56 protein-coding genes (1 of these 56 only partly in view) are annotated in these 56574 nt (G+C 46.0%); 31 read left to right on the top strand and 25 right to left on the bottom strand.

Annotated elements, in window-relative coordinates; translation table 11 throughout:
* From QUB20_RS11135 to QUB20_RS11120, 4 genes are all read left to right on the top strand, one after another.
* Positions 1 to 371 carry the 3' portion of an HAD-IB family phosphatase gene (locus QUB20_RS11135; RefSeq protein WP_333291351.1) on the top strand. Its footprint begins 298 nt before the window's first position, so 371 of the gene's 669 nt are visible here — the last part of the coding sequence; the start codon falls outside the window, past its left edge; it ends in the stop codon at positions 369 to 371.
* A gap of 244 nt (positions 372 to 615) precedes the next feature.
* Complete coding sequence (gene mtnB / locus QUB20_RS11130) at positions 616 to 1245, top strand: methylthioribulose 1-phosphate dehydratase (RefSeq protein WP_333250146.1); 630 nt, start codon at positions 616 to 618, stop codon at positions 1243 to 1245.
* Positions 1246 to 1329: 84 nt separating this feature from the next.
* Positions 1330 to 2379, top strand: coding sequence for a patatin-like phospholipase family protein (locus tag QUB20_RS11125; protein WP_333250148.1), 1050 nt, complete (start codon positions 1330 to 1332; stop codon positions 2377 to 2379).
* Positions 2380 to 2588: 209 nt separating this feature from the next.
* Positions 2589 to 3401, top strand: coding sequence for an MlaE family lipid ABC transporter permease subunit (locus QUB20_RS11120; protein WP_333053101.1), 813 nt, complete (start codon positions 2589 to 2591; stop codon positions 3399 to 3401).
* A 162-nt stretch (positions 3402 to 3563) separates the two neighbouring features.
* On the opposite strand, the gene QUB20_RS11115 is transcribed toward QUB20_RS11120, so the two are convergent.
* Entirely contained in the window at positions 3564 to 5078 is a 1515-nt protein-coding gene (locus QUB20_RS11115; protein WP_333250150.1) for an SGNH/GDSL hydrolase family protein, read from the bottom strand.
* A 208-nt stretch (positions 5079 to 5286) separates the two neighbouring features.
* On the opposite strand from QUB20_RS11115, the gene QUB20_RS11110 reads away from it, so the two are divergent.
* The 3 genes from QUB20_RS11110 to QUB20_RS11100 all read left to right on the top strand — a co-directional run bounded on the left by QUB20_RS11110 (position 5287) and on the right by QUB20_RS11100 (position 7149).
* Positions 5287 to 5631, top strand: a complete 345-nt coding sequence (locus tag QUB20_RS11110) for a Dethiobiotin synthetase (RefSeq protein ID WP_333170930.1) — start codon at positions 5287 to 5289, stop codon at positions 5629 to 5631.
* 160 nt (positions 5632 to 5791) lie between these two features.
* On the top strand, positions 5792 to 6040 hold the full coding sequence (locus QUB20_RS11105) for a hypothetical protein (RefSeq protein ID WP_333108562.1): 249 nt from the start codon (positions 5792 to 5794) through the stop codon (positions 6038 to 6040).
* A 716-nt stretch (positions 6041 to 6756) separates the two neighbouring features.
* Positions 6757 to 7149, top strand: a complete 393-nt coding sequence (locus QUB20_RS11100) for a hypothetical protein (RefSeq protein ID WP_333250152.1) — start codon at positions 6757 to 6759, stop codon at positions 7147 to 7149.
* Between the two features lie 115 nt (positions 7150 to 7264).
* Here QUB20_RS11100 and QUB20_RS11095 read toward each other — a convergent pair whose 3' ends face one another.
* Positions 7265 to 8551, bottom strand: coding sequence for a glycoside hydrolase family protein (locus tag QUB20_RS11095; protein ID WP_333250154.1), 1287 nt, complete (start codon positions 8549 to 8551; stop codon positions 7265 to 7267).
* A gap of 298 nt (positions 8552 to 8849) precedes the next feature.
* Positions 8850 to 9509, bottom strand: coding sequence for an NAD(P)H-binding protein (locus tag QUB20_RS11090; protein ID WP_333250156.1), 660 nt, complete (start codon positions 9507 to 9509; stop codon positions 8850 to 8852).
* A gap of 117 nt (positions 9510 to 9626) precedes the next feature.
* Between QUB20_RS11090 and QUB20_RS11085 the strand changes: the two genes are divergently transcribed.
* The 3 genes from QUB20_RS11085 to QUB20_RS11075 all read left to right on the top strand — a co-directional run bounded on the left by QUB20_RS11085 (position 9627) and on the right by QUB20_RS11075 (position 14898).
* Positions 9627 to 10340 (top strand): DUF1997 domain-containing protein, encoded by a 714-nt coding sequence (locus tag QUB20_RS11085; protein WP_333246502.1) that lies wholly within the window; start codon positions 9627 to 9629, stop codon positions 10338 to 10340.
* A 693-nt stretch (positions 10341 to 11033) separates the two neighbouring features.
* Positions 11034 to 13211 (top strand): ATP-binding protein, encoded by a 2178-nt coding sequence (locus QUB20_RS11080; protein ID WP_333291348.1) that lies wholly within the window; start codon positions 11034 to 11036, stop codon positions 13209 to 13211.
* 220 nt (positions 13212 to 13431) lie between these two features.
* Entirely contained in the window at positions 13432 to 14898 is a 1467-nt protein-coding gene (locus QUB20_RS11075) for a response regulator (protein ID WP_333250160.1), read from the top strand.
* A gap of 487 nt (positions 14899 to 15385) precedes the next feature.
* Here the strand turns inward: QUB20_RS11075 and hisG are convergent, their stop codons facing one another.
* Entirely contained in the window at positions 15386 to 16030 is a 645-nt protein-coding gene (gene hisG, locus QUB20_RS11070) for an ATP phosphoribosyltransferase (protein WP_333246496.1), read from the bottom strand.
* Positions 16031 to 16227: 197 nt separating this feature from the next.
* Here hisG and QUB20_RS11065 point away from each other — a divergent pair, with 197 nt between their 5' ends.
* The 3 genes from QUB20_RS11065 (at position 16228) to rppA (ending at position 18511) form a co-directional block, all read left to right on the top strand.
* Positions 16228 to 16470 carry a hypothetical protein gene (locus QUB20_RS11065; protein ID WP_333250163.1) on the top strand — a complete coding sequence of 81 codons (243 nt, stop codon included), beginning with the start codon at positions 16228 to 16230 and terminating at the stop codon, positions 16468 to 16470.
* A 658-nt stretch (positions 16471 to 17128) separates the two neighbouring features.
* Positions 17129 to 17779 carry a glutathione S-transferase family protein gene (locus QUB20_RS11060; protein ID WP_333251455.1) on the top strand — a complete coding sequence of 217 codons (651 nt, stop codon included), beginning with the start codon at positions 17129 to 17131 and terminating at the stop codon, positions 17777 to 17779.
* 45 nt (positions 17780 to 17824) lie between these two features.
* Positions 17825 to 18511 (top strand): two-component system response regulator RppA, encoded by a 687-nt coding sequence (gene rppA / locus QUB20_RS11055; RefSeq protein WP_333242400.1) that lies wholly within the window; start codon positions 17825 to 17827, stop codon positions 18509 to 18511.
* A 187-nt stretch (positions 18512 to 18698) separates the two neighbouring features.
* On the opposite strand, the gene QUB20_RS11050 is transcribed toward rppA, so the two are convergent.
* From QUB20_RS11050 to tmk, 4 genes are all read right to left on the bottom strand, one after another.
* Positions 18699 to 19535, bottom strand: coding sequence for a metallophosphoesterase (locus QUB20_RS11050; RefSeq protein ID WP_333242397.1), 837 nt, complete (start codon positions 19533 to 19535; stop codon positions 18699 to 18701).
* A 582-nt stretch (positions 19536 to 20117) separates the two neighbouring features.
* A complete protein-coding gene (msrA, locus tag QUB20_RS11045) occupies positions 20118 to 20603 on the bottom strand; it encodes a peptide-methionine (S)-S-oxide reductase MsrA (RefSeq protein ID WP_445299392.1) in 486 nt (161 codons plus the stop codon).
* 27 nt (positions 20604 to 20630) lie between these two features.
* A complete protein-coding gene (locus QUB20_RS11040) occupies positions 20631 to 21593 on the bottom strand; it encodes a DNA polymerase III subunit delta' (protein ID WP_333248301.1) in 963 nt (320 codons plus the stop codon).
* Positions 21594 to 21969: 376 nt separating this feature from the next.
* Entirely contained in the window at positions 21970 to 22644 is a 675-nt protein-coding gene (gene tmk, locus QUB20_RS11035; RefSeq protein ID WP_333248299.1) for a dTMP kinase, read from the bottom strand.
* A gap of 105 nt (positions 22645 to 22749) precedes the next feature.
* Between tmk and QUB20_RS11030 the strand changes: the two genes are divergently transcribed.
* Entirely contained in the window at positions 22750 to 23097 is a 348-nt protein-coding gene (locus tag QUB20_RS11030; protein ID WP_190659999.1) for a hypothetical protein, read from the top strand.
* 197 nt (positions 23098 to 23294) lie between these two features.
* Here QUB20_RS11030 and QUB20_RS11025 read toward each other — a convergent pair whose 3' ends face one another.
* Positions 23295 to 26033 carry a heavy metal translocating P-type ATPase gene (locus tag QUB20_RS11025; protein ID WP_333248297.1) on the bottom strand — a complete coding sequence of 913 codons (2739 nt, stop codon included), beginning with the start codon at positions 26031 to 26033 and terminating at the stop codon, positions 23295 to 23297.
* 545 nt (positions 26034 to 26578) lie between these two features.
* Between QUB20_RS11025 and QUB20_RS11020 the strand changes: the two genes are divergently transcribed.
* On the top strand, positions 26579 to 26785 hold the full coding sequence (locus tag QUB20_RS11020) for a DDE transposase family protein (protein WP_333248295.1): 207 nt from the start codon (positions 26579 to 26581) through the stop codon (positions 26783 to 26785).
* Positions 26786 to 26918: 133 nt separating this feature from the next.
* On the opposite strand, the gene ctpC is transcribed toward QUB20_RS11020, so the two are convergent.
* Both ctpC and ispG read right to left on the bottom strand, forming a co-directional pair.
* A complete protein-coding gene (gene ctpC / locus QUB20_RS11015) occupies positions 26919 to 28274 on the bottom strand; it encodes a carboxyl-terminal processing protease CtpC (protein ID WP_333053137.1) in 1356 nt (451 codons plus the stop codon).
* Positions 28275 to 28581: 307 nt separating this feature from the next.
* A complete protein-coding gene (gene ispG / locus QUB20_RS11010) occupies positions 28582 to 29802 on the bottom strand; it encodes a (E)-4-hydroxy-3-methylbut-2-enyl-diphosphate synthase (protein WP_333248293.1) in 1221 nt (406 codons plus the stop codon).
* Between the two features lie 79 nt (positions 29803 to 29881).
* Between ispG and QUB20_RS11005 the strand changes: the two genes are divergently transcribed.
* Together QUB20_RS11005 and QUB20_RS11000 are read left to right on the top strand one after the other, a co-directional pair.
* Positions 29882 to 30022 (top strand): hypothetical protein, encoded by a 141-nt coding sequence (locus tag QUB20_RS11005; RefSeq protein ID WP_333248291.1) that lies wholly within the window; start codon positions 29882 to 29884, stop codon positions 30020 to 30022.
* A 74-nt stretch (positions 30023 to 30096) separates the two neighbouring features.
* Complete coding sequence (locus QUB20_RS11000) at positions 30097 to 31539, top strand: serine/threonine-protein kinase (RefSeq protein WP_333248289.1); 1443 nt, start codon at positions 30097 to 30099, stop codon at positions 31537 to 31539.
* 89 nt (positions 31540 to 31628) lie between these two features.
* Here QUB20_RS11000 and QUB20_RS10995 read toward each other — a convergent pair whose 3' ends face one another.
* Positions 31629 to 32021 carry a type II toxin-antitoxin system VapC family toxin gene (locus QUB20_RS10995; RefSeq protein ID WP_333143612.1) on the bottom strand — a complete coding sequence of 131 codons (393 nt, stop codon included), beginning with the start codon at positions 32019 to 32021 and terminating at the stop codon, positions 31629 to 31631.
* Positions 32018 to 32248: a prevent-host-death protein gene (locus tag QUB20_RS10990; RefSeq protein WP_333248287.1), complete on the bottom strand. Its 231-nt coding sequence runs from the start codon at positions 32246 to 32248 to the stop codon at positions 32018 to 32020. Before QUB20_RS10990 ends, QUB20_RS10995 begins: the two co-directional genes overlap by 4 nt.
* Positions 32249 to 32452: 204 nt before the next feature.
* Here QUB20_RS10990 and QUB20_RS10985 point away from each other — a divergent pair, with 204 nt between their 5' ends.
* The 5 genes from QUB20_RS10985 to QUB20_RS10965 all read left to right on the top strand — a co-directional run bounded on the left by QUB20_RS10985 (position 32453) and on the right by QUB20_RS10965 (position 34503).
* A complete protein-coding gene (locus QUB20_RS10985; RefSeq protein WP_333248285.1) occupies positions 32453 to 32701 on the top strand; it encodes a hypothetical protein in 249 nt (82 codons plus the stop codon).
* Positions 32695 to 33051, top strand: a complete 357-nt coding sequence (locus QUB20_RS10980; RefSeq protein WP_333248283.1) for a type II toxin-antitoxin system PemK/MazF family toxin — start codon at positions 32695 to 32697, stop codon at positions 33049 to 33051. The genes QUB20_RS10985 and QUB20_RS10980 overlap by 7 nt, the downstream gene beginning before the upstream one ends.
* 151 nt (positions 33052 to 33202) lie before the next feature.
* Positions 33203 to 33499 (top strand): hypothetical protein, encoded by a 297-nt coding sequence (locus QUB20_RS10975; protein ID WP_333248280.1) that lies wholly within the window; start codon positions 33203 to 33205, stop codon positions 33497 to 33499.
* Positions 33486 to 33710 carry a hypothetical protein gene (locus QUB20_RS10970; protein ID WP_333248278.1) on the top strand — a complete coding sequence of 75 codons (225 nt, stop codon included), beginning with the start codon at positions 33486 to 33488 and terminating at the stop codon, positions 33708 to 33710. Before QUB20_RS10975 ends, QUB20_RS10970 begins: the two co-directional genes overlap by 14 nt.
* A gap of 241 nt (positions 33711 to 33951) precedes the next feature.
* A complete protein-coding gene (locus tag QUB20_RS10965) occupies positions 33952 to 34503 on the top strand; it encodes a Uma2 family endonuclease (RefSeq protein WP_333248276.1) in 552 nt (183 codons plus the stop codon).
* Between the two features lie 128 nt (positions 34504 to 34631).
* On the opposite strand, the gene QUB20_RS10960 is transcribed toward QUB20_RS10965, so the two are convergent.
* The 3 genes from QUB20_RS10960 to QUB20_RS10950 form a co-directional block, all read right to left on the bottom strand.
* Positions 34632 to 35606, bottom strand: coding sequence for an Rpn family recombination-promoting nuclease/putative transposase (locus QUB20_RS10960; RefSeq protein ID WP_333248274.1), 975 nt, complete (start codon positions 35604 to 35606; stop codon positions 34632 to 34634).
* Between the two features lie 118 nt (positions 35607 to 35724).
* Entirely contained in the window at positions 35725 to 36090 is a 366-nt protein-coding gene (locus QUB20_RS10955; protein ID WP_333248272.1) for a hypothetical protein, read from the bottom strand.
* 117 nt (positions 36091 to 36207) lie between these two features.
* Entirely contained in the window at positions 36208 to 42942 is a 6735-nt protein-coding gene (locus QUB20_RS10950; RefSeq protein ID WP_333248270.1) for a translocation/assembly module TamB domain-containing protein, read from the bottom strand.
* 426 nt (positions 42943 to 43368) lie between these two features.
* Between QUB20_RS10950 and QUB20_RS10945 the strand changes: the two genes are divergently transcribed.
* Both QUB20_RS10945 and murQ read left to right on the top strand, forming a co-directional pair.
* Positions 43369 to 43743 (top strand): DUF3110 domain-containing protein, encoded by a 375-nt coding sequence (locus QUB20_RS10945; RefSeq protein WP_333056206.1) that lies wholly within the window; start codon positions 43369 to 43371, stop codon positions 43741 to 43743.
* Between the two features lie 236 nt (positions 43744 to 43979).
* Positions 43980 to 44894, top strand: coding sequence for an N-acetylmuramic acid 6-phosphate etherase (gene murQ, locus QUB20_RS10940; RefSeq protein WP_333248268.1), 915 nt, complete (start codon positions 43980 to 43982; stop codon positions 44892 to 44894).
* Between the two features lie 69 nt (positions 44895 to 44963).
* Here murQ and QUB20_RS10935 read toward each other — a convergent pair whose 3' ends face one another.
* Positions 44964 to 45494, bottom strand: a complete 531-nt coding sequence (locus QUB20_RS10935; RefSeq protein ID WP_333242350.1) for an adenylate kinase — start codon at positions 45492 to 45494, stop codon at positions 44964 to 44966.
* A gap of 171 nt (positions 45495 to 45665) precedes the next feature.
* Positions 45666 to 46964 (bottom strand): CAP domain-containing protein, encoded by a 1299-nt coding sequence (locus QUB20_RS10930; RefSeq protein WP_333248266.1) that lies wholly within the window; start codon positions 46962 to 46964, stop codon positions 45666 to 45668.
* Between the two features lie 177 nt (positions 46965 to 47141).
* On the opposite strand from QUB20_RS10930, the gene QUB20_RS10925 reads away from it, so the two are divergent.
* A complete protein-coding gene (locus QUB20_RS10925) occupies positions 47142 to 47369 on the top strand; it encodes a hypothetical protein (protein WP_333248264.1) in 228 nt (75 codons plus the stop codon).
* Between the two features lie 107 nt (positions 47370 to 47476).
* Here the strand turns inward: QUB20_RS10925 and nblB are convergent, their stop codons facing one another.
* Positions 47477 to 48151 carry a phycobilisome degradation protein NblB gene (gene nblB, locus QUB20_RS10920; protein WP_333248262.1) on the bottom strand — a complete coding sequence of 225 codons (675 nt, stop codon included), beginning with the start codon at positions 48149 to 48151 and terminating at the stop codon, positions 47477 to 47479.
* 121 nt (positions 48152 to 48272) lie between these two features.
* Complete coding sequence (locus tag QUB20_RS10915; protein WP_333248306.1) at positions 48273 to 48734, bottom strand: CBS domain-containing protein; 462 nt, start codon at positions 48732 to 48734, stop codon at positions 48273 to 48275.
* A gap of 483 nt (positions 48735 to 49217) precedes the next feature.
* Between QUB20_RS10915 and QUB20_RS10910 the strand changes: the two genes are divergently transcribed.
* The 5 genes from QUB20_RS10910 to QUB20_RS10890 all read left to right on the top strand — a co-directional run bounded on the left by QUB20_RS10910 (position 49218) and on the right by QUB20_RS10890 (position 53594).
* Positions 49218 to 50345, top strand: a complete 1128-nt coding sequence (locus tag QUB20_RS10910) for a transposase (protein ID WP_333248260.1) — start codon at positions 49218 to 49220, stop codon at positions 50343 to 50345.
* 78 nt (positions 50346 to 50423) lie between these two features.
* Complete coding sequence (locus tag QUB20_RS10905; RefSeq protein WP_333140546.1) at positions 50424 to 50750, top strand: (2Fe-2S) ferredoxin domain-containing protein; 327 nt, start codon at positions 50424 to 50426, stop codon at positions 50748 to 50750.
* Positions 50751 to 50825: 75 nt separating this feature from the next.
* Complete coding sequence (gene dacB / locus QUB20_RS10900) at positions 50826 to 52304, top strand: D-alanyl-D-alanine carboxypeptidase/D-alanyl-D-alanine endopeptidase (RefSeq protein WP_333248257.1); 1479 nt, start codon at positions 50826 to 50828, stop codon at positions 52302 to 52304.
* A 217-nt stretch (positions 52305 to 52521) separates the two neighbouring features.
* A complete protein-coding gene (locus QUB20_RS10895; RefSeq protein WP_333248255.1) occupies positions 52522 to 53418 on the top strand; it encodes an alpha/beta hydrolase in 897 nt (298 codons plus the stop codon).
* A gap of 35 nt (positions 53419 to 53453) precedes the next feature.
* Positions 53454 to 53594: a hypothetical protein gene (locus QUB20_RS10890; protein WP_333291345.1), complete on the top strand. Its 141-nt coding sequence runs from the start codon at positions 53454 to 53456 to the stop codon at positions 53592 to 53594.
* A 112-nt stretch (positions 53595 to 53706) separates the two neighbouring features.
* Here QUB20_RS10890 and QUB20_RS10885 read toward each other — a convergent pair whose 3' ends face one another.
* Genes QUB20_RS10885 through QUB20_RS10875 form a run of 3 tightly spaced genes read right to left on the bottom strand, consistent with a single transcriptional unit; the run spans position 53707 to position 54438 of the window.
* A complete protein-coding gene (locus QUB20_RS10885) occupies positions 53707 to 53931 on the bottom strand; it encodes a helix-turn-helix transcriptional regulator (RefSeq protein WP_333036912.1) in 225 nt (74 codons plus the stop codon).
* A 29-nt stretch (positions 53932 to 53960) separates the two neighbouring features.
* Positions 53961 to 54248 carry a Coq4 family protein gene (locus QUB20_RS10880; protein WP_333242325.1) on the bottom strand — a complete coding sequence of 96 codons (288 nt, stop codon included), beginning with the start codon at positions 54246 to 54248 and terminating at the stop codon, positions 53961 to 53963.
* Complete coding sequence (locus QUB20_RS10875; RefSeq protein WP_333242322.1) at positions 54190 to 54438, bottom strand: hypothetical protein; 249 nt, start codon at positions 54436 to 54438, stop codon at positions 54190 to 54192. The genes QUB20_RS10880 and QUB20_RS10875 overlap by 59 nt, the downstream gene beginning before the upstream one ends.
* Before the next feature lie 653 nt (positions 54439 to 55091).
* Between QUB20_RS10875 and QUB20_RS10870 the strand changes: the two genes are divergently transcribed.
* On the top strand, positions 55092 to 55775 hold the full coding sequence (locus tag QUB20_RS10870; RefSeq protein ID WP_333291343.1) for a hypothetical protein: 684 nt from the start codon (positions 55092 to 55094) through the stop codon (positions 55773 to 55775).
* 22 nt (positions 55776 to 55797) lie between these two features.
* Here QUB20_RS10870 and QUB20_RS10865 read toward each other — a convergent pair whose 3' ends face one another.
* Together QUB20_RS10865 and QUB20_RS10860 are read right to left on the bottom strand one after the other, a co-directional pair.
* A complete protein-coding gene (locus QUB20_RS10865) occupies positions 55798 to 56055 on the bottom strand; it encodes a Txe/YoeB family addiction module toxin (RefSeq protein WP_333248250.1) in 258 nt (85 codons plus the stop codon).
* Positions 56048 to 56302, bottom strand: coding sequence for a type II toxin-antitoxin system prevent-host-death family antitoxin (locus tag QUB20_RS10860; protein ID WP_333248247.1), 255 nt, complete (start codon positions 56300 to 56302; stop codon positions 56048 to 56050). Before QUB20_RS10860 ends, QUB20_RS10865 begins: the two co-directional genes overlap by 8 nt.
* Between the last annotated feature and the right edge of the window lie 272 nt (positions 56303 to 56574).

The raw sequence follows: 56574 nt of genomic DNA, 5'->3' as shown, positions 1-56574 counted from the left end.
AAAAGGTAGATTTTGCGATCGTTTCCGGCGGTCTTCGGATTATGGTAGAGACGGTAATGGGCGATTTGGTACACCGGGCGAGGGTTATTTACGCTGTGGATGTGGACGCTAGTGGCTCTCGCTTGCAAGTCAATTCTGAGTTTGAAGGAGATGAGGAATTGGTGTCTAAGGTGCGGGTGATGGGCCAGCACCCGGCCGAGGAACAGGTGGCGATCGGAGATTCGCTGACGGATTTTAATATGGCTTTGCAGGCTTCGTCGGTGTTTGCGCGCGATCGGCTTGCCCAGTATCTAGACGAACAGCAAAAGCCTTATACTAAATGGGATAATTTTTTTGATGTGTTGGAAAATTTGTCCCAAAAATGGAATTGAAACTATCGCCTTTCTCAGGTAATATAAATTCCGTTTGCATCGGTATTGTATGATGTTAAATTTTGTAGGGGCGGGTTCACAAACAATAATTGCCCATAATAGACAATATAATAAACCCGCCCCCGTGCATATAAGTCCGATGCTACCGGATTTGATATAAGGTACGCAGTGCACTACGTTTAGATAAACCAGCGCAATTCCTATTAACGTAAAAAGTAGATTGAAAACTGAGGATTTGTCAAGAATGAGTGGTGATTTGAGATCGGATTTAATTGCAGCAGCCAAACATTTTTACGATCGCGGTTGGATGGTTGGGACTGCTGGCAATCTTTCAGCCCGCTTACCCGATGGCAGTTTCTGGATTACTGCTAGTGGCCGCGCGAAAGGGCAGTTAACTGAACAAGATTTTATCAGAATGAACTTAGACGGCGCAATTGTCGAGCAACCTGTTGCCGACAGCCGCCCTTCGGCCGAAACCAGCATTCATTTAGCCGTTTACAATTGTTTTCCAGACGCGAAAGCTTGCTATCACGTCCACTCCATCGAGGCAAATTTAGTTTCTCGGCTAACCGCAGGAGATGCAGTGCCTTTACCGGCGATCGAAATGGTGAAAGGTTTGGGGGTGTGGGAGGAAAACCCGCAAGTGTCGATACCCCTCTTTACAAATTATTTAGAAGTCCCTAAGATAGCCAAGGAAATTTGCGAATTTTTTGCCATTTCTGCGCCCTCTGTACCCGCTTTGTTAATTCGCGATCACGGCATTACAGTCTGGGCAGAGTCGCCAGCCGCCGCCTACAATTACGTAGAAATTGTAGAATACATTTTTCGCTATACGATCGCAGCCCGCCAATTAAATTTAGATTTGAAATTTTAGATTTTAGATTAAGCGGTGCATGGATTCGGAGGCTTGGGGATTTGAGATTAGCAAACGAGAAAATATTCAGAATAGGCAACAATTATGGCGAAATATACCAGAATTTTATCCATAGATGGAGGCGGAATTAGAGGAATTATTCCCGCGCAAGTTTTAGTTAGCGTTGAGTCAAAGCTGCAACAGAAAAGTGGCAACCCAGATGCGAGAATAGCTGACTATTTTGATTTAATCGCGGGCACGAGTGCGGGAGGAATTTTAACTTGCATCTATTTGTGTCCCGATGCCGAAAATCCCAGCAGGCCTCGGTGGGCAGCCCAAGACGCTGTTAATTTTTCGATTGAGAGTGGCCGCGACGTTTTTCAGACTTCATTGTGGCAAAAAGTCAGATCTCTAAATGGTGTGAGAGATGAGAAATATCCCAGCGAGCCCTTAGAAAAATTATTTTGGGAAAATTTTAGAGATTGCAAACTCAGCGAACTGCTAAAACCTTGTTTAATTTCCAGTTACGACATCGAAAGGAGAAAAGCTCACTTTTTCGATCAAATAGATGCTAAAGAATATCCAGCCGAAGACTATTTTATTAGAGATATCGCCAGAGCCACATCGGCAGCTCCCTCTTATTTTGAGGCTTCTAAAATCTATTCTTTTAGCAATGAATGCTACGCTTTAATTGACGGGGGAGTATTCGCCAACAATCCCGCACTTTGTGCTTATGCAGAAGTTAGAAATAAATTCAGAATTCCTGACAATGACTCCTACCGAAGCCCGAAAGCAAAAGATATGGTAATTTTATCCTTGGGAACCGGAGAAGCTCAGAAAAAATACCCCTACGAAAAAGTAAAAAATTGGGGTCAAATTGAGTGGGTAGAGCCTTTGATTAATATCATGATGACGGGAGTTGCTGAAACTGTAAATTATCAACTAATTCAAATTTATGATGCGGTTGAAAGACCGAATCAATATTTGAGAATTACTCCCGATTTGAGCCACGAACAACCGCTGCCGATTGATGATGCCTCGGAAGAGAAGATATCGGCACTGCTGAGAATTGGCAAGGATCAAGCCGAAAAGAATAATGAACAGTTAGATAAGTTTATCGACTTGTTACTTGCTCCCGTAGTCCTAGGATTTTAGATTTTAGTCATATTGTAGGGTGGGTTGGGCGCGGCGATTAAGTTAAGTCACCAATAAATAAATCTTAAACCGCGCCTAACCCACCAACCGCAGGGCCCAGAGACAAAAAATATATGTTGACAAATCGTGCAATAATTGCTGTACAATTGCGTAAATCTCTATTTAGCAATGCTTCGCCCTGTTTGCAATTAATCGCGAGCCGTCAGTAATTGGTTAAAAAATACCAAGAAAAGCGCGATCGACATTTAGATGAAACCTTCAATAACAGGTGGTTTCAGCGGTTTTTTTTGACGTTGTTCCTGGGGGGCCAAGTGCTGCTACGCATACTCCAAGGCAAAATTGACCGTCGCAAAATCATGGAACATTTAGTAACAGTAGGCCTGGATTCTTTCCGATCCGTGCTGCTAATAGCCTTTTTTGGCGGCATGATTTTTACATTTCAATCCGCCAGAGAATTGGTTCGCTTTGGGGCGGTTGGGGCGATGGGAGGTGCGTTTGCTGTGGCATTTTGTGGCGAATTAGCACCACTTTTAACGGCGGGCGTGGTGGCGGGACAAGTAGGTTCGGCTTTTGCGGCGGAGATAGGAGAAATGCAGGTGACGGAACAAATAGACGCCCTGTATATGTTAAGAACAAATCCGGTTGATTATTTAGTAGTGCCGAGGGTGATAGCTTGCTGCATCATGCTGCCGATTTTAACAATTTTTGCGGTAGCGGTGGGAATTTTGGGCGGGCTATTTGTAGCGGTTCATTTTTATAATTTGGAACCGTCGGTATTTTTGGAATCGGTGCGGACTTTTTTGGGGCCTGGGGATTTAGTAACTGTGGTGATTAAAAGTTTTATTTTTGGGTTGATAATTGCCCTTGTCGGTTGCGGTTGGGGATTGACGACGGTGGGCGGAGGGAAAGGAGTAGGCCAAGCTGCAACGGCGGCGGTGGTAACTTCTTGGGTGTTGATTTTTGTAGCAGATTTCTTTTTATCGTTGTTGATATTTCACGAGTTGAGGATGCTCAAAGGTTGATAATCTTGGCGATTATAGCAGGATTCAGGAGTCAAGACGCTTAAATATTAAGGGTTTGAACAATCATCAACCCGAATGCCACCAGGATTTCTATAAAATAACATGAAGATTTTTTAAACCGCAGATGAACGCAAATAAACGCCGATAAAATTGCATCAGCGTTCATCCGTGTTCATCCGCTGATATCTGCGGTTTAAAACTCTCAACTTCAGATGGTAGATTGGAGAAGGAGAAAGGAGGGCGATACACTCGAATTGCCTCAATAGGAACTTTCCCATCTGTTTCGGGGACGATTTCGAGGGTGTGTTTGGAGTTGCTCAAATTCTGAGCCAATGTTGTAGAATACTCGCGGCTTGAATCTGTAATTTGTGGAGGAACGTATGAATCAACAAACATTGGTCGCACTTGCCAGGAAATTTCAAAGCCTTTAGGCGTCGGTTTTTTAGACTCTTCATAAGAATTTTTCAGCCACCAGTTTCTCGGTTCAATCACGACGCGGCCAGAGTTTGAGACAAACATTTCGTCGTTTGTACCGCTGCCGTCGTAACCTGTTTTAGAACCTATAACGTCAAATTTAAACTTGCTGGCGTCGCTGTTAATTTCAGTGATTATGGCTTTCCAATCTTCGACGATTAGCGGTTTTTGACTGGATATTTGGATGATTGCTGGCAAACCGACGCCAAGAGTAACGCTAGGTCGGGTGATGCTGTAAAGTTCAGGAAATTCTGAGGGTTTTTTGCCGTCGATCGCAATTCTAGCAGAAATTGCTTTGCCGTTGAAGGTTTTATCGGCGATCGCATCTATTCTATTTCCTTCAAATTCTAAAACCAACTTGCCATCTTGCCACTTAACATCCCTGCCAACCGTATAGGTTTTTACTAAATCCTGCGGCGGTTGAGGAGAATTTGGCTTGTATTGCAGATGCGGTTTTATCAGGGCCGCTAGGAGAAAGTTTCCCCAATCGTTGAGGTGAATGCTGTCGCTCAATAGCTGTTGTGGCTGCAAGCGATTGTCTTTCAAATACCTGCGCCAAGGTTCGCGAATTTCGGCGATTTCGCAGCCGTATTTATCGGCCAACTCCGGCAGCCATTGAGTAGAATGAGTGTTGTGCCATTCGTATCTTTTGACTGAATTTGGATCGTCGCTGTTGCCGGTCGGCATCCAGTCGATGTGGTCTGAATGCAAGAGTATTTCGCTAGCAGTGCGGCTGCGGACATTGGCAATTATGGCTTCGTAATCTTCACCGCCTCCGTAGACGTGAAAAATTAGCAAGTCTGGATAAAAAGGATACAAATCGTGTTCGCTGGGACGGATTAAAATCGGGGCGCCAAATCCTCCGATGGCCCGATTTTCCACAATCAAATCTGCATTGGGAAATCGCTGTCTTAAATCCTTCACTACATCTTTCCACCAATCTTGTTCTGTGATGGATTGACCGTAGAATAGGATACGCACTTGGCGGCGGTCTGTTGGAGTGCTAGCAGCAAGTAGCCCCATCGTCCTTTGAATCCTCGCTCCCAAAGTAGCACTATTTTTAATAGGAGCGGGTGGGGGGAATGGGGTATCGGCAGCTATTTTTTTGATTAGCGGAACTAACAGAAAGCTCAGACACAAAAAAAGCAGCCACAAGTAGCGATAAATCTTGGATTTTCTGCTATTTCTTTGGTGTTTTGCCATTGTTTTATTTTTCCCTGTCCGTTTCACTTTGCTCAAGGCGACTGTGGGATGAATGCTACGTGTCTAATCAGTAGCTGTAGCGTGCTTATGGGCGCACCTCACGAGTAGCTGTAGTGTAGCCTGTATGGAAATATATTACCAAATTGAGCGAGCCAAAAAGTGATATAATGCCTGCTAATTAATTGCACTCCGATCGATCGCACGTCAAATGGATTACAAAACAGCCCGCAGTTTTCTGATCGACCAAGGAACCGCCCTGGAAACCAAGAAAAATCCCGACGCCTTCCTGATGCGTCTCAAACAAGGTCAACCGCCCGTACCCGGACAGGTGACATCGATTTTATTAGCTTTAAAAATATTGTTTGAGAGTCTGCAAGAATCTCCAATGCTCGATCGACAATTGATATCGGCACTGCATTTACTGTCAGTAGAAGGTTTGCAGCAATTTGAAGCTGGACTCCGCAGAGGAGTTTCTTGGCCACCGCTGCTGAAGGAAGACTTAAATCGAATTGCGATCGCCGTCAAGAATATTTTTTCCGGCGTCTGGCAATAATTAGCTCAGCAACCACCGATCCCGATACCCACCGCCAGCCAACTCAATTTTTTTTATACAATTATTTGTAAAATTTTATGTTAATCTTGCTACATTTACCCTCGAATTGTGGCATCTTAATATAAGAATCACTTCAAACAAACAATTGGAGATACTACTCATGAACGCTGAAGAAAAAGCTAGACAACTAATTGCACGAGAAAGGCAGCATAGCGAACACTTGCACGAATCTATGCTCAATCGTTCCTCCCACGAGCTAGAAACACATGGGGAGGGAATTGCTGAAGAAAAAGCCAGAGAATTAATGGCTCAAGAAAGGCAGCACAGCGAACACCTGCACGACTCTATGTTAAGCCGTTCCTCCCAAGAGGTAGAGGCATCGATCGCACCCGATGACACTGACAAATAAATTTTGTAAACACAAGACTTACGGACACATACCAATAAACCTGGTTTTTATACCATTTTTCATACCATAACAAAGGGCTGTAAAAATGTTTTTGTATAAACAACCAGGTTTCTGAGTCTTGCAATAGTTCAGCACAGCAAAACTCTACTCAAATCGAGGAGGATTTTAGGTGCAATCAAAACAGCCCCTGCTCGGTTGGCCGCCGCTATCACAAGCATCCACGCGCCATATATAGCAATAGAAAATGCCAGGTTCTACTCCTCGCGAAAGCTTTCCAGGGATGCCAAAAGAGCTGGCAGTCCCGCTAGCGCAGCCGACACCAGAGCCTCATCTTTGTAAACTCGAGATAGCCGAATACGGGTACTTTTAGACGCAGAGGTGAAAGAGCCTCGCCGTTGGGAATTTCCGGTTTCAACCCGCCCTAAATTTTGTGTTTCTCGCGTCACGCCAAACATAGCAGTATCCTCGCAGTATCGTCAATTAATCCCTAAATATGCGCCCGTAAATTTTCTCACGGCTTGCTGTATGTTTCTATTATTACTCAGATAGGTAACAGAGATGAAAGCATGAAATAATTATTCACGATAGATAGGGATCAACTTAAACTGCTTAAGGGCTTTTATTAATTTGTTACACGGCGGGTTTGTTTCAGCCGCCCACGACGACTCAGACACCAGCAACCAAAATCACCGATTTCACAGGAGGAATGCGGATCAATGATGCTAACTCTTAGTGCAGCAACAGTGATAAGTCAAATCAGGCCGACTGTCGAAAGCTTGGGCGACGGAGACTACCGCTACCGAGACTCCTTTGCGCTCGATCGACCTTTTCGAGAAATTCAATTTCGCAAACAAGCCAGATACATCACCGGCAGCGATTCAGACAAACGCACGGGCAAAAGTTACTGCTTCCGGGGCATCCCCCAGCACAACAACATTATTAACATCACGGTAGCGATCGAAATTTCCCCAAAAACAGCACAGAAAACCGAGTGGAAATTAGCACCGGGAAACCCCATTAATTTCGACAGGCTTTATCCCCTGCAAGCAGGGCCGGGATTAGAATTGTACAAATGTTTGACAGCATTTTTACCAAAATTGAAGGATTAGTTATTCGTGACTTATTAGTGGTTATTTCTTAATCGCTTTGCCTTGTTAATAACCAATAACATTCGTTAACCGTTAACAGTTAACACTTAACAGTCAACCGTCAACATTTAACTCCCTAAGAACCAGCATTTTCCAATTCTTCCCGCAGCATTTCCCGGTAGACTTTCGGCAAACGAGAACTCATAGAATTGGTTTCAATTCCATATCCCAAACTCGTCCAAGTTCCCGAAAGCATCCGCAACACGTCAGTTAATCTTTCCTGCCGCAACATCTCAGGAATATCAGCTTTCCAAAACTTGCGATCGCTCAACCAAGCATAAACCACAGCATCCTGATCTTCTGGTTCAAAACTGTAATCTTCCCAGAATAAAAAATTAGCACGACGCGCCTGATAGCGCTTAGCCTTCTCCTTCCAAGTCGTAGTCAGAAATTGATACCTGCCCGCAGCGGTAGTACACCTGCCTCGATTCGGGCCATTAACAATCTTCACGCACCAGTCAGGATGGCGGCTCAAATCTAATATGTATTTGCCACCGTAAACAACGTGATAAGGGCGAGCAACATTCGACTCGCTAGCAGAAATAGTACGCATCAGCGCCCGAATATAAGGATCGCCCGTTTTAATAGCCAGCGGCGGGAATTTTCCCCGCCCGCTTACCGACTGCGACAACTGCTGATTTCCCCGCAAACTGTCAACCAAAAAAACACCGCCGCCAATCACAGCGCCGATTAAAAGTATAAATCCGAGGATTTGAATCTCTGCTCGCCTCAGCAAACCTCTTTTGCGACGGCTCAATTTCTCAGCTTCTAGCCAACTCATTTCCATTTCCGAAATTTCGGCCAATTTTCGAGCCGCCCGCATCCGGCGCACCCGAAAATCGTATTGATATAGCGGCGCGGCTACCAGCGTTAGACTCGATAAAACCCCCGCCAATTTAATCATCCAGAAATCTAATTCACCGGCTATGGCAACATTTGTCAGAGTAGATATTCCTGTTAGTAATTGAGCCGGATCGATCGATCGCGCGGGCCAATAAAAAATCGCAAGTTGCACCAACAGCGACAGATTAAAGGCAAAAAAAATCACTACAACAGCATTCAAGCCTTCTCGCAAGTGCGATCGAATACCAGTGTGCCTGCGCTTGAACTTGCGCGCAACGCGAAAGCGCCCCGGCAGCATAATTAGTAAGGGATTTAAGATTTTGACTGCTAAAAAGTGACAAACAAAGAACACAGGCAACTGAATCAGCCAAGCCGCCAGCAGTAGAGTCAGAAAGCCGATATTGTCGCTGACAAAAGGAATGCCCCTGCGAAGGACAAAACTAAAACTCTGAGCGAGAGCAAATGCCCTTAACCACGAAATCGGATAGGGGAACCAAGCTGGCCACTTGAGAGTTTTCATGCTGGGAGAACGAAAGTTTAAGGGCGAATGGTAAAACTATTAAGATTTTGCCAGATTTGGCGATCGGAAAACTGGCAATTCCCCTGCGGTTTGTACTGATGGGACTTGCGCGCTGATGCCCAGAAACCGGGTTTTTTAACCAAAAACTTGCCTAAAACCCTCAATCTCGGTAAAAAAACCCGGTTTCTTTGTTCGCTACCTGGGCCTAAAGAAACCGGGTTTTTTACCTTTGTGCTGGCTGCAACGGGTATTTTCGTGAAAAAACCCGGTTTCTGGGCTCCCGTGCGTCCTAATTCAATCAAATCACACTGGCAAACAACTCCTCAAAACTTTTTTGCGGAGCCTCCGACTTCGCCACAATTTCCACAACCTTGTTGCGAGAAGTCGGCTGAAACAGCGCCTCCACGCACACTTGGGCTACCTTGGTGCGGGGAATGCTGCTCTCAAACATTTTGTCCGCACCAGTCATGACGATCGCATCTGAATTATCCTCATTTTTGAGGCCGCCCGGACGGACGATCGTATAAGTTAGGCCGCTTTTTTGCAAATATTCCTCGGCTTGTTTTTTCCAAACCAAAATCAGCCAGAACAAATTCAGCGGGTGAAAAAACTGAGAGACGCACAGAGAAGTCACAAGCACAAAATGCTCAATGCCCTTAGCCTTAGCTGCATCCACCAAATTTTTAGTACCTTCAAAATCCACCTTGTAAGGCGCTGTGGGGTCAAAACCAGGGGCCGCCCCTGTCGCGCACAGCAATACCGTACTATCGCCGATCGCATCGCCCAGGGAAGTTGCATTTAATACATCCCCAGTCACTAACTCAGCCTCCGGTGGTAAAATTTGCCTAGCTGTCTCTAGATTTCGGACTAAAGCGCGCACGGGAATACCTCGCTTGACTAATTCTGCGACGATTCGGCGGCCAGTCTGACCTGTGGCTCCTGCTACAAATGCTTTCATATGTCGAGTTATGCTGAACTAGGGTAAGTTTTGTTGCTATCAATTTCTCAATTGTAGGGAGGAAACTCCCTTAACACATCCCCAACCCGACCGGTGCGTATTACAGGAGAGTATAGAATGAAGCAAGATTCCGCTGAATATCAAACTTTTGAAGCTTCTGACGAAAATTACTACCCAGATGCGAGTTTCCGACAGCCCGAAAGTGGAAGCGCGGATGCACCAGAGGAAGTTGAGCCGATTTGGTTTCACACGCATTTTGAAGACAGCATGGAGATGTACGCCGATGCGGAGACGGTGGCGAAGCATTTGAACAACCACAAGAGTTGGTTTTGCCAGTGCGCTTCGCCGATGAAGGCCCAGCCGATCGGAGAAAACGGCTATGATTTATTAATCGGGCGTTTTGGGGCTTTTGGCTACCGCGTTGAAGCGAGAATTGGTTTAGAATTGCTGCCGCCGGATGCTGAAGGCTGCTATTTGATTAAGACTATTCCGGTTCCCGATTATACCTCGCCTGGGTATGAAGTGGATTTTCGATCGGCAATGAAGCTAGGGGAGATACCGTCTCAGGAGTTTGCCGCCGATTGGCCGAGATCGGAACGTGCTAAGCTGCCGCCTGTGATTACCATTACTACCTGGAAGCTGGATTTGGCTGTGGGGGTTTGCTTTCCCAAGTTTATTCGATCGATGTCTCAACCTTTAATAGAAAAAACCGGCGATGCGCTTTTGGAAAAAATTATCAAACAAGTTAACCGGCGCTTGACTTATAAAACTCAGGTTGTTTTTCACGAAAGTTTGGGCATTCCTTTTCCGAAAAATCCTAAGAAACATTAAGCATACTTACGCTTTAACTCACATTTGTAGGGTGCGTAAGGGCGCACCTTACCCTTAAGTGCGATCGTCATAACTCATACCATTGTGGATTATAGACTTCGGCGCGATCGCTCATATCGTTTCCGGTAGCATCGGAAACGATATGACAACTGACTGTTTGGACATTTGAACAATACCGATGCAACCAAAAATGATATCACTTCGTTCGCGTGCTTAAAGCGCACCTTACCCGTCTTTTATTGAACGCAACATTTTCGTGACCAGTTAATCGAAATAACCAAGTTATTGCTAATACAATTTAAGGGTAAGTTCGTTACGGCATTTTGACTTATGCTCTTTTATTATAACCCCTATTAGTTGTTATTATAAATAAAGTTAGCACAGGGTTGGACACAATAGTTTCAAGTCATATGCCATCAAGTTCGACAGCATTGTTATTAAAAGATTTTGCTTCGGTCATAATGCTTTCGCTGCTTATTACCTCATGATTAAGCAGTGTAGCCGATGCAGTTCAAAGGTAGCTGCGATCGCCCTCCGAAACCAGCAAGTGTCTCAGATCACAAGGCAGATCGATCGCCCTCACTGCCACAAAACGTAAAGTTATGTCACTTTATGTAAAGAGTTATCAAACAACTCTTGCCATATCCGTCGAAAGTTATGACAACAAAACTAAGAGCTACACACACAGACAAAATGGAGAGAGACTTGCACCAGTTGAGGGCAGACCAAGAACTGATTCTCAATCAAGTAGACAATGCGATCGCTCTGTTCGACTCGTCTGACTGCTTAGTTTTGTTTAATAAAAAATTGGCGGGAATCTGGGGACTGTCCCCAGAATGGCTGGAAACAAAGCCGAAGTGCCACTTGCTGTTTGCGGAAATTGTCGATCGGGGTTACTTGTCCCTTCAGCAGTGGCAAGAGTTTCAGCAAGCACTCGAAAAATCTCAGCATGAAAGTTTATCATTTTATTTCGAGCAATCCAATGCGGTTTGTTTTGAGGTGTGCGCCACGATTACCAACAGCGGCGGACGGCTGTTTACCTTTCGAGACGTTACGGTATACCGCAACTCCCAAGCTAGCTTGAACGCAGAAGTCAGGCGGCTGAGCTTTCTTTTAGGTTTAACCGAACGCCTGCAAAAATCTGACAGTTTGCAAGAAATAGGTCAGTTTGCCCTCACCTATTTAGTTGAGGCAATGAATGCAGCTTTCGGAGATGTTAAGGTGATTAACGGCAAAGGAAACGATCGACAAGCGTCGGGGATTTGCAACCAAGTTTCTAGTCAATTTTTGGCTACTTACGGGGAACCCGTAGTCGCAGGAATGCAAGAATTGCTCGACCAAGGCATTCCCTACGGCATCGGTTTGCTGTGGGAAGTGGTGAAAACAGGTAAACCTGTGTTTGTCGAGGATTATGCCCAACATCCCAATGCCGTGCCGGAATTTCGGCATCCGGGAATCGGACAACTGGGCATTTTTCCGATCGCAGCTACCAACGGCACAATCATCGGAGTGCTGACGCTGGAGTCCCGCAACATCAAAAAACTGCAAACCGCCGTCCACCAAGACGTACTCGAAGCTGCTTGCCGGACTCTGGGGGCGGCGATCGAGCGGGCTCAGACACAAGAGAACCTGCGCCAAGTTAATGAAGAATTAGAGTATTCTTCTCAGTTGAAATCCGAGTTTTTAGCCTCAATGTCCCACGAATTGCGGACGCCTCTCAACAGCATTCTCGGCTTTTCTGACTTGCTGCTGCGGCAAACAGCCGGACAGTTGAGCGATCGACAAATCAACTATGTAGAACTGATCGAAAAAAGCGGTCAGCACTTGTTGCAGCTAATCAACGATATTCTCGATCTTTCTAAAATTGAAGCCGGGAAAGTAGAACTAAACTTACAGCCGGTTCGCGTTCACGAACTCGCGACCGACTGTCTGAAAATGATTCAGCCGCGGGCAGACAAAAAGCGGATCGGTTTGTCTTTAGAACTCGACTACCGCATTACTAAAGTTTGGCTCGACGAACGGCGAGTGCGACAAATTGTGATTAATTTACTTTCCAATGCCATCAAATTTACCCCCGAACAGGGACAAGTTAAACTCAGCGGGCGTCTGGCCTACGGTAGCGAAATAGACGGCGACTACCGGCCGGATTGTTCTCCTGTAAATGCCAGCACTCCTTATTTTTGTTTAGAGGTAAAAGACTCCGGTATCGGCATTCCTCAAGACCGCTGGCACTTGCTATTTCGACCTTTTCAACAGGTGGATTCTTCCCTGACACGGCGGCACGAAGGTACAGGTTTGGGTTTGGCTTTGACTAAGCGATTGGCAGAATTGCACGGGGGAACTGTTTCTTTTCAATCTGTTTGCGATCGGGGCAGTCTTTTCCGCGTTTGGCTGCCTTTGACAGAGATGCGTCAACAGTTGGAAAACTTTGCTTCTTGTGCTTTGGATACCAAGTTAGTTCCTGCTTCTGCGATTGCTTTACCAATTGCCAGCAAGCGAATTTTGGTTGTTGAAGACCAGCCTTTTAACCAAATGTTAATTTCTGAGGTGATGGAATTGGAGGGGTACGGGGTAGAGATACTCGCGGATGGGAAGGCGATGGCCGATCGTATTCTCGCCGCCTCTGCAGCCCCGGAGTTGCTGCCTGATTTGATTTTGATGGACATTCAGTTGCCGGATATTGACGGCTTTGAGTTGATGCGTCGAGTTAAAGCAGATTCTGTTTGGGAGTCGGTACCGATGATTGCGGTGACGGCGATGGCGATGCCCGGTGACAGTGAGCGATGTTTGGAAGCGGGCGCTTCTGCTTATTTGAGTAAGCCACTGGATTTGAATTTGACGATCGCCACTATCCGTTCTTTTCTCAACTAACAATAATTATTTGCAGTTCCAGCACTGCCATTTATTACAACTCATAACCAGAAAGGTTAAACTCAATAGTAGATAAATATCTATAGGGCTTGCGTACACTTGCCTCAGAAACCCGGTTCCTACCAAAAGCATCGAATTTAATAACGAGAAATACAGGAACCAACCAGATTTCGAGCATCTACACGCACAAGTCACGAGCTAAATTCAATATATATATTCCATGTCAAACAAGTCGCCCTGCATCATGTTGGTTGATGACGAGCCAGCTAATCTGATTTTACTGGAAGAGTTATTGCTCATGAAAGGATACACCACAGTATCAGCGCTATCTGGCCATGAAGCGCTCTCGCTTGCCCGCGCCTCTCGACCCGATTTAATTTTACTAGATATTATGATGCCGGAGATGGACGGTTTTGATGTGTGCGATCGCCTGCGGAACGATACAACATTGCAAACTGTACCCGTGATTTTTTTGACTGCCCTCGATGACGATACCTCTCGCATCAGAGGGTTAGAAATGATGGCAGATGATTATTTGACCAAGCCTTTTAACAGTCGTTTGTTGCTGGCGAAAGTTGAAAATATTTTGCAGTTGAGTCAAATGCGATCGCAAGCTATATCTTCCCAATTCAACCAGCAGGTAAAAGAGCAAAGCAAACGCCAAATCGCCGCCGCTTGGGAAGCCAACCAATATCTTTCAGAAAAATTTCAGCTATTTGTGCCAGAGCAACTTCTGGGACGAATTGCGCCCCAAGGAATAGAATCTATTCAGTTGGGCAATGTCACAGAAGAAGAGCTGACTGTTTTATTTTGCGACATTCGCGGGTTTACTGCGATCGCAGAATCTCAACAAGCTCGCGAGACTTTTGAATGGTTGAACGCTTTTTTTACTAAAATGAACGAGTGCATCACGTCTCACGGCGGGTTTATTGACAAATACCTAGGCGATGCAATCATGGCAGTATTTGACAAGCCAAATTCTCACGCTATGGATGCGATAGAAGCCGCAGTAGCAATGCAAGAAACTTTGCAAGAATTTAATGCCAGCCGCCACAAATACAATTTAGAATCTCCCGTCAATATTGGTACGGGAATTAACACAGGCATCGGCATGATCGGCACTTTAGGTTCCGATCGCCGCATGGACTCTACAGTCATCGGCGATGTGGTAAATACAGCTTCTCGGTTAGAAAATTTAACTAAAATATACGGCTGCCAAATTATTGTTAGCGAAAATGCCATTGTTCATGCGAGAGAATTTCTCAATGGCATAAGTTCCAACTCTCACTCAAAAGAAAGTCTATTATTAAAGTGCGACTTAGAAGTGGAAACACAGGAGAGTATTATTTCTACTTGTGGGGCGAATGCTGCTGACAGCCATTTGCCTAGCAACAATTATTACTATCGCTGGATCGATCGAGTAACCCCGCGCGGCAAGCAGCAAGCTATTGAAATCTACGAAATCTGGGCAGCCTCCTGTCCCGACTCAGAGGCAAAGCAGCTTACCCAGGGTTTATTTGACAAAGGAATTCAAGGATGGCAATCCGAAAGATTTGTCGCAGCCTTGGGATATTTTCAGCAACTAATCGAACAAAACCCTGCTGATACAGTCGTCCGTTTTTATATCAATCGCTGCCAGGAAAAACTCGGTTTTATACCTGTAAGTAACCGCTCCGAAATCAACTAAATAGAACCAGTTCGTACTGAGAATTTCAGTCCTTTTTCTTACCGCAAATACCAGATAAGCTAAAATAATCCCGTTCCTAGTGAGGACTTCAGTCCTCTTTTTTAGCGCAAATAAGGACTAAAGTCCTGGCTACGAACCTATACCAATTCTGAAAAGTAGGCTAACATCTGTAGGGGCAGGGCAATGCCGTGTCCGGCGCAGGGAGTAGGACACGACATTGCCGTTTAGTGTGAACTTAACGTACAACTAATAGTCCGGCTCTTGTTGAAACCCCTGCCTCAAAGCTAAAGTCCTCTTGCATAGGACTAATGAGTTCTTCAGTCCTTTTGGAGAGGACTTTAGCTATAAGCCCCGTGGAATTCATTCCCTGGCGGACTGAGGGGCGGACGGAAGGACTGGGCGGACTGACAGCTTAAGTTGACGCCAATGGGCAATGCCGTTTCCCTACTTATCTAGGAACAAATCAAAGCACTCTAATTTTAGACCATCAAACAGTAGTCAAAACTTGCTCTCTCAACTTCCCGATCAACTCATTCACCCCCCCCGCATTCAAACGGTAACTCAGAGGATGACCGATTAAATAAGCTGAACTTTCAAACAAAACATCAATTTCCACCAAACCATTTTCTCGCAAAGTTTTGCCAGTCGAAACCAAATCCACAATTGCCTCCGACATACCCGTAATCGGCCCTAACTCCACAGAACCGTAAAGCGGCACAATTTCCACCGGCAAATTCAAATTGTGAAAATATTCCCTTGCACAGTGTACGAACTTAGAAGCAACTCTCCCGTGAGGAGGCAAATCCACAGTTCGTCGATAAGAACTAGATTCCTTCACCGCCACAGACAGCCGACACTTGCCAAAATTTAAATCAATTAAATTGGCAACTTTCGGCTTTTTTTCCCGCAAAACATCATAGCCAGCAATCCCCAAATCCGCTTGACCGTATTCCACATAAACAGGTACGTCGTGCGTCCTTACTAGCAAAGCTTTGGCAGTGCCTGTTGGGTCATAAATTTGAAGTTGTCGGTTCGAGGAATCGAGAAAAGCACTGAAGTCTAATCCAACCGATTTAAACAGCCGAATGCTATCTCCTAACAATCCGCCTTTGGGAAGTGCAACAGTAATCATGTCAATTTTTAGAGGGTAAATTGCTCAATTTTGGAAGGGGCGATCGCGGTCTAAGCAGAAACAGCTTTTCCCAAACTCAGAATAACACATAGAGTTCATAGCGAAAAATAAATTTCGGGTATTGCTCGCTCCTTTATTTGAGGATATATTATATTTAGTAATTTTTTATTTCGTCACATTTTTCAAGGGCGGTCAGTATGGAAAATAATCAAGAGTTCGAGAGTCAAGAATTTGACGAAGAATTTCACAGTGTAGACCCGGATTCCCTGAAAATTACAGTAGATGAAATCCTCTCAGGCGGTGGTCTAGAGGCCGAGAAAATGGATTATACAGTAGCCGTACCTACCGCTAACCACGCCAGAATCCCCAGGGTCACAGGCTTATCCTCTCATGTGAAATCAAGCGTTTTCGATCGCGCCCCCCGATCGAAGTTTGCATAAAAACGCGGAACGCTGGGAGGCTGTTAATTTGACAACTCTGGGCCCTAGAAGGGCAGAGATTCTTGTATCATTCAGTCCACTTAGGATCGCGAATTAAATAACTTACAATTTTAATTGTTATTGTGGGATGGGCGTCCCGCCCGGCCGTTTTGGACGGGCGGGACGCCCATCCCACTTTCAAGAGTGGAAGTTATTTAATTCTCATTCCTTAATAAGTACAGCTTCCTGTACTTACCGCAAGATGGTTCTGTCCTCAAGCTTCCGACTCATTGCAGAGTCTTGTTCCCGTGTGCCCCACGGTACAATTCAAAACCCAAAATACTGGTTTCTAGGCGTACTTGTTGCTCGAAGTTTTTACCCGCGCCAGCTTTTCTGCGCTCAAGCCCATAACTTCAGTTTTCAAGGTGCGTTGCCTTCAGGCGACTGGGTTTTTAATGTGGTTGAATACCCTAGCCACATTACAATATTATCATGACCAAGAATAAAAAGTCGTCCTAGAAGGACGGGGCTTTAGACCCAATTTTTTGGTAAAATGCTTGCAGAGGCTGGTGCAGAAAACGGGCCGATCGCCCGATCGCCATTGTGTCTCACGGCTTTGTATATTCAACTCTAAAACTTAAAATTGCACGGACGATCGGAAATAGCTGACAGCTACATTATGACCAAATTGACTCTGGTAATCGGCAACAAAAATTATTCCTCTTGGTCGCTGCGCGCTTGGCTGGCGATGAAACAAGCTGGACTGGAATTTGCCGAGGTGAGAATCCCCTTAGACTGGCCGACAACCCATGAGGAAATTCGGCGCTATTCTCCTTCGGGAAAAGTGCCAGTTTTAATCGACGGCGACTTGAAAGTGTGGGAATCTTTAGCAATTTGCGAATACGTTGCAGAACGTTTTGCAAATGATTTGTGGCCGACAGATGTAGCCCAACGGGCGATCGCCCGTTCCATCTGCGCCGAAATGCACGCGGGTTTCCAAAATTTGCGCGACAATATGCCGATGGACTGCCGCAACCGCTATCCGGGAGAAGGGAGGACTCCCGGTGTAGAAGCAGAGATCGATCGCATCTTTGCCCTTTGGCGCGAATGCCGTCAAAAATTCGGAACAGGTGGCAATATGCTATTCGGAAAATTCACAATTGTTGACGCTATGTTTGCCCCCGTTGTGATGCGTTTTGTCACCTACGGAGTCAAATTAGATTCAGTAACAAAAGCTTATGCGGATGCGATTTTGGCCTTGCCTGCCATCCAGGAATGGGTAGCAGCAGCTTACAGCGAAACGGAAAGTATTCCACACATGAAAATCTAGGAAAAATCAGTTTACTTAAACTCAAATCTCAAATATGAAATCAGGATGCGGATTCTTTTAGTTGATGATGAAGTTGAGTTGACTGACCCTTTAAGTCGAGTTTTAACGCGCGAAGGTTATACAGTTGATGTGGCATTTGACGGGGCAAGTGGCATCAATTTAGCAATGCAGGGCAATTACGATTTGCTAATTTTGGATTGGATGCTACCGAGACAAACCGGACTGGCAATTTGCCAGAAGTTGCGATCGCAAGGACGGAATACGCCAGTGCTATTTCTCACCGCCAAAGATACCGTAGACGATCGCGTACAAGGACTCGACGCCGGTGCAGACGACTATTTAGTCAAACCTTTTGAACTGCGAGAATTGCTAGCCAGAGTCCGCGCCTTGCTGCGGCGGCCTCCTACTTTTGATGCCGAGGTTGCTGTCGGGCGGCTGCAAGTTGCAGATTTACAGCTAGACTACGACAATCAATTAGCTTATCGGGGCGATCGCACAATTGACTTATCAGAAAAAGAATGTCAGTTATTAGAATACTTAATGCGCCATACCGGTCAATTGCTAACACACGAACAAATCCACCAGTATTTGTGGAGTGAAGCAGAAAAACCCAGCAGCAATGTATTAGCCGCTCAAATTCGCCTGCTGCGCCGCAAAATAGAAGTTCCGGGCGAATCTGTCCTAATTCACACAGTCTATGGCAGAGGCTATCGCTTTGGAGAAGCCAATTAAAAATCATAGAAATTGTACAAAAATCATTTTTACTTCTTCCCTCTTCCCTCTTCCCTCGGACTGACATCCATTACATCCGTTACATCCGTTACATCCGTTACATCCGTTACATAATCCGTTGCCGAACTTCCTTTTTCCTGGGGCTATATTATCTATTATCGGGAAAGTGTGCACCCTAAACCAGCCTTTACGTATCTTGACAAACCAAAGTAATTACTGTCACCTCCGGGGGACAAAATAGTCTTCCCGGCGCATAAGTCCCCAAACCGCGATTCACGTACAGCAAATTACTCCCAACCTGATGCAAACCGCTAGCCCATTCCCAGTGAGTAACTACTCGATCCCAAGCCGACAGAAAAGGAATGAACTTTCGGATTCGTTTAGGAATAAAATAGCCAATTTTTCTGACCCAAGCGTACAAAGGGCCGATACCAGGAATAACGATTTGACCGCCGTGAGTGTGCCCAGAAAACTGCAAATCAATCCGCCAATTTTGCAGATTTTCAGCAGTATCAGGATTGTGAGACAAGACAATCCGAGGAATTGCGGGATTTATGGATGCCATTACAGGTTTAGGCGCAAAATCGCCCGACCAAAAATCTGCTAACCCAACTAAAGCCAATTCAGACCCCAAAGGATAGATTGCTTCGTTGTACAAAACCCGAATTCCGACGCTATTTAAAGCATTAGTAACCTCGGTTTTTGCCCTTGGCCAATAGTGGTCGTGATTGCCCAAAACCGCGTAAATTCCTACCCGACTTTGCAAGTTTTTCAATCGCTGCACTAAGCCGTAAATAGGTGCGGGATCGTAGCTAATAAAGTCACCAGTTAAAAAAATTAGATCGGGTTCAGCTTCATTTGCCGCAGCAATCGCCTCTTCTAGCAACCATTCCGACAGCCGCACCCCGTCATAGTGAAAGTCCGTAAGCTGTACAATTTTAGTACCGGATAGATTTGCTGGAAGATTGGCGATTGGTATTGTTAAATACTCTATTCGCAGTTTCCCAGTTAATAACCTGTGCATAAATCTAAAGTTTATTGATGACAGAGCGCTACCTCTAGCTTAGCAAATAAACAAGCAAGACTGCCAAACTAGATATTCTTCCCTTTTCCTTCTGTCCTCTGACTAATGACTACAGTCCGGGACGCAAAAAGTGGGATTACTCAATAAAAATGAAACAAAAATACCTAATCTTCAGTTAGGCTTTCTTGCAAAATTGTTTGGGTTTTACGCCCCCAACTACTACAGCATTTTTATAAAAAAATGACAAGCGAAATCCCCATCGCATCGGCTTACCACGCGGGGATTGCCCCTACCAAACACTATCTCATCACTAATGATTTATTACTAAGGATCGCGAATTAAATAACTTACAATTTTAATTGTTATTGTGGGATGGGCGTCCCGCCCGTCCACTCATGACGGGCGGGACGCCCATCCCACTTTCAAGAGTGGAAGTTATTTAATTCTCATTCCTAAGTAAATGGAAATAAACATGGCGTAGGGGAGGCAGAGTTTTGCATTAATAATAAACTGGTGGCTAGTATAGATCATTGCCTTACCCGCCCCTAATATTTTTTATTGTTTGTCGAGTCTGCCTACTTCTTAACTAATAACTTTTGACGAATGCCGCTTCTTCTCAATATATTGCTGGTGGTAATCCTCTGCCATATAAAATTCAGCAGCAGGTTTGATTTCGGTGGCAATATCTTTGTCGTATTTACCGGAAGTTTGCAATTTTTGTTTGGAGAGGCGAGCGGCTTTTTCTTGTTCGGAATTATGATAAAAGATCACAGACCTGTACTGTTCGCCTCTGTCGGGGCCTTGGCGATTGATTTGGGTAGGATCGTGACAGTTCCAGAATACATCTAGCAGTGCTTCGTAACTCACCTGCGATCGATCGTACTCTAGCAGCACTGCTTCAGCGTGACCAGTGACTCTGGCGCAAACATCCAGGTAGCAAGGATTCGGCCAGTGGCCTCCTGTGTAGCCCGCAGCAGTCGAGACGACACCCGCAACGGCGCGAAACTTGTGTTCAACTCCCCAAAAACAACCGGCGGCAAATGTGGCTTTTTCCATCGTGTTACTCATCGTATTGAGATAAAACTTGGCACTAAATTATGGTTGACATATTCCCATAAGTGTGCATTCCCAAACTAATCGCGGCTGTACGTAGTTTAACAAATATTGCCGCGCTTTTTCCAATGGCTCTAGGGGCGATCGACTAATTCCCCCTGCCAAAAATTGCTGCCAGTAACAGTGTTGTAAATAATCGATTAACCACAACTGAGATTCAGTATCTAAAGTTTTATCAATTTCCTTGGCCAATTCCAAAGCAGACCGCAGATTTTGAGGCAACTGCTTCACCTTTTGCAGCAAATCATCGGGTATTGATTGCAGTTGCTGCCAAATAGCAATTGCCTCCCCAGGACTGCCCTGAGCCATCCCCAGTACCTCGGGATGGGATAAAATCTCTGCGAATCCCGCTTGCTGCAAAACTTGTGCCATTGCTTCGGGATTCAGCCGAGAAAACGAAATTTTTTGACAACGCGAAATTAAAGTTGGCAGCAAAAGTTCCACTGTCGGAGAAATTAAAATTAGGGCTGCTTTTCCCGGTTCTTCCAATGTCTTCAATAAGCCGTTAGCGGCTCCCTCAGCCATTGTTTCTGCTTGTTCCAACACTACGACTGAACGTGCTGCTTCTAGCGGCGGTCTGCTGAGAAAATTACTGATTTCTCGAACTTGTTCTAAGCGAATTTGTGGTGGTGCTTTCCGCTTTAAACCTGCTTCCTCTGCTTCCTTTGGTGTAAGCCGTTTGCCTTGGTTCATGTAAGTTGGTTCTACCCAAAGTAAGTCTGGATGATTTCGCTGCTGCACGCGATTTTGCACGGAGGCTATGAGTCTGGTTTCGGGAATATTGGCTGAGAATAAAAGCTCGATGAAACACTGAGCGGCTAAACTTTTGCCGATGCCGTTAGAGCCGACAAATAAATAACCAGGAGCAATTCGGTTTCGCTCGACTGCTTGAGTTAGCAATTCTACTGCTCGCTCTTGTCCGATTAATGATGTAAAATAATTCATGTTTGCTCAGGAAGAAGGAAGTTCGGCAACGGATTATGTAACGGATGTAACTCACATCTTGCACCATTCTCAGGAACAGGCAAGATGCCTGTTCCACAAAGAGTGAATTTTCTTGTGGAACAGGCATCTTGCCTGTTCCTAAACAAGTAATTGAGAATGGTGCAAGATATCAGATGTAACGGATATCAGGATGAAGGATGAAGGAATAAAATCTAGGGCTTCAGCAATTAATAACATCTTAAGCGTCGGGGTGGTTGCTATAATACCAAAAGGTTATTGTGTTTTAACGGACTGCTCAATAATTGTTTTGAGTTAAGAATGTTAAATTGTAAGTTGCCGGAGCCGGACAGGGCATTGCCGTGTCTCTACACATTATCTAGCGCTCTTTTTCAGAATTGATATTATTTAAATATCCCCAAGCTTCTAACCTGCGAGTTACAATAGCTTGAATTTCCTGAGCGACTTCATATTCAGGCCGATCGGCATTTATCCGGACAATTCGAGATTTATTTTCCTCGGCTAACTCCGCAAAACCTTGCTGCACAAGGCGGTGAAACTTCAAATCAGCTTGCTCGATCCGATCGCACCCTCCGCGAGCCCTTACCCTCGCCAAACCCTCCTCCACATCAATATCCAGCCACAAAGTCAGATCGCTTTCCAAGCCGCCGGTGGCAATGTCATTCAACTGCTTAATTAAATTTAAATTAAGACCGCGGCCGTAGCCCTGATAAGCGATCGTAGAGTCAGTAAAGCGATCGCATAAAACAATCGTTCCCTTAGATAACTCGGGTTTGAGAAAAGTTTCGACGTGTTGAGCGCGATCGGCCGCGTACATGAGTAATTCTGCTCGATCGGATACAGATTCGCCCCCATCTTGTTTCAGCAGCAAATGTCGCAGTCCCCTTCCCAGCTCAGTACCCCCCGGTTCGCGAGTAGCCACCAAGCGGACTCTCAGAAAGCAACTTACTTGCAGGAACTGTATCAAGCGCTGCATTTGCGTAGTTTTACCCGCACCTTCAACCCCCTCAAACACGATAAGTTTGCCTTTCATTGCCCTAACTTTCCACCTGAATAAAATAAATCCATATTGTTCTGTGCATCTGTTCTAGGTTCGGTATGATAATAAAGTCTAAATGCCTCACGGCTGGAGTTGTCTATGGCTCGCTATACTGGTTTTTTTATCGTTGCCGTTCCGATCGACCGTCTCCGTCAATCCCTGATTGAAATTTTAGAGTCATGCAATCTTGATATTATCTACAATACAGGAGATTCCGTCATGGCTCGCGAGCTTCCCGGTCAAGTTTCGATTGCCAAACTTGTCACCGCAGAAGTCCTAATTGAGAAAAACACGGCCAGCGACTCAGAGGTTCGCATGAACTTCGTGATTAAAAACGAAGAACTGCCCCTGCAAACCAACAACCACTGCCGTCAAATGTTCGAGCTAGTGAGTCGTTCAATTATGAACAACAATAACTGGCGACTTTTGGAAAGTATGGCACTCTAGCCATCAGTCAGTCGAGTTTACATTTTAGATTTTAGAGTGACTCCACAGATAAATCTGGGGCCTCGAACTAACGTCGAAACTTCTTTGGTCTCGACTCCTGGTGTGGGGGGCTTGTATCCGTCTTGGTATGAGGCCATTAGTCATTAGTTTCTAGCTAATGACCGATGGCCTCCGACTTTTATATGCAATCCCTAAACTTAAGCTCGAAATCCCCGGCGCAAAAACAAAGAATTTGTCACCACGCTAACAGAACTAAACGCCATAAATGCTCCAGCCGCCGCAGGACTGAGTAGAATTCCGGTTGCAGGCAGCAAGATACCTGCGGCTACCGGAATTCCCAGAGTATTGTAACCAAAAGCCCAAAATAAATTTTGGCGAATCTTATTAAAAGTAGCGCGCCCCAGCTCGATCGACTCAACAACATCCATCAAAGCATTTCGCATCAACACAATTTGAGCAGTTTCAACTGCGACATCAGTGCCACAGTGCAAACCGATACCGACATCAGCTTGAGCCAAAGCCGGCGCGTCATTGATACCATCGCCCACCACAGCCACTTTACAGCCTTGGGCTTGCAAAGTCGCGATCGCCCTCGCCTTCCCCTCCGGCCGCACCCCGGCTAAAACATCAGCCGCCGTCAAATCTAGCTGCTGCGCCGTCGTCGCCGCCGCCGACGGCGTATCGCCCGTCAGCATCATCACCCGCAATCCCATGCCCCGCAAACGTTCCACCGCCGCCTTAGCATCCGGCCTCAGAGTATCTTTTAGCCCGATTACCCCCAGCAAAACGCCCCCAGAAGCCACGTAAACCGCCGTTTTGCCTTCCAAAGACCCCGACAATTCCGTCGCCACAGCGACCCCCTGCTCCTTCATCCACTCGGCATTCCCCGCGAACACCCGCCGGCCCTCCACCAAAGCCGAAACCCCCAAGCCCGGTTCCGTGCAGAAATCCTCAGCAGCTAGCAGCGGCAAACCTTGCTGTTGAGCTTCCAGCAAAATCGCTGCCGCGATGGGATGACAAGCGCCCCTTTCCACCGCCGCCGCAATTTGCAGCAGTTTTGAGTCAATTGTGGAACAGGCATCTTGCCTGTTGCCAGAAACCCCATCAATTGTGGAACAGGCATCTTGCCTGTTGCCAGAAACCCCATCAATTGTTGAACAGGCATCTTGCCTGTTGCCAGAAACTCCATCAATTGTGGAACAGGCATCTTGCCTGTTGCCAGAAACCCCATCAATTGTGGAACAAACATCTTGCCTGTTGCCAGAAACTCCATCAATTGTGGAACAAACATCTTGCCTGTTGCCAGAAACCCCATCAATTGTGGAACAGGCATCTTGCCTGTTGCCAACATTAATATCTGAGTTCAAATCCCACTCCGAATTCTGGAAAATCGGCAAATAATCTGTGAGTGTAAGATTCCCGGTTGTCAGAGTGCCAGTCTTGTCAAAAACCACCGTATCTAATTGATGCACCCGTTCTAAAACATCACCACCGCGAATTAAAAGTCCGCGCTCCGCCCCGATGCCAGAACCGACTAAAATTGCAGTTGGGGTAGCCAATCCCAAAGCGCAAGGACAAGCAATAACTAAAACTGCGATCGCCAATTTCAAACTTAAGAGCAAAGGCGATTGATAATGGATAATTGGCAATTCATTTCCCATATTCATTGCCCCGTGTCCCATATCCATTGCCCCGTGTCCTAAAAGCACAGAAGGCCAAATATGAGTGCCCGCAAAATACCAAAATAGGAAAGTTAAAACCGATATCGCCATTACCCCATACACAAAATATCCCGCGACAGTATCAGCTAAATTTTGAATCGGCGCTTTGCGAGTTTGGGCTGCCTGCACCAAAGCCACCATTTGAGCTACAGTTGTTTCCTTACCGGTGCGAGTTGCCCGCATCACAACTGCCCCGGATTTATTGATAGTTCCCGCCGCAACTGTATCTCCTGGTTGCTTCAAAACCGGCATTGATTCGCCAGTCAGCATCGACTCATCTATGGTTGTTTTGCCTTCGCAGACTTCACCATCTACCGGTATTTTTTCCCCTGGCAAAACTTGCAGCCATTCTCCGACTCGGACGCGATCGGCTGGAATTTCAATGTATTGTGGATCGTAGACATCTGATGTCAAGTTTAAAGGCAATTCTTCCGATCGCAAATCCAAACTCGAAAGTTTAAAATCAACTAAGCGGGCTTTCGCTGGTTGCAATGCGATTAAAGCTTGCAAAGCTGATGCAGCGCGCCGTCTGGCTTGCTGTTCGAGAGTTTTGCCCAACAAAATAAAGCCCAGCAGCATCACCGGTTCGTCAAAAAAGCACTCCCATCCCATCCGTGGAAACAGCAGCGCCGCGTTGCTAGCGGTGTAAGCTGTAACAGCGCCTAAAGCTACCAAAGTATTCATGTTCGGTGCATTTCGCCACAAACTGCGGCACCCATCAACGATAATCGGGCGGCCCGGTAGCAGCAAAGCGAGGGTGGCGAGTCCCCAGTGAAACCAAATATTGCTGAGAATTGGGGCTTTTGTGCCGAGTACGTGACCTAAACCGGATAGAATAATTAGGATAAGGGCGATCGTCAATTGCTTGATTTGCTGTCTAATTTCTTGTCGCCGTCGTTCAATTGTTGCCGCTTCTGCTTCCCGCTGATTTTCACCACAACGAGACTGAGAGGGAAATCCATTATCAGTCAACTTTTTCGCTAAAGCCTCTGCATCGACAGCCCCCGGTTGACACTCAACCGTCGCGACTTCTACGGCCAAGTTAACGCAAGCTGAAATGACGCCTGAATACTGCATGAGTTGGCGTTCCACAGCTTTAGCGCAGCCGGCACATTTCATCCCGCCGACATCGAAAGTAACAAGTTCAGGCGGTGATTCGTTAACTGGTAGGATTTCTGGTTGAATTTCGGGGATTGTTTTGGGGAAAAATTGCATGGTTTTTTTTGGTAGTGATTAGAATATTTCGCCACTTCTGAAAGGGTTTAATGCACTGTTTAGGAATGAGAATTAAATAACTTGCATTTTTTGTAGGTTGGGTTGAGGAACGAAACCCAACGCCACGCTTGATTGTTGGGCGGAGTGAAACGGAGGGTTCGTTCCACGGGCCAAACCTACGAAGTTATTTAATCCACGATCCTTAGACAAATGTCTACATTTTTATCATAGATAAATATTGTGGCATCTTCCAAAAGTGTTAGTTTTTTTTAATTCTTATTAATTCCATGCGGTTAAATCCGCAGTCCGGCAGCGGTTGAAACCAACGTCGGAATGCGAGTTTAATGCTAAGACACGGTTTGGACACGGCAGTGCCGTTTCCCTATTTGATATAATGAGCCAATTGCCTAAGCTGTTGCGCGTTTAAATTGCATATTCGGGACGGGCTAGAAGCCCATCCCACAATAATTTGAGTGATTTTTGACACACAATTTAAATGGAGAACAGCTTAGTTAGTATCCAGCTTTTATTTGACGAGTTTAGCTATGACAGAAACACCACAATTTTATATTGTCAAACGTCCTGCCGGTAATTGCGAAATTTTGCCGTTGGCTGCGCCCTCGCAGAGGATCGCGCAACTCGAAGAACAAAACCCCAGTATTATTGAAAAGTGGGGCCCTTACGATTCGCCCGAAGATGCCATCGCCCGCCGCATCGGATTAATTCGCGCCGGCAAATGCCAACCAACCTAATTTTAGATTTTAGATTTGAGATTTTAGATTGAAGATTGAAGATTGAAGATAAGAAGGACTAAAGTCCTCACTACAAACCTGGTTCGTAGTGAGGACTTTAGTCCTTCTTTACTGAAGTTTTTGTGACTAAAAACTACTTGGATTTAGCCGGTGCCGCACTCGGTTTTGCTTGCGCCGCATTCGGCTTAGCTGGCGCAGCATTCGGTTTCGCCTCCGCCTTATTGTTCCCTGTTTTACCAGTAACTTGCTTTGTCAAAACTTCCATAGCTTTCGCATATTGCGGATCGGCCGTCGTAGCAATTTTATCGCGATCGCGCCTCAATTCCTGTTTTTGAGCCTCGGTGAGTTCTACCTTAAAATCCGGTTCAATCCCGGCCTTGTTGATATCAGTGCCGTTGGGAGTAAAATACTTGGCAATTGTCACCGCCAAACCGGCACCATTTCCCACGCCGCGTACTGACTGAACTAAACCTTTACCAAAGGTCTTTGTTCCCACCAAAACCGCGCGTTTGTTGTCTTGCAAAGCACCGGATAGAATCTCGCTAGCACTTGCTGAACCGCCGTCTACCAGTATAACTAACGGTTTGTCTGTGATCGCTCCCTTATTTGCCGTTTGTTTATCAGCCTCACCGACTCGATCGACCGTCGAGACGATCGTACCTTCTTTGAGCCACATTCGAGCAATTTCTATACTTCCGTACAGCAACCCGCCGGGATTGGAACGCAAGTCTAAAATATAGCCCGTCACCTTTTTCTGTTCCAAATCCTTAATTGCCGATCGCATTTCCGATGCAGCATTCGCACTGAACTGATTTAAGCGAATATAGCCGACTTCTCCGATGGGAGTTTTCTGCACCGACTTCCGCACTGGATGAATTTCAATTTTAGCGCGTTTCAGTTTAAAGTCTAATTCCTTGTTTCCCCGCAAAATAGTCAGCGTCACCTCAGTATTCACCTGACCGCGAATCAAACTTACTGCTTGATTCGTATCCATGCCTTCTGTGCTCTTGCCGTCAATCTTAGTAATGATATCTTTTGCCAGAATACCAGCACTAAAAGCAGGGGTATCTTCGATCGGCGAAATCACCACCAACTTCTTAGTTTCCTCATCTTGAGTCAACTGAATCCCAACTCCTGTCAGTTCCCCAGAAGTTTCAACCTGCATATTTCTGAACTCTTGAGGGTCCATAAACCGCGTATAAGGATCATCCAGCTTCTTCAACATTTCCCGAATTGCTTTGTAAGCTTCGTCGTCGCTGGTATAAGTCCGGTTCAAATAATCATTTCGCACCGCTTTCCAGTCAACCTGGTTAAAAGTGCCATCTACATAACTTTTGTCAATAATTTGCCAAACTTCATCAACTAACTCTTTAGGGCTTCCCCGAAAAGAAGCCAGAGATTTAGAACTGCAACCAGTGTTCGCAAGAGTTACAGCAGTGAGTACCACTGCTGCTGCACTTAGAACAAGCCCTCGTTTTGTTATAACCATTTGTCTGACGCGCGGGACGAAAAGATTTCAGAATAATTACGCTCAATCTAACACAGGCAAGGCTCGGTCGTAGTTGGCGTACATATATTATTCAACTTTGCCGACTTCTGCGGTGTCAACTTAAGACTGAAACCCTCTATCTCTCTCGTTTGTATCGAAGCCTAGATCCCCCTAAATCCCCCTTAAGAAGGGGAGTAGGGGTTGACTTTGAGCGTTATTATCCCCCCCTTAACAAGGACTTTGAGCGCTCTTGTCCCCCCCTTACTAAGGGGGGCTAGGGGGGATCTCCGGGGCAAGAAAACACGTCCTAGGGTTCAACCCAGCGATCGTCCGATTTAATCAAATCAATCAATTCTGCCACGCCTCGGTCTTCCGGCACTTTCTTAATTTCTTCCCGGCCCCGGTACAGCGAAATATAACCCGGTTGCTTCCCGACGTAGCCGTAATCAGCATCAGCCATTTCTCCCGGCCCATTGACAATACAGCCCATTACTGCTATATCCAAACCGGTGAGATGCTTGGTGGCCTCTCTCACTTTGTGTAACACTTCCTCTAAATTAAACAAAGTGCGACCGCAGGAAGGACAAGCGACATACTCAACCATCGTTTTCCGCAGTCCCAAGGCTTGCAGAATGCTGTAGCAAACGGGAATCTCCTTTTCTGGGGCCTCTGTCAGCGAGACGCGGATGGTGTCGCCGATACCGTCAGTCAGCAGCGGTGCGAGGCCTGCGGTGGATTTGATGCGGCCGTATTCGCCGTCTCCTGCTTCCGTGACGCCCAAATGCAGCGGGTAATCCATGCCGAGTTCGTCCATCCGGTGCACCATCAAGCGGTAAGCAGCAACCATCACCGGCGCGCGGGAGGCTTTCAGGGAAATTACGATATTTCGGAAGTCGAGGGATTCGCAAATTTTGATGAATTCCAGGGCCGATTCCACCATCCCTTCGGGCGTGTCGCCGTAGGTAAAAAGCATCCGTTCGGCGAGGGAACCGTGATTAACGCCGATTCGCAAAGCTTTGCCTTGGTCACGCAGGGAAATCACCAGAGGTTCCAGGGTTTCGCGGATTTTTTCGCCAATTTCCGCAAATTCGGCGTCGGTGTATTCGGTTCTGTCGGCTTTCGGCTTCTCGAACACGTAAAGTCCGGGATTGATTCTCACTTTGTCTACGTGTTTGGCCACTTCCAGGGCAATTTTCATGCCGTTGTGGTGGACATCGGCGACGAGGGGCACGGGTTGGTAGGTGGCGTGCAGTTTTTGCTTGATTTCGGCTAAAGCTTTGGCGTGGGCCATGCTGGGCACGGTGACGCGGACGATTTCGCAGCCAATCTCGTGCAAGCGCCGAATTCCGGCGACTGAACCGTCGATGTCGAGGGTGTCTTCGTTAATCATCGACTGTACGACGACGGGGTAGCCGCCGCCGATGGTGATGCTACCGACTTTGACTGGCCGGGTTTTGCGGCGTTTGATGGTGGTGTCGAAGGTTGGTTCGGTGGTGAGGGTTTTAGTGGGGTTCGGCAGAGTTTGCATAACTGGTTGCTAGTGTTCTGTAATTAGAGTTTATAAAATTGTGTCTGCTGTTTTTTAGGTTTGCACAGAAAGGGTCTGTTTGGGCAATGAGGTTTTGGGATTTAGGATTCTTAATGAGATTGCTGCGAATTTGTCGATCGAATTATGTCGGAAAAGGGCGATCGAACTAAAAGCCAACCATCACCGGGAAGGCGAACTGAAGTTGGGCCCGTGGAACTAAACCGAACTTAGAAAATACAGTTAAAATACAGGCTAGGCCGAGATAAAAATTAATATTGGTTGGCGGTGAGGAGAATGGTTTGGACACCGGGGCAGCGGTTAAATGGCGATCGGTATATCATTGAAGGCAAGTTAGGTGAGGGCGGCTTTGGGGTCACGTACCTAGCGCAGAAGGCGCAAAACAGGCAGCGGGTTGTCATCAAAACGCTGAAAGATGAATTATTGAGAGATCCAAATTTTGCCCGGTATCGGGACAGATTCCGGGATGAGGCGGTAAAGCTATCTGTGTGCAGGCATCCCAATATTGTGCAAATAGACAACTATTTCGATCATGGTAATTTGCCTTGCATTGCGATGGAATATGTGGCAGGAGAAGATTTGTGGAAATGGGTGGAAAGGCGCGGTATTTTGTCAGAAACTGAAGCTTTAAACTACATCTGCCAAGCAGGAGAAGCCGTAATAGTAGTTCACGAAAAAGGTTTACTCCATAGGGATATCAAGCCACAAAACATTATGGTGCGTGACAATCAAGATGCAGTTTTGATTGATTTTGGTTTAGCGCGGGGTTTTATTCCAGATCGCACTCAACAAATGACTTTTGGGTTAACACATGGTTTTGCGCCTCCCGAACAGTACGGGGAAATGGGCAGATTTGCTGAGTACACAGATGTTTATGCTCTGGCGGCAACGCTATACTATCTGCTAACGAAAACACCACCAACTGCTGCATTTATGAGGGCTTTAAATCATCCTTTAAAGCCGCCGTTTCAGATTAATCCTAATATTAGCGATGCGGTGCATCAGGCAATTATGAAAGGGATGGAAATGGATGCGACAAAGCGCCCTCAGTCGGTGGAAAAATGGTTGGCTATGCTTCCACAAGCCACCATTGGCAATTGGGGACAAAGAGGGGGTGTTTCACCAACGATTCCTAGCCCGCAGCCACCGCCACCAATTCTACAATGGATAGGAACCCTTTGGCGCCCCAAACAAAATATTCCTAGCCCGCAGCCACAGCCACAACGTATAAATTTGATTTCAGCAAAAGGAGTCAATTATCGCAACCTCGATCGGCTGTTGGCTAGCGGAAAATGGCAAGAGGCGGATGGGGAAACGGCAATAAAAATGCTGGAAGTAGCGGGGAGAGCGGGGGATGGCTGGCTGAGGGCTGAAGATATCGATCGATTCCCCTGTGAAGACTTACGAACTATTGACCAACTTTGGGTAAAATACAGTAACGGACGTTTCGGCTTTTCGGTGCAGAAACGCATCTATCAAAGTCTGGGAGGAAGCAGAGAATACGATCGGGAAATTTGGGACGCTTTTGGCGATCGAATAGGTTGGCGTGTGAATAACAAATGGTTGTACTACAACGAATTAAAATTCAACACCAAAGCACATAGGGGGCACCTCCCAGTGGGGGCGAGATTGGGTGGGTTGGGAGTGTGTGGGGGGGGTGTGTGTGGAGGAGGGAATCTCTCTTCTCTCGCGTCGAGACTTGTAGAGTGTAACATCTAAGGGTTACAGAGTTTCGTGAAGATTTATAACAGAGGCTTTAACCACGAAACCGCGCCTGTTCTACGTTTCCGATACCTGGCACATTCGATTTACCAAATTACTAAAGAGTAGAAACTAGCTATTTTTTGATCGGCTGTAATAATAGCAGCTTGACTTCTTTTGGCAACTGCTACAACCACTCTATCTGCTGGATCTCGGTGTTCCCATTCTAATTTGACACTTTCTAGCCAAATGTCCTCATCAATTGGAACGATCCGAATAACATTAGACTTTTTTAAAGTAGCGATATAGTCATCAATACTTACTCCTAAATCTAACTTATGATTTTTGATCTTGATAGCTATTTCCCAGATGGCCGTTGATGGAACTAAACCATTTTTTTCTTGTTCCATCTGCTGACAAGCATCTTTTGCCGATTGAGAAAGTTTCTCTGGATCTAAACTCCACCAGATGAGAGCGCAGGTATCAAGGACAACTGTCATACTTCCTGCCATTCTTCAGTTGTTGGCGTAGTTAAATCTTCAAAATATTTTACTTTCCCCCGCATATCCTTAAATAATTCTTCAGTTGAAAGGGACTTTTCATACTGAGAAATTATCACAAGTGGTTTAGTCCCATCCATCACTAAAATTTCTTCGCCTTCAAGCTCGACAAGTCGCAAAAATTCTAGTATTTGAGCTGTTAATTGACTTTTGTCTATGGTTTTCATAGGACAATGATTGGTGTTGTGTTCAAACTACATTATATCTTAAGACGGTTCACTGAGCTAAGCCTGTCATTGCGCTACGGGAAAGTAATCGTCGAGAGTTTGCTCAGTTCTCAATTAGCTGAGGTGCGCGATCGAATAATTACTTTTTTAACTGAACAATATTGTGTTACAATAAATAAACCTGAGTGTTAACATCGCAAATGTATGACAGCCAAAATACACATCAGCAAATTAGGTAATTCCTTGGCTTTGCCAATACCAGACTACATAGTAAAGTTTCTCAACCTTAAAGCCGAAGATTCAGTAATTTGCAGCATAGAAAATGGGAAACTGGTCATAGAGCCTGTAAATAATAAAATATCAAAGTATACCCTAGATGAATTATTGGCAGACGAAATAGAATCTAGCGAAGAAGTCTCTTGGGGAAAACCAGAAGGAGAGGAAGTTTGGTAAACTATATCCCCGAACGAGGTCATTTTATTCGCCTCAATTTTGACCCTCAAGCAGGACACGAACAAATGGGGACTAGGCCTGCACTGGTGGTGAGTCAAACTAAATTTAACCGAAAAATGGGGTTTGTGTTTGTTTGTCCCATCAGCAACACACAACGCAAAAATCCGTTTTATGTTCCCATTCCAGAAGGTGAAGCGATAACAGGTGTAATTATGACGGATCAACTCCGTTCTTTAGATTATCGCGCAAGGCAGGCAAGTTTTCTTAGTGAATGTCGATCAGATATAGTTGAGGAAGTTTTGAGGCGAATTCAACCTATTTTGTTTGAGAATATGACTGTTAATGAATAGTTAATCAAAGTCAATCAAATGTTAGGTTAGTTAAATCTTCAAAATATTTTACTTTCCCCCGCATATCCTTAAAAAATTATTCAGTTTTTGAAGATTATAAGTTAAAAGAAGGATTCGGCGTTTTATTTCATCCGAACGTAGAGGAATTTTGATGAAAAACCTAACTCAATTAACCCAGCTTGAATTAGTGCTGCTGGAATTAGTAGCTAAAGGTCAAGGAAAGTGGAGTTGGTACGAACTCGCGAATGCACTTTCCCGTCGAGATGTACCGCGAGAACCTGACATGATGGTTGTCTTAAAAAAACTGGCTGCTGATGGCTTGGTTCAGCGATATAGAGAAACAGGTTCGCCTCGCGATAGATGGGAATTGACAACTGAGGGGACGATTTTGTTGACAGAAGCAACTGCTTCTGAACTGACTACTTTATGCAAATATGTTGAAGTTTAACTTAGAAACACAATTTGTAGTTTGCATTAACAATCAAGACTATCAAGCATCCTTGGAAGTGCGAAAAATCTACCGAATAATACCGGATAATCGCGCTGCGAAACATCAATTTATCCGAGTTATTGACGAATCCGGTGAAGATTATTTGTATCCAGTCGCATATTTCGTGCCGATTGAATTGCCGAAAGCCGTAGAAGCAGTATTTGCATAGATTGCACCCAGCGCTTGAAACCGATCGCGCACAAACAAAGTCTGCCTCCGCAGACAAGCGAAATCGAGGAGGCATTTAAGCCACATTCGATATCATAGCAAATCCTGCTTTAACATCGGGTTGATTCTTCAGTCCCCCTCTGCTAGGACTTCGTTTGACAAGAAACGATTTCAATCGCCGATCGCCTAAAATCAAAAATCAGCTACAATTAAAAATTAAAAAGCAATCAAAAAACATCGCCATGAGCGTAATTGCAGCCAAATGGACGATCGCCCAATACCACCAAATGATATCTGCAGGCATCTTGGAAAATCGGCGCGTAGAGTTGCTAAAAGGAGAAATTGTAGAAATGTCGCCGGAAGGAGAACCCCACGCCTATTTTAGCAGCGAAGCAGGAGCATATCTGATCCGGCTGTTAGGCGATCGCGCTACAATCCGATCGGCAAAACCAATTACCCTTCCTAACAACTCGGAACCAGAACCAGATATTGCGATCGTACAGCCCTTGGGCCGCACATACCTCGAACATCACCCCTATCCAGAAAACATTTTTTGGCTGATTGAATACTCTGATTCCACTCTCATCAAAGACTTGGAGACGAAAACGAAAATCTATGCTGAAGTCGGAATCCCCGAATACTGGGTAGTTAACCTCAAAAACAGACAGTTGGTCGTATTTCGAGACCCCCAAGACGGAGATTACGGTTCCAAATTCACGCTAACAGGTGGAACAGTTAACCCGATCGCATTTCCCGATGTAATTATATCCGTAAGTGCGATCGTCAGCAATTAAGGCAATTCTCCTATAATTTAAGGCAGGTTTCATAGAGGTAGAGCGAGATTTACCGTTGGCTGGGAGCGGGTTTATGAGATTATGGGTCAAAGGCACAGATTGTTTGTAAAACTCGCCCCTACGAGAATTCATCCCGCCGCCGACTCCAACCACGCCATCAAATCTTCTTGACTCCTAAAATCCAACAAAGCCTCTCCCAAATCATCTAACTGTTCCGCAGATAACCCCTGGATGCGAGTTTGAACTTCCTGTGTTACCTCACCCACCCGCCGCACTATCTGACGCATAATTAATCCTATTTCCCCCTCAATTTTACCCCTTTCGATTCCTTGTTCGATTCCCTGTTCGATTCCTTGTTGTATTCCCTGTTCAATCCCTTGTTGGAGACCAATTTCTATCCCTTTCATCACAGACCCGATTTGGTCTTGGATAAACATTTCTCGCTTGTCTACATCATTCAATTCGTCAAGTGTCAAATTTGCTCGGTTGGCAATTTCCAGCGCGGTATTAATCTCTTCAATAGACCCCAATGTATCTGGTACTGCTTCCAAAGAGGGCGCGTTTTTCATAAAGTAAATCCATTTTTCCGGCAGAGTTTCGAGTTCATTCAATTCTTTTTTGAATTTCGGTAACTCGACAAACACTAACTTTAACTCGCAGTTGGGATAGACGAATTTCTCTTCGGTTTCTGTGAATTCAAAGTTAGAGATTAGTTTTTCGGTGTTTTCAAATAAAATAAAGTCGGTGATGGTTAAAGCGATGACCGGGTTTAACTTTAAATAACCTTCTCCGGCTTTGAGTTGAGTAGAATAGGTTTTGGCTGCATTGTACACTACCCGTTTTTCAAAGGCGGCGACGTTGAGTACCTGCATTTCCACTATCACGGTTTTGTTCCCGGTAATCTTGGCTTTGACATCGAGGTAAGTGTCTTTCAATCCTGTAACGCTTCCTGCTGAATAAGGGTCAATTATTTCTAATTCTTGGATTGTTGGTTCTCCGTTATACAGCATTGCATTTAGGAAGCTGATTAAAATTTCTGGATGTTCGGAAGAAGCGAATATTTTTTTGAATGCAAAGTCTGTTTTGGGGCTGATGAAACGCATATTAGAGAAGGAAGAGGGAAGAGGGAAGAAGGAAGAAGGAAAATGCAATATTTTAGGGATTTTTAGGTTGGTAGTTGCGCTTTACCACCCTTAGCGCAACTACGAAGTTTTTCAATTATCAGCCTGTGGCTTCAGTAGTAGCTGCAGCGGACATCTCTAGCTTTCCAGTTATATCCATCGTCGCAAGCTTCAGCACTTCATTAAAAGCTAAACCCCGAATTTTGAGTTCCCACCGAATGCCTTTTGCTTTCATTCGCTTGGCTTTCCGCATATCGACATCAGCAGCTTTTTGATGCAAGAGCAAATATTTCATTGCTGCTGTAGCTTCTACTTTTGTGGGAAATGCAATATAGGTGAGAAATCCGCCGTCCCAGTGATTGGCGTTGCGGACGCTGCTGATAGTCGCAACTCTCGGACTAAAGCGGTTCCAGTAAAAGTCGCTGTAGCCGATCGACTGTGTATTAACTTGGAGTTTGTTTGCCATTTGACTTAACTCCTCTAACCTTGTGTGTGGGGTTAGCAGTATCAATTTGCTGCTGTTACTATTATAGCAAATTATTTAGAAATTGGTAACTGTTGGCTGTTGGCTGTTGGCTGATGCCTAAAACCTCAATTCATATTCAGCAGTGACACGGTTATCTCCTTGAAAATTACTGGAACTTCTGAGTAAAAGTTTATCGCTCAATCGATAACGCACAGTAAATTCAGTCGGTTGATTTGCTGACAAAACTCGAATGATTGATGCTGAAATATTGCGCGTGATGTCAAACCCAACTTCTAAACCTAAACCGAGAGAACCCGCACCTGAACTGGAACTAGCACTTTGTGCTTCGTTGCCTCTAATTCGAGTGGGAAATAAGCGAAATTCGCTCAATCCTGTGGCGTTTGTAACCGCAGATTGAAGGTTGTTCAATAAACCCGCACCGGCTAAATTTGCGATCGCCAGTGTACTGTCTCCCTGTCCCAAAGTCTCCACGAAACTGCCGCCTAATAGCGCTACAATCTCTATTTCCGATCGACTCGGAGAACTCCTCAACTCCAGATTTTCCCCCAACTGAGAAGCCCTTCCCTGCACTAACGCTTGAACGCGGACACTCCGCACGCTGCCGAAAGTTGTCGGTTCGTCTGCTATTTCAGAGGCTACAGATGTGCCGGGAGTGCGGAACCGCGTTACTTCCTGCACCGAAGTTGCTAATCTCACATCCAGCGTCGGATCGAGTCCTTGTGTTGGTACAAAGGTAGCAGTCTGCGGGTATCCTCGATCGAGTCTAAACTGCGTTGTAAACAAATTCACAGACCCGGAAGTCAACCGAATCGTACCCTCCGGGCGAAGGTCATCTAAAGTTCCATTCACCGTCAAGCCCCCAGTCGCCTGAAAACTCAATATCGGCGCACTCGTTACCCGAATTCCCCGGCCCAAATTCAGCCGCAAATCGTTCAATCCAACTTCAAAGGAAGGGGAAGTCGGAGTCGCAGGAGAAGCAGAAACTTCAGTTGTAGGGGAATCAGAAACCTCAGTCGCAGGAGAAGCAGAAGATGTCGAATCAGAATCAGAAGCAGAAGAGGAAGAAGCTAACTGAGTTGTGCCACCGCCGGGACTTCGGAGAAATACTTCGCCGTCATACAGTTCAATATTACCGCTCAACTGCGGACGCCTAGCCGTGCCCCTTGCCTGCACTTGACCGACTACGCCGCCGCTGTACAATCCTCTGAGGTTCACTGCCAACTTGTCTAAATTTACAGCCAAAGGATTATCCGCATCGACATCGCCCTCCGCAAAAGGCACAGACAGCGGAATCACGCCAGCGGCGACAACTTCTCCCTGACTCAACTGTCCCCGAATTCCCTCTACCCGAATACGATCGCCCTCAAAGCGCACCGTCCCAGTCAGCCCTGTCAGCGGTTCTGGGAAGGCTTGCGCGCGGACGGTTGCATTTTCAAAATTCGCAATTCCTTGCGCTACAGGGTCTTCCAGCGTTCCTCCCACGCGAATTTGCACCTGTCCCTTGCCGCTGACCCACGCAACTTGCGGAGTCAATACATTAATAATTGCTAAACCTTCATTTTGCAAATTCGCCCTCAAATCAATTTGATTGCTATCAGCTTTCACCGCTGCAAACGGCAACTCAAAAGGCAAACTTCCCTGCACTTCAATCGGTTCGGTTTGAGTTACCAAAGCGCTGCCGCCAAAATTCAGGCGGGCGTTGCTATAACTGAAACTGCCGTCGGCTTGTTTAATCGGTTCTCCGTTTAGCGTACCCTCAACCAAACTCAATTCTCCGGTGGCTTGCGGATTTTCCAAACTGCCGGCCAAATTCGCCCGCAAATTCAAATTTCCTGTGACATCCACAAAAGGCAATTCCACCAGTTTTGCTAACTCTTCGACGGGCACATTTTCTACCCGCAACTGCCCGGATTGAGCTTTTTGCCCGAGTTGTCCCGAAAAGCCGATCGCACTTTTGCCCGATCGAATTTCCAGAGGCAAAACAGTTAAGATTCCGTCCTGAAAACTGCCTTCAAGGCTGAACGTTTCAGCGACATATTCTCCCCACTGCCAGTTATCACCTTTGACGTTAAATTGAGCTTGCACACCAGTTTGCAAAGAACCGGCGACAGCAATTTCCGCCCCAAAAGTGCCTTGCAATTGGGATAAGGGAGGCAATTTTTCTGATGCTTCCACGGCTTGTTGCTGCTGCAAAAGTATTTCAATTTCTGCCAAACGGCGCAACTGTTCGATTAGCGGGGATTCTGGTTCTCCCACTGCCACAGTTTGCACGTCGCCACTGTCACCGTAAACGGGAGGTTTTAGGCCTCTCGCCAAGTCGCCTAAATTGAAATATTGCAAAGCGGTTAAAACCTGCTGCAAATTGCCTTGCTGGACGTTAACTTTCCCAGCAAATTGCGGGTTTGGCCCTGTTTGAACATTGCCGGAAATTAAGTATTGACCGCTGCCTTGGCGGAATATGCCGTTTGTGAGAGTGGCGCTGCCGTTAGCGTAGCTGAATTCGCCTTGGAAACTGTCACCTTTAATGTAGCCGATCGCCGGTTGGGCGATCGCAATTTGTCCGCTTGCTTGCAAAGTCGCCGGATTTAACGGCATCTTCCAACCGGGCACATTCACTTGTCCCGAAACCGTACCAGTTATCGGCCCCAAACCCGCCTCTTTCCCCGGTGATAGATTCAAAGCAGCGAGGGGAAAATCGCTTAAATTAACTCGCAAAGTTTCTCCCTCGGTTTGGCCCCTAGCCACAGATTCCCCGCGTTGAATTAAGAAAGATGTCGGCAGAAAAGATTGATTTAAAGCTACTTCAATTTTGTCGCTGGCGCCGGCCAAACGCAAATCTACACTTTTCCCAGCATCCGCATTCACAGTCCCCGCCAGTACCGGATCAAAAGCGATTTGATTTACTGCTAAATCCCGCACTTCCACGTCGCCAACTAAGCTGAGGGCGCTGAGGGTGCCGCTGAGGCTGCCGGTAAAATCTACATTGCCGCGCAGGGGAAGATTATTCTCTGAAGGATTTTTGAGACCAATTGGTCTCAAAAATGCTAGTTGTTCTGCTGGTAAAGCTTCCAGATTAAAGTTGGCGAGTTTTACATCCAAATCTAAGTTGGAAATTGAGGGTACTCCTTTACCTTCGAGTTCGACGTTAACAAAGCCGTTTGCTGTCAAACCGGGAGTTGTGGCGTTCTCAATTTCCACCCGTTGGCCGTCCCAATTAAATACTGCCTCAAAAGGTTGTTTCAAAAACGGCAATTCCGAGATGCGGAAACTGCCGCCGGCGCGAACATTTTGTAGGGGCGGTGCCCCCGTGCCCGCCCCAATCGGCCCGGATAAATTGATATTGCCGTTAAACAGTCCTGCAAGCTGGGGGAGATTTTGGGCACCGGAGACTACACCTCCGGTTTGCAAGCTTTGTCGCTGCGACTCAAAGGCTTGCTGGAAGCGACTTAGAGCAATTTGCTCGCCCTGGATTGACGCGCGCCAATTCCCCGATTCAGCGCGGCCTTTAGCATTGACAATTCCTCCGCCGTTGGCGAGTCGAATTTGTCCGTCGCCGTTGGCGGTGATGCCGTTGGCAGTTAGATTATCTACTGTTCCCAAAATGCGGACTTGGCCGTCGAGGGTTCCGTTAATTTCTGGCGGTAAATCCGCTGTCAGCAAACCTGTTTGTTTGAGGGTTTGTTCTAAATTACTGACGGCAATTCCGTTCGTTTCCAGCAATGCTTGCAAGTTGCCGTTTTCTAATTTGGCCGTAGTATCGATCGCCCCGAGTCGATCGACCAAAATCACTCCTTCTCCGCTAGCACTAATTCCCTTGGCTGTCAAGTTATCCAAACTACCCGCTGCTTGGAATTCGCCGTTAACTCTGCCGTCAATCGATTTTAGATTTTGGATTTTGGATTTTAGATTGTTGATGTTGGCAGTTTGCTGACTTCCGGGATTAAATGCTGAAGCTACATCTAAAATAGGTATTCCCAAATCTAGTGCTAAGCGGCTGAGAATAACTCGATCGGCATCGGCGAAAGCTTGCCAGCGTCTGTCTTCTAATTTACCTCTAAAAGCAAGAGTACCGTCGGCAATATTGAGTTGGCCGCTGCTGTTGACAGAAATATCGGCGGCGGTTGAATTATCAAGATTGCCGCTGGCTTGAATTTGATTGGATATTTGTCCGTCAATCGATTTTAGATTTTGGATTTTGGATTTTAGATTGTTGAGGTTGGCGACTGTTTGGGGATTGTCAGCAGTGAAAGCTAAGCCAACATCTAACAGCGGCAATCCTAAATCTACCAAGCGGCTGATGGAAGTGCGATCGGTTTCTGCTGTTCCCTGCCAATTTCCCTCTGCCAATTCTCCTTTAAAATTAACATCACTGTCGGCAAGATTGAGTCTGCCACTGCCGCTGGCATTGATGCTGCTAGCAGTCAAATTGTCAAGACTTCCCGATGCTGTAAATTGACTCGATAGCAGTCCGTCGATCGATTTTAGATTTTGGATTTTAGATTTTAGATTGTTGAGATTGGCAGATTGCTGATTTTCGGGATTGAATGCTGAAGCCACATCTAAAATCGGCAGTGTCAAATCTACCAAGCGGTTGATGGAAGTGCGATCGGTTTGTGCTGTTGCTTGCCAGTTTCCCGCTACTAATTCTCCTTGTAAATTGACATTGCTGTCGGCAAAATTGAGTCTACCGTTGGCATTAACATTGATTCCGCCGGCAGTCAAATTGTCAACATTGCCCGCGATTTGAAATTCACCTGCTAGCTGCCCGCCTAACGATTTTAGATTTTCGACTTTGGATTTTAGATTGTCTAGATTTGCGGTCGTTTCCCGTGCTAAAAACGGCAAGCCAATATCAATTAATTGATTGACAGCAACTTTTTCAGTGTTGCCAAAAACTTGCCACCTTCCCGATTCTAGTTCGGCATCAACATCAACAATACTGTCAGCAATATTCAGCCTTCCTTTGCCCATCGCAGCGATCGCATTTAAACTCAAATCGTCCAGAGTTCCCGCAGCTTCGGCGGTTCCGCTGAACAAACCGGCTAGTTCAGGAGGCAAATTAAGGTCTGGCAGGACTTGCTGCAAACTGTTGAGATCCACGCCATTGCCCTCGATCAAAGCTTGCCATTGACGGTCTTTTAGCGCAGCATCCACATTAACAGAAGCGTCGCCAATTTTCACAACCGTATTTTGCAAATCCGCCGAATTTCCTCCAGCTCGAATGGAGCCCGCTGCGGGGAAAGTCCCTTGCGGTGCTTGCCATTGAACTCTAGCTTGAATGTTGTCTAACGGGCCGAAAATTTGAGCTTTTGCGGACACACTGCCAATGTTAACAGTAGCAGGAAGCGGGAGATCGTAAATTTGGGCGAGATTATCTGCCGGCACGTTTTCAGCTTGGAAGTCAAACACCAAACCCGATCGCGAATTCTCACTTCCCAACCTGATATCAACTTCACCTTTCCCGCCAATTTTACCACCCGCCGCCGGCACTACCAACATATCGCTCAAAGTCAAAGCTAAAGAGGAAAACGGGGGAATAGAAGATTGAGAATTGGGAGTTGGGGTTTGAGCCATTCTCCCCCGTTCCAATTTGAAATTAGTGCTAATATTGTTTAATTGCAGTCGATCGACTGTAGCGGGTTTTGTCGAGGCGATCGTACCAGTCAGCACCGGCATTGCAACTGTTCCAGTCAGCTTGGCATCCGCCTTCACTTCCCCCGCCACAGCCACGGGTAATACTACTTTCTTCCCTAACTCTGTTTCCACCGCACTGACAACACTTGCCAAAGCGACTGGTTGCACGTTCGTTGTCAGATTGAAGCTAGCTTGTTGGAGATTAAAATTAGTTCCTGTTGCAACTGTTCCTGCTATTCTCAGCGGAATTAAACCGTAATTAGCCGCCAGACTATCGACAATAAAATTAGTTCCCTGAAACCGCAACTGACCGCTGCTATTTTGTATAATTTGTTTTAAGGGAGAAATACTCGCTTGCACTCCTCCAAAACTAGCCGTTCCGGTAATTCCCGATACTTTATTGTCTCGCAATTGCACGGTCAAATTGCCGTTAGCCAGACCTTTTTGTAAATAAATACCGGGAAATTTCAGCAAGCGATCGAGGTCGGGCAAAGGCAAATTTTGACCTTGCAACTGCAGGTTAGTTTGAGCAGCAGGTAACAGAGAATCTGCTTTTACTATAAAATTATCGCTATTAGTAAACTGACCGTTTAGTTCGTAGAGAATGCGCTGATTTTGGTCGCGAAATAGAGCACTGCCATTTTTCAAATTCACAGAAATAGGAGCCGAAGTTTTCTGTCCAACTGCGGGACTCGGCACCAAAACTGCGGCGGCATTTTCAGCTCGAATTGCCTCAAGTTCAGTTTTAAATAAACCCGGAGATTTCCGCTCGGCAGTGGGAAGATTAACCCAGCGGCCTTGAGCATCCTGTTCGATATAAGCGTTGGGTTTAACTAAAGTAATATCTAATTTGAGAGTGCGGTTGAACAGCAGCGGCCAAATTGAAAATTGCACTTCCACTGCTTCTGTAGAAGCGTAATCGGGATCTGTAGGAGTTGCAGGTAAAGTCGATCGGCCAAACCGCAAACTTCTCAGAGAAAATCTCTCCAAACGTCCGAGTTGCACAGGCCGCTTCAGCAACTGACTGACTTCAGTTTCCACCAAAGGAGCTAACTTTTCCCGCACCCACGCCTGTGCTACGGCAACCCCAACCAAGCCGAGAATGGTCAATCCCGTACCGCTAAGCAGCAGCAGACGCCACCAGCGGCGGTGGGGACGGGGTGCGAGTTGATTTTTGTTATCGTCGGAGTTAGTCATGGGTGTTTCTCAGAAATCAGAGAATTCAGGAATTAAGGGAATCAGCCGATTTTAGACAGGTATAATTTCTGCGATCCGCCTGGGTGGCTTCTGCCTTTGGTAGACTCACAAGTGAGGTAGGAAGTGCCGATCGGGCGTTAGCGTTGCCCGCCCCTACGGGGGCTACGCCAACGCACAGGATCGAATTTCAAGATTCACGCCCCCCACTGCGGGGCAGAGTCCAAGAACCTTTACCAAACTTAATCAAAACACGCAACAAGACCTAATACCAAGTCCTCCAACTCCCCTAAATCCTCTCGATCCCCGCGCGTGCAAGATCAGGGGTCAAATCTAAAATCTAAAATCTAAAATCTAAAATCTAAAATCTAAAATCGCCCGATCGCTCCTAAGATAAAAAAACGGTGGTTAAGAAGGTCTTTAAAACTTATGCGAGTGTTCGTCTTACTCTTCAATGCCCGCACCGAGAACGAGGGAATTCATACCATTCAACTCGGCGATCGCAATAAAGTTCTGATGTTTGAGTCAGAAGACGACGCCACCCGCTTTGGCGTGATGTTGGAAGCTCAGGATTTCCCCGAGCCCACTGTCGAGGCGATCGACGATGAGGAAATTAAGGAGTTCTGTAACAGTGTTGATTATGATTGGGAACTGATACCGGCGGGGGCGCTGGAGATTCCGCCAGAAAACAATGTAACACAGACTCAGTGGCAGCCGGAGTCCGAACCCGATTCCGATCCGGATTCTGAGGTTTCCCAAAACGAACTGGATTCTATTCGCCGCCGACTCGAAGGACTTTTGTAATAGCCATTAGTCATTAGTCAGCAGTTATTGGTAATGGGTAATGGGTAATTGCCTCTCTGTCGGAAGTAGATTTAGCCGATCGCCCGCAAGCGCAAATTTCGAGCTTTTGAGTCACGACTTCACCAAGCTAACCAGCGGGCCGGCAATGCGTACCCTATTGTGTACACCTAATGACTGTTGACTGTTGACTAATGACCAATGACTAATGACCAATGACTAATGACTAATAAAAAAACATGAAGAATTTGGAAGAACGGGGCCATCTGCTGACTGAACAGGTGAATACCAACAGCGAGAATTTAGACCAACTCAGTTCGATCGAATTAGTGGACTTGTTCAACCGGGAAGACGCCCAAACCTTAAGCGCGATCGCCCGTGCCCGCGAAGAGTTAGCCCAAGCGATCGACATTGCAGCCGAGTCTCTGCGTCAAGGAGGCCGCCTGTTTTACGTCGGTGCGGGTACTTCCGGGCGTTTGGGGGTGCTGGATGCCGCCGAGTGTCCCCCCACCTTCTGCACGCCGCCAGAACTCGTACAGGGCATAATTGCCGGGGGTGCGGGGGCTTTGGTGCGGAGTTCGGAGGATTTGGAGGATCGGGCTGAGGATGGGGCTGAGGCGATCGCCCACCGTCAAATTACCAACTTAGATGTGGTTGTCGGGATTACGGCTGGGGGTACGACGCCGTTTGTGGCGGGCGCTTTGCAGGCGGCGCGCCAGCGGGGGGCGAAGACTGTGTTTATGGCTTGCGTACCCGTCGAACAAGTGAATTTTGAGGCTGATGTTGATATTCGGTTGTTGGTTGGCCCGGAGGTAGTGGCGGGTTCGACGCGCTTGAAAGCCGGTACAGTCACAAAAATGGCTTTAAATATCATTTCGACTGGGGTAATGGTGAAGCTGGGGAAGGTTTACGGCAATCGGATGGTTGACGTGGCGGTTACTAATAAGAAATTGCGCGATCGGGCTGTGCGGATGTTGCAGGATTTGACTGATTTGAACCGGGATGAGGCGGGTTTTTTGCTCGAAAAAAGCGGCAAGTCGGTTAAGTTAGCTTTGATGATGCACTGGACTAATTTGGAGAAGGAAGAGTGCGATCGAATTTTGGGCGAGTTTCAAGGCAATTTGCGATCGGCTGTGGCATCAATTAGTCAGTAGTCAGTAGTCAGCAGTCAGCAGTCAGCAGTCATTAGTCATTAGTCATTAACAACTGCCAACTGTCAACTGTCAACCGTCAACTGTCATTTGCGATATCGATGCAAAAAATTGTGAAATCTCTTCAGTGGATCTGATGTGATAAACACTTTTGGTATTTTGAGCGCGATCGACATACTCGCGATATCTGGGAGTCAAATACTTGTGACACAACCAAAGAACGCGGTAACTATTAATTGAACTCTTCAAGATCGGACTCTTTTGGGGCCAGCCTTCTGGCGGTATAAACTTACCTGTAATCAGCCGTTTAGTCACCCACCAGAAATGCACGTATAGGGGCAGATCGACAAAAACCAGAGTATCTGCCTCGTTGAGTCGAACCCAGACGGTTTCCATGCAACCAAAACCGTCTATAATCCATCGGTCAGTAGGCAAAATTTTCTCATGGGTACGCTTATATTCTTCATTTGGAACCTCAGCGCCCCCAGATTGATATTTAATCTTATCCAAGGCGTAAAGTGGCAAACCAGTGATTTCTGATAATCTCTTGCTGAGAGTTGATTTACCGCCTCCAGCGTTGCCAAACACGGCTACTTTTTTCATACAAAATCCTCTTAGTAATCATGCAGTTTGTAGCAAGATTTTGGAGAATTGCTATAACAACTGAAGTAGTAGGGTGCGTCAGCTTCGACAATCTGGGCTACCCATCCAATCCCTACCAACTGACGCACCTTACAAGCTGCATAAGTGAAATTTTACACTACCGATTCCCCGTTACCCATTCACAAAAACGATCGCCGTAAGCTGACTTTCACTTACACCCTGCACGATTCCCAAATAATTACTACCAGACTTAATCGCCGTAGAAGCGACGCTTGCGCCTCCATCCAACTGCAAACTCACAGCTTCAAAAGTCAAGTTTGCAAACCCGATACCGTCAGTCAAACCAATTTTATCCCCAGCCCCCAAATCGACAATTACATCGGCACTAATTAAAGTAGCCGAAGCAGACAAACCTCCTGCCAAGATAAACGTATCATTTCCGTCGCCGCCCGTCAGAATATCTTGCCCGCGATCGCCCGCCAACAAATCAGATCCGTTACCGCCAATCAAGACATCATCTTCTTTGCCGCCGCGAATAGTATCGTTACCGTCAGATCCGATTAGTCGATCGTTATCGTTGTTGCCGCTGATAAAATCATTACCAACACCGCCATCAATTACATCAGATTCTTTGCCACCCGATAAGCTGTCATTGCCACCTGCGCCATTAATTGTATCCGCACCTTGCATTCCATTAATGCTATCAGCACCTTCTCCCCCCGTGATATTGTCTTTGCCGGAAAGGGCAAAAATTGGCAATCCCGCAGCATTTGTCGGTATTTGAGTATCGGCACTATCTGAGAGGAAATAATTGCCGTCGCTGGCTGTATTTTTGGGTGATTGTGTCGGGCTGCCGTCCCCTGTAGCATTGGGTATTGGCGAAGTAATAGATATAGTGTTTGGTGTGGGAGTTGGTGTGGGAGTTGGTGTCGGTGTCGGTGTCGGTGTCGGTGCGGGATTGACACTACCGTCAAGAGAAGTCGCAAAAACTTGCGTCCAATAGTGATTGAAATTTTCTGTGCCTGTATCGTCGGCTAAGAAATAGTAACCAATCCCAATTTCTTTGAGATTGGGGTTAAGAATATTAGCCCGGTGGCCACTGCTGTTCATCCAAGATGATACAACTTGTTCGGGTGTAGAAGAACCCGCAGCGATGTTTTCTGCTGCTGCTGAGAATTGATAGCCCGTTGTAGTAATGCGACTGGTGAATGACGAACCATCTTTGCCTGTATGCGAAAAGAAGTCTTGCAGTGCCATGTTTTGGCTGTGATTTTCCGCAGCATTTAGTAACTGAGTATTTAAGGTTAGCGCGGACAAATTTAATTTGCTGCGTTCAATGTTGGTAAGTTCTAAAACTCTATAAATAAAGTTTTGATTGGTGGTTGAAGTTGGTGCGAGTTGAGAGGCAGAGCGCTCTCCTGTTAAAATGTCCGAGGACTGAGAACCTGAATTTTGTAGTTGTTCAAGCATGGGGATGATCAATAGTTTTAAGACTTGGCTTTGCTGGTAGATGGCTTACCGTCTTAACGATAGTTTCCCCGATCGCTAGCTGGCTGGACACAATTCAATAATTGTATTAATTCCTGCCGCTGCTTTATCTATTTTGATTATAGCTGTTCTCAAAGTGGGGATGTCAAGAGGCTGGCTATGATTGGAAAATGGAAGAGTACGCTCGAATTTAAGGAGAGTTTCAAAGGAATGTGCGATCGCCCGTGGCATCAATACAATTTTAGATTTGAGATTTTAGATTTGAGATTTTTCCTGATTAGTATGGTTTACGCTACGCACCCAGCCCGCTGGCGGCTGGCTAGAAACCCGGTTTCTACGAGTTTTGCAGAGAGGAACGACAAATATAGGAAGAAACCGGGTTTCTGAATTCTGTGTGCGATCGCGAACAGAGTTTTTAGTAGAATCTTCACAAAAAATTCTAAATTAATTCAAAATTCACAACCGCGCAGGCTTGTTCGCGAACGAAAGCAATCTCAAGATTTCAAACTATTTTCTTGTCCGGCTTTAGCCTCCTGAGCAACTTGCTCAACCTCATCTTTGGCGAGAATTTCCAAAGCTGTCTGTGCTTCTGCACCGCCCAACCGCCCCAAAGCTTGAGCTACTCTGTAACGGATCTGCCAATCTGCATTGGAAGCGTAGGGAAGCAGCAGCGGCAGCGCCCGTTTATCTCCCAATTCACCTAATGCGCTGATGGCAATGGTTTGGATCAATTCGTTTTCAGAATTCAGGGCATTTTCTAACATCGGAAAGGCTTTTGGATCTCCCATTTCTCCCAAAGCCGCGACGATGCTCAGTTGCACCAGCCATTCAGAGGTACTGCTATAAACTTGCTGCAAATCTTCTAAAGCATCGGTTAATTTCAATGCGCCCAAAGCATCGGCTGCTGCTGCTTGCACGTCGGGTTCGGGGTCGTTGTTCAGGCTGTTTCGCAGTACCTCTAAAGCGTTCGGCAGATTCTCCGTGCCGAGGGTTGATAATTGGCTGACTGCTGCGTAGCGAACCCGGACGTTTTTGTCGCCGATCGCAATTTGAATTAGTTTATAGGCGCTCGCGGGTTCTAGTTGTCGCAGTTGGTTGACTGCTCGCAGTCTTTCGCCAAAATCCTCGGAATTCAGCAATTGTTCGACAGACTCAGGGGTAATGCTCATCGGATTTGAGATTTTAGATTTTAGATTTTAGATTTGGTAATTGGTAATTGCCAAAAGCAAGCGAGATTTAAGGAGTGATCGACTCATTTTCTGATACACTCCTGGAACTGCAACAGTTAATTTAAGATTCGGCAGCCATCGAGCGAATAATATCTCCCCTAGTGAGGATGCCGATTACTTTGCCCGCAGTATCAAGCACCGGCAATCGGTGGATGCTGCGATCGTGCATCAGTTTGGCAGCTTCTTGGACAGATTGATCTGGCCCGATGGTAACGGGTTCTTTACTCATCGCTTCTCCTACTGTTTGTCCTAAAGCCTTGTGGAGTTCTCGCTCGTAACGAGATGGATTTTCCAAATAAATCACGCTATCGAGCACCATGATATAAGCGGGCGGAGTTACGCCGGTTTCCCGCCACATCAAGTCGGTTTCGGAGATGACTCCTACCAACAAGTCATTCTCATCTACGACGGGAAGACCGCTAATGCGTCGATCGGCTAAAATTTTAATCGCTTCGTTCAAGGGCATTTCGGGTCGCGCCAAAATCGGGTCGCGGCTCATTACATCGGCTACTGTTTTTGGCATGATTAGGGGTTGATTGAGTTGTTGCTCTAAATCGATCATATAGGGAAAGGGCGGCACAGACTGAAGAAAGGCAGCTCTGCTGAAGGGATTCGTTAGAAAGTAGAAGGAAGGAAAAAGCTTGAATGCCATAATTTTGCTGTTTTTTTCGATCGCACTATAAAATTCTGCCCTTTGCCGGACTCCGGCGAGCGATCGGTCTGACCAAAATTAATGGGATTCAAGCCCCGTCCTTCTAGGACGGCTTTTTCTTGGTTTTCAAATTCCTAATTAACTCTCTAAGAACATCAGACTTAGTTCTGCCAACCGCCACACAATATTTTTCAAGTATCTCTAATTCAAAGTCTTCGAGCCTAAAATCTAATCGTTTTTTCATGAGTTTGTACGGATATATGGTGTACAATACTAGCATGAAATCACGCTACCAGTACCGAATTTATCCATCCGAGCAACAACGCAAAGACCTGGCAAGGCTATGAAGGTTGTGTGAGAGTCGTATGGAACGACGCTCTGGCACTGTGTAAGAAATCGGAGAAACTACCTAGCAATGGAGATTTGCAAAAAATATGCATTACTCAAGCCAAAAAGACCCAAGAGCGTGAGTGGTTGAGCGAGGTTTCTAATATCCCATTACAGCAATCTATTGCTGATTTAGGTGTAGCTTGGAACAACTTTTTCGCATCTATTAAGGGAAAAAGAAAAGGCAAAAAGGTTAATCCCCCTAAATTTAAGCAGCGGACAAACAGACAGTCAGCCCGTTTCCGAAAAGGGGGATTTAGCATCAAAGCTGCCAAGGTTTTCTTAGCCAAAATTGGGTGTATTAAGACTAAATGGTCGCGACCTCTGCCGTCTGAACCAAGTTCAGTCACCGTTATTAAAGACACCGCAGGGCGCTACTTCCTTAGTTTTGTTGTTGAGGTGCAGCCCGAAACCAAGCTAGCTTCTAACCCAGCAGTGGGTATTGATTTGGGCATAAAAATTTTTGCGGCGCTCAGCACGGGAGAGCGAGTGGCAAGCCCCAGCTACTCAAAGTTAGACCGTAAAATTCGACGCTCTCAACGCAAGTTATCACGACGCTCTAAAACATCAAAGCGGCGTGAACGGATGCGATTGAAGGTGGCGAAACTCAAAGCAAAACTGCGAGATATCCGCAAGGACTTTCTGCATAAACTATCGACTAAGGTGATAAACGAGAACCAAGTTATCGCCCTAGAAGATTTAAACGTCTCCGGACTCCTGAAGAACCGCAAATTATCCAGAGCAATCTGCTCCGCTGGATGGCGGGAATTCAGAACAATGTGTGAGTCTAAGTCGGAGAAAGTTGGACGTGAGTTTGTTGTCATCAGCAGATGGGAACCAACCAGCCAAGTTTGTTCGGATTGTGGTTACCGCTGGGGCAAGTTAGACCTTTCGGTGAGAGAAATTGTCTGTATGAATTGCGGCACTCTTCACGACAGAGACGACAACGCCTCAAAAAATATAGAACAAGTCGGGGTAGGGCATATCCACGACTCAAAATGGGCAGGGAGGGAGTGTAAGACCTCAATTGAGGCAGTTCCCGATGAACTGTCAACCCGTCTAAAGTACGAACAGTTAACTCTGTTCGACTGGTAGGGAATCACCGCGCCTTCAGGCCGGTGAGGATGTCAAAAGATTGTTAAGATATATTAAAGAGCGGATAAATCCTTACGAATGCCAGAATCTCCAGCCCGAAAACCAGACTCCCAACCAGAAGCGCGCTGTGTATTGGTTTGCCAGTATCAATCTTGCCTGAAAAATGGTTCAGCAGCAGTGCTAGCTGCTTTTGAAGCTCAACAAGTTGCAGGGGTGAAAGTGGAGGCCTGTAGTTGTCAGGGACAGTGCACCACTGGCCCGACTGTACGAGTTACCCCGGACGAAATTTGGTATTGTCGAGTTAAACCGAGTGATGTACCCTTGATTGTGGAAGAGCACCTCAAAGAGGGAAAACCTGTAGAGGCGCTGTTCAATCCGAGAATTCATGCGCGTTATTATTATTAATATTGACTTGATTCGGTGAAACTTCCAAGCTTTGGCGCATCTAATTTTAATAGTTATTGTTAAGGAACTGGCACTGTGAAAATCCAAGGAATTGCGCTTAGTTTGTTCGTCCTAATTCTGGGGCGTCCGTCGGCGGTTGCTGCTCAAACGTCGGCGGTTGCTGGGGATATTTGTCCGGGGGAATTGGGGGCGCAAGTAGATGCGATCGCCAACCGTCCCGAATTTAGCCGATCGCGCTGGGGCATTTTGATTCAACCTCTATCTTCTACTACTACTCTCTACAGCCGCGACGCCCAGAAATATTTTATTCCAGCATCAAATGCCAAGCTGCTAACTACAGCCGCTGCTTTACAGAAACTCGGTGCAGATTTTCGGATTAAGACATCGGTTTACAGCGGCGAAAATGGGAGTTTGTACGTGGCCGGCAGGGGAGATCCGAGCATTGCAGAAGCTCAGTTGAAATCTTTAGCGCAGCAGTTGAAGCAGCGGGGAATCAGTCAAGTTAACCAGTTGATTGGCGATGACAGCTATTTTCAAGGCAGTGCAGTCAATCCGAATTGGGAATGGGAAGACGCGCAAGCTGGCTACGGAGCGCCGATTAACAGTTTAATTTTCAATCAAAACGCGATCGACCTTCTCTTGTCCCCACAGGCTCTGGGGCAACCTCTGAAAGTTACTTTTGTCGAAGCAAAGCTGGCAAATCAGTGGCAACTTCAGAACAATTCAGTAACAGTCGCCCAAAACGAATCCGAGTTTATTGAAATTGGCCGGGAGTTCGATCGACCTATAATTCGAGTGGGCGGACAGTTGAAAGTTGGTGCAGAACCTGAATCAGCTTATGTCGCAGTTGTCAACCCCGCTAATAATTTTTTGCAGTATTTTCAACAAGCCCTGGCGGCTGAGGGAATTCCTGTTAAACAGGCTTTAGTTGCATCGGCTTCTCGCAATTTAAATCAAGAATTAGCGACTGTTGAATCGCCACCGCTGGCGGAATTGGTGAGAGAAACTAATCGAGTAAGCAACAATCTTTATGCAGAAGTTTTATTGAGATTGTTGGGGAAAGTTACAGACAAGATGCCCCTGCCACAAACACTCACAGACAAGATGCCTGTGCCACAAGAGGATACAGGTGAAATGGGTTTGAAAGAGTTAAAAACAGTTTTAACTCAATTAGGAGTAAATCCAAACAGCTACAGATTAGCCGACGGTTCCGGCTTGTCTCGGCACAATTTAATTACTCCAGAAGCCTTGGTGCAAACTTTGAGACTTATGGCCAATTCACCTGCTGCATCTATTTACCGCCAGTCACTGCCGATCCCTGGCGAGAAGGGCACTTTGAAAAATCGCTTTAATGTTACACCAAATCGCGTAATTTTGCAAGCAAAAACCGGAACTATGAGCGGAGTTTCGGCGCTGTCGGGATATATCGAAGTTCCGAATTACGAACCGCTGGTGTTTAGCATTATCGTCAATCAATCTGACCTATCGACTGCAAAAATGCGATCGGCAACGGACGAAATTGTGCTATTATTGAATCGCCTGCGCCGCTGTTAAAACAATACATTTAAGGTGAGAAACTTCAACTCAGTAGTTACACCTAAAACACCGGACACCCCAAAACCCTACAAGTTTTAAGTTTCATTAGATTGCACCGACGGGGATCGAAAAGCAGCTACAATAAAAGTAGAAAAATTAACACCATTGGGACGTTTTAGCCTGCTACCAGTCGGCGGGTTCTGTACTTCCCGAAAATAAGTCTAACTTTCCAACTATGAATTCTTTCGATTCCGAACAGCAACACATCTTTGTGGAAACCAATAACATCCGCCTGCACTGCGTTTCTCAAGGAGAAGGCGAGCTCGTTCTCCTCCTGCATGGGTTTCCAGAGTTTTGGTACTCTTGGCGTCATCAAATCCCTGCCTTAGCGCGTCATTTCAAGGTGGTAGTGCCGGATTTGCGGGGCTACAACGATTCCGACAAGCCGGAAAGCGGCTATGATTTAGATACGCTGAGCGCGGATATTCGCGGTTTGATTTCGAGCCTCGGTTATACAAAAGCTCACGTTGTAGGTCATGATTGGGGAGGGGCGATTGCGTGGCACTTAGCTCAAAAATTCCCCGAACAACTCAACCGCTTGGCAATTTTAAACGCTCCGCACCCGCAGCGATTCGTGCAGGAAATGGCGAGCAATTTAGATCAAATCCGCCGCAGTTGGTACGTTTTGGCGTTTCAGGTTCCCGGCATTCCCGAATGGTTGATCCGGCAAAACTTGAAAGATTTTGTTCACAATGTTTTCCAAGGACAAGCTGTTCGCAAAGGATCTTTTAGCGCTGAGGAAACTAAGATTTATCAGACTGCTTTAGAAAAGCCGGGAGTATTAGCCGCCGCTATCAATTATTACCGGCAGATGTTTCACCCGCAGAGGCTTTGGAATTTGGGGCAGAAATTAGAACCTGTGACAGTGCCTACTTTGGTGCTTTGGGGAGAAGAAGATGCGTTTTTGAGCCACAAACTTGTAGAAGGTTTAGACAGATTAATTACGGCTCCGTTTAAGTTGAAATTAGTTCCTCACTGCGGTCACTGGATTCAGCAGGAAGCGCCGCAAACGGTGAATCGAGAATTGCTGAGTTTTCTGAGAAATTCTTCTCCTTCTTTGGCTGTAGCATAGAAAAAAATTAACGCTTGCACATAAGAACGGGCAAGATGCCCGTTCCACAAAAATTCAATGTTCTTGTGGAACGGGCATCTTGCCCGTTCTTAATATCTGACGCACCCTACTTATTGATCAATACGCTTGGGTTAAAACTGTTTATTCCTCGGAAATCCCCCTCGCATCCCCCTTAAGAAAGGGGACGCAAGAGTAAGTTCTTGTCCCCCCCGACCTAGGGGCGGTGCCAAGAGTGTCCGCCCTTGGCTAGGGGGGATCGGGCTTAACTGAAGCGTATTGACTTATCGATCAGTCCCAGAGCAAATTTTCTTGGATCAGCAGTGCAATCATCGCAGTTCTGGAACAAACACCGAGTTTGATAAAAATCCGCCTCACGTAAGTAGCAACCGTCCAGTGACTGATATTTAAATTTTTGGCAATACATTTGTTGGGCAGGCCTTGGGCTACTAATTGCGCGATCGCTCTTTCGCGTGGGCTCAGGCTAATTTCCGGTTTGTAACTTTTGCTTTGCATACTTTTGCAATCAGGTAACGAGTTAAAATCTAATCAATTAAGGGTAGAATTTCGAGTTTTTCTCGAACTTCAGATAAAGGATTTTCCCAATCAGATGCAACGTCCCAATTAATTAACTGAGTGGCTAATTTTCCGTGTTTTAAGCCTTTGATAGTTTGTCCGATCGCGCAACTTAACCCGCCGATGGGTCCAACTAACACTAAAATCGCACAAGAAGGACGAAATACTTGAGCGCGAGTAAACGCTTGAAGTACCAATTCATCTTCTGTTGAAGCTGAAAGACCAGTCAGAACGTGCCACACGTCGTGGTTTCGCACCAATCCAGTCTCCCGATGCGATCGGCTCAAAGCCTTGTTCGTCTAGAAATCGCGCCACTTCGCACCCTAATGTTCCTGCTGGCAGTTGGCGCAATTTTGCCAAGTCTATTTCAAAGTGTCGATCGCTCTCAATTTGAGGATTAATTGTTTGAGCCATCTTTAATATAACTCCTAATTGACCGTCAGCCATAATTTATTCTCCCTTCAACAATGAGTTAAGTTGCGAGCAAATTAATTTGTGTTTGTCAAGTTCATTTTTGCGCTTAATCAAGACGACTTTTTTTACCTACTCAGCTTAGAAACCGTACTTTCTGTCACAGCAATTGGCTTTCAGGAGCTTTTACATTTCTTTACAAACCTTCTTAGATGTGAAATCTGCTATCTGTAAACATCGCCCTAGTGTTTGGAATCCCAACTTGACTCACCGGGAAGTACCCGTAAAATCTACAGTATTTAGCGGTGATTGGAACTCCCTTACTTACGTATATAAATTTATTCTGCTGCTAATTATTGGAACCTGCAATGAGTCAGAAGTGGAAGCTTGCAGGCATGGTGATGCAGGTGCATACAAGTGAAGAGAGCTGAAGCAAGCTGAAGTAAGGTGAAGTTATGCAGAGTTGATGTTTAGGAATTACGCAGTAGTGCCAATCCCCCGTGGTTGCCCAATTTGTAGTGGTAATCATGGGGGAAGGCCCGTATGTCGTTAGAATGTCGCTCAAATGAGTGACACTCATTTGAGCGACTGGTCAAATATGTTCACCAACAGCTACAAATAAAGTAGAGATTCATATCATACAAGGTGTTGCTGTGAAAAAACTTTCCATTTTGTTATCCACAGGAGTTGTGTCATTGATTTGGTGCGCTGCTGCTAGCGCTACCACTTATATTAATCCTAACGGTAAAACTACTTTAAACTTGTCAGAAAAAGGAAACAATCGCAGCGGTTTTTACTTGACCAAAGTAGGGAATCGGGAATTTTTGGGCAATATTCAAATTACCCGTTCCCAAGGAGCAGCAGGCTCTTACTATTACAATGGGACTTTCAAAGACAGTGCGACGGGCCCTGGCAGAAAAATTGTTTGTTCTGGGGATATTGCCATTGTCAGGCGTCAAGTTGGAAGAAGCAGCCAATTGGGAGCCGAAGTTACTTGGAAGGTGAAAGCAGGAGAAAATTGTCCTTCAATTGGCCAGACATTTAAAGTAAATTTAGTCGAATCTTTACCGCGTCCTAATGCAAGGGGCGACTATACTTCTAGTAATGCTAATACTTGGTCGAGTCCAACAAATGGTTTTGTAACTTGGCCTGCTTGGCGAGTCACCTCGCGAGATGGACAACTCAACTGCCGCCAGACCGCAAACGGAGCAATTCAACAAGTTTACCGCGCGGATAGAGATACAATTGCTGCTGAACTCAGGGGAGCAAATGCGATTACGATGGCGAACGGTCAACCCTGGTTGCTGACAAGACAAGGCTGTTATGTGCGGGCTAATTCTCAATACGTTCAGCCAGTTTCTATGCCTGAATAAGTGCTCCTAAATAGGAAGCATCTCACTTTTGCAGCCAAGCTAGAAATTGGAGTTTTGAGGCAAGAGGCAGAAGGAAGGAGCCAGGAGAAGTATTTTTACAAATGTGAGATGCTCCCGCCAGATTCTCCCTCAGTGGTTCTGGCTTTCCGATCCCCTCAAACGGGAATCGGATTGTTGCCTCAATTAGCTTGTTAATTCGTTTGAACTTTTTCTTATCTTGCCCTTGCCAATATAAATAATCGCCCCAAGCGTCATCCGTCCATGCTAACTTTCTAGTCATCCAACAAATTTCGCTCCACCACTTTCCCCTGCTTAAAATGAGCAATAGAACGCTCCAAATGGGCAGCATTGGCGGGAGATTGGAGTAAATGAACTGTTTCCAGCAAACTATTAAAGAACTCTAGCGACATCACCACGGCATCCTCCGCATCCCGTCTAGTGATGATGGTATAGTCCGTATCTTCCCCTACTCTGTCTAAAACAGCCTTGAGGTTATTTCTCGCTTCGCTAAAAGAAACAATATTCATCTACTTGACATTTGTACTACTTACTGTACAAGTGTACCAATCCGCAATATATTCGGCAATCCCGATCTCATATCAATTTAATGTGAAGTTGCACATATCTCGATCCCCCTAAATCCCCCTGATTGTTGGGGAGTAGGGGTTGACTTTGATCGGAATCTTGTCCCACCCCCTACTCCCCTTACTAAGGGGGGTTAGGCAGGGTGGATTAATTGTCAAAAGAGTAAACCAGTGGGGCTAGGCTATTTGCTGACGAGCACGCGCCAGATTTAATT

This window comes from Microcoleus sp. B4-C2 (genome assembly GCF_036705265.1).
Lineage (GTDB): Bacteria > Cyanobacteriota > Cyanobacteriia > Cyanobacteriales > Microcoleaceae > Microcoleus.
The sequence above is the reverse complement of the archived record's forward strand: the minus strand, read 5'-3'. Positions and strand labels throughout refer to the sequence as shown.

Excerpts from the sequence above, each read along its gene's own strand:
- QUB20_RS10990 (WP_333248287.1), bottom strand. The coding sequence starts at position 32,248 with ATGAAAACCATAGACAAAAGTCAATTAACAGCTCAAATACTAGAATTT.
- rppA (WP_333242400.1), top strand. The coding sequence starts at position 17,825 with ATGCGGATTCTTTTAGTTGATGATGAAGTTGAGTTGACTGACCCTTTA.
- QUB20_RS11050 (WP_333242397.1), bottom strand. The coding sequence starts at position 19,535 with ATGCACAGGTTATTAACTGGGAAACTGCGAATAGAGTATTTAACAATA.
- QUB20_RS10935 (WP_333242350.1), bottom strand. The coding sequence starts at position 45,494 with ATGAAAAAAGTAGCCGTGTTTGGCAACGCTGGAGGCGGTAAATCAACT.
- QUB20_RS11075 (WP_333250160.1), top strand. The coding sequence starts at position 13,432 with ATGTCAAACAAGTCGCCCTGCATCATGTTGGTTGATGACGAGCCAGCT.
- QUB20_RS10915 (WP_333248306.1), bottom strand. The coding sequence starts at position 48,734 with ATGCCAAAAACAGTAGCCGATGTAATGAGCCGCGACCCGATTTTGGCG.
- QUB20_RS11110 (WP_333170930.1), top strand. The coding sequence starts at position 5,287 with ATGGATTACAAAACAGCCCGCAGTTTTCTGATCGACCAAGGAACCGCC.
- QUB20_RS11100 (WP_333250152.1), top strand. The coding sequence starts at position 6,757 with ATGATGCTAACTCTTAGTGCAGCAACAGTGATAAGTCAAATCAGGCCG.
- QUB20_RS10865 (WP_333248250.1), bottom strand. The coding sequence starts at position 56,055 with ATGACTAGAAAGTTAGCATGGACGGATGACGCTTGGGGCGATTATTTA.
- QUB20_RS10895 (WP_333248255.1), top strand. The coding sequence starts at position 52,522 with ATGAATTCTTTCGATTCCGAACAGCAACACATCTTTGTGGAAACCAAT.
- QUB20_RS10975 (WP_333248280.1), top strand. The coding sequence starts at position 33,203 with ATGAAAAACCTAACTCAATTAACCCAGCTTGAATTAGTGCTGCTGGAA.
- QUB20_RS11090 (WP_333250156.1), bottom strand. The coding sequence starts at position 9,509 with ATGAAAGCATTTGTAGCAGGAGCCACAGGTCAGACTGGCCGCCGAATC.
- QUB20_RS11060 (WP_333251455.1), top strand. The coding sequence starts at position 17,129 with ATGACCAAATTGACTCTGGTAATCGGCAACAAAAATTATTCCTCTTGG.
- QUB20_RS10925 (WP_333248264.1), top strand. The coding sequence starts at position 47,142 with ATGATTGGAAAATGGAAGAGTACGCTCGAATTTAAGGAGAGTTTCAAA.
- QUB20_RS10875 (WP_333242322.1), bottom strand. The coding sequence starts at position 54,438 with ATGGCTGACGGTCAATTAGGAGTTATATTAAAGATGGCTCAAACAATT.
- QUB20_RS10965 (WP_333248276.1), top strand. The coding sequence starts at position 33,952 with ATGAGCGTAATTGCAGCCAAATGGACGATCGCCCAATACCACCAAATG.
- QUB20_RS11025 (WP_333248297.1), bottom strand. The coding sequence starts at position 26,033 with ATGCAATTTTTCCCCAAAACAATCCCCGAAATTCAACCAGAAATCCTA.
- QUB20_RS10995 (WP_333143612.1), bottom strand. The coding sequence starts at position 32,021 with ATGACAGTTGTCCTTGATACCTGCGCTCTCATCTGGTGGAGTTTAGAT.
- QUB20_RS11020 (WP_333248295.1), top strand. The coding sequence starts at position 26,579 with ATGACAGAAACACCACAATTTTATATTGTCAAACGTCCTGCCGGTAAT.
- mtnB (WP_333250146.1), top strand. The coding sequence starts at position 616 with ATGAGTGGTGATTTGAGATCGGATTTAATTGCAGCAGCCAAACATTTT.
- QUB20_RS10885 (WP_333036912.1), bottom strand. The coding sequence starts at position 53,931 with ATGCAAAGCAAAAGTTACAAACCGGAAATTAGCCTGAGCCCACGCGAA.
- QUB20_RS10955 (WP_333248272.1), bottom strand. The coding sequence starts at position 36,090 with ATGGCAAACAAACTCCAAGTTAATACACAGTCGATCGGCTACAGCGAC.
- QUB20_RS10970 (WP_333248278.1), top strand. The coding sequence starts at position 33,486 with ATGTTGAAGTTTAACTTAGAAACACAATTTGTAGTTTGCATTAACAAT.
- tmk (WP_333248299.1), bottom strand. The coding sequence starts at position 22,644 with ATGAAAGGCAAACTTATCGTGTTTGAGGGGGTTGAAGGTGCGGGTAAA.
- hisG (WP_333246496.1), bottom strand. The coding sequence starts at position 16,030 with ATGATTACTGTTGCACTTCCCAAAGGCGGATTGTTAGGAGATAGCATT.
- QUB20_RS11080 (WP_333291348.1), top strand. The coding sequence starts at position 11,034 with ATGGAGAGAGACTTGCACCAGTTGAGGGCAGACCAAGAACTGATTCTC.
- ctpC (WP_333053137.1), bottom strand. The coding sequence starts at position 28,274 with ATGGTTATAACAAAACGAGGGCTTGTTCTAAGTGCAGCAGCAGTGGTA.
- QUB20_RS11125 (WP_333250148.1), top strand. The coding sequence starts at position 1,330 with ATGGCGAAATATACCAGAATTTTATCCATAGATGGAGGCGGAATTAGA.
- QUB20_RS11095 (WP_333250154.1), bottom strand. The coding sequence starts at position 8,551 with ATGAAAACTCTCAAGTGGCCAGCTTGGTTCCCCTATCCGATTTCGTGG.
- QUB20_RS10985 (WP_333248285.1), top strand. The coding sequence starts at position 32,453 with ATGACAGCCAAAATACACATCAGCAAATTAGGTAATTCCTTGGCTTTG.
- QUB20_RS10960 (WP_333248274.1), bottom strand. The coding sequence starts at position 35,606 with ATGCGTTTCATCAGCCCCAAAACAGACTTTGCATTCAAAAAAATATTC.
- ispG (WP_333248293.1), bottom strand. The coding sequence starts at position 29,802 with ATGCAAACTCTGCCGAACCCCACTAAAACCCTCACCACCGAACCAACC.
- QUB20_RS10905 (WP_333140546.1), top strand. The coding sequence starts at position 50,424 with ATGCCAGAATCTCCAGCCCGAAAACCAGACTCCCAACCAGAAGCGCGC.
- QUB20_RS11085 (WP_333246502.1), top strand. The coding sequence starts at position 9,627 with ATGAAGCAAGATTCCGCTGAATATCAAACTTTTGAAGCTTCTGACGAA.
- QUB20_RS11040 (WP_333248301.1), bottom strand. The coding sequence starts at position 21,593 with ATGAATTATTTTACATCATTAATCGGACAAGAGCGAGCAGTAGAATTG.
- QUB20_RS10950 (WP_333248270.1), bottom strand. The coding sequence starts at position 42,942 with ATGACTAACTCCGACGATAACAAAAATCAACTCGCACCCCGTCCCCAC.
- QUB20_RS10945 (WP_333056206.1), top strand. The coding sequence starts at position 43,369 with ATGCGAGTGTTCGTCTTACTCTTCAATGCCCGCACCGAGAACGAGGGA.
- QUB20_RS11105 (WP_333108562.1), top strand. The coding sequence starts at position 5,792 with ATGAACGCTGAAGAAAAAGCTAGACAACTAATTGCACGAGAAAGGCAG.
- nblB (WP_333248262.1), bottom strand. The coding sequence starts at position 48,151 with ATGAGCATTACCCCTGAGTCTGTCGAACAATTGCTGAATTCCGAGGAT.
- QUB20_RS11030 (WP_190659999.1), top strand. The coding sequence starts at position 22,750 with ATGGCTCGCTATACTGGTTTTTTTATCGTTGCCGTTCCGATCGACCGT.
- QUB20_RS10860 (WP_333248247.1), bottom strand. The coding sequence starts at position 56,302 with ATGAATATTGTTTCTTTTAGCGAAGCGAGAAATAACCTCAAGGCTGTT.
- QUB20_RS11000 (WP_333248289.1), top strand. The coding sequence starts at position 30,097 with ATGGTTTGGACACCGGGGCAGCGGTTAAATGGCGATCGGTATATCATT.
- QUB20_RS10930 (WP_333248266.1), bottom strand. The coding sequence starts at position 46,964 with ATGCTTGAACAACTACAAAATTCAGGTTCTCAGTCCTCGGACATTTTA.
- QUB20_RS11065 (WP_333250163.1), top strand. The coding sequence starts at position 16,228 with ATGGAAAATAATCAAGAGTTCGAGAGTCAAGAATTTGACGAAGAATTT.
- QUB20_RS10890 (WP_333291345.1), top strand. The coding sequence starts at position 53,454 with ATGCCCGTTCCACAAAAATTCAATGTTCTTGTGGAACGGGCATCTTGC.
- QUB20_RS11115 (WP_333250150.1), bottom strand. The coding sequence starts at position 5,078 with ATGGCAAAACACCAAAGAAATAGCAGAAAATCCAAGATTTATCGCTAC.
- msrA (WP_445299392.1), bottom strand. The coding sequence starts at position 20,603 with ATGAGTAACACGATGGAAAAAGCCACATTTGCCGCCGGTTGTTTTTGG.
- murQ (WP_333248268.1), top strand. The coding sequence starts at position 43,980 with ATGAAGAATTTGGAAGAACGGGGCCATCTGCTGACTGAACAGGTGAAT.